The organism is Pseudomonas sp. MF6767 (assembly GCF_016405475.1).
In the GTDB taxonomy this organism is placed as follows: domain Bacteria; phylum Pseudomonadota; class Gammaproteobacteria; order Pseudomonadales; family Pseudomonadaceae; genus Aquipseudomonas; species Aquipseudomonas paracarnis.
On record NZ_JAEKCY010000010.1, the window covers coordinates 113,568 to 169,613 of the forward strand.

At 59.6% G+C, this 56,046-nt stretch carries 56 protein-coding genes, 1 tRNA gene and 2 pseudogenes (2 of these 59 running past the window's edge); 38 read left to right on the forward strand and 21 right to left on the reverse strand.

The genetic code is table 11. The features are described 5' to 3' along the window. The 3 genes from pap to JFT58_RS17245 form a co-directional block, all read left to right on the forward strand. Positions 1 to 186, forward strand: partial view of a polyphosphate:AMP phosphotransferase gene (gene pap, locus JFT58_RS17235; RefSeq protein WP_054920485.1) — the 3' end only. Its footprint begins 1,329 nt before the window's first position; 186 of the gene's 1,515 nt are visible here — the last part of the coding sequence; the start codon falls outside the window, past its left edge; the stop codon is at positions 184 to 186. Between the two features lie 199 nt (positions 187 to 385). Beyond that, positions 386 to 1,570, forward strand: coding sequence for a thiolase family protein (locus JFT58_RS17240; protein WP_089041979.1), 1,185 nt, complete (start codon positions 386 to 388; stop codon positions 1,568 to 1,570). Positions 1,571 to 1,758: 188 nt separating this feature from the next. Continuing rightward, positions 1,759 to 2,715: a DMT family transporter gene (locus tag JFT58_RS17245; protein WP_054896314.1), complete on the forward strand. Its 957-nt coding sequence runs from the start codon at positions 1,759 to 1,761 to the stop codon at positions 2,713 to 2,715. On the opposite strand, the gene JFT58_RS17250 is transcribed toward JFT58_RS17245, so the two are convergent. Further along, positions 2,712 to 4,094 (reverse strand): class II fumarate hydratase, encoded by a 1,383-nt coding sequence (locus JFT58_RS17250; RefSeq protein ID WP_014719259.1) that lies wholly within the window; start codon positions 4,092 to 4,094, stop codon positions 2,712 to 2,714. The two genes, JFT58_RS17245 and JFT58_RS17250, sit on opposite strands and share 4 nt — an antisense overlap. 196 nt (positions 4,095 to 4,290) lie before the next feature. Here JFT58_RS17250 and JFT58_RS17255 point away from each other — a divergent pair, with 196 nt between their 5' ends. The 7 genes from JFT58_RS17255 to JFT58_RS17285 all read left to right on the forward strand — a co-directional run bounded on the left by JFT58_RS17255 (position 4,291) and on the right by JFT58_RS17285 (position 11,972). Next, positions 4,291 to 4,809, forward strand: a complete 519-nt coding sequence (locus JFT58_RS17255) for a DUF2059 domain-containing protein (protein ID WP_014719258.1) — start codon at positions 4,291 to 4,293, stop codon at positions 4,807 to 4,809. Between the two features lie 6 nt (positions 4,810 to 4,815). Further along, the gene (locus tag JFT58_RS17260; RefSeq protein WP_054896313.1) at positions 4,816 to 5,109 is read left to right on the forward strand and encodes a BolA family protein; all 294 of its coding nucleotides are present in this window, start codon (positions 4,816 to 4,818) and stop codon (positions 5,107 to 5,109) included. A gap of 101 nt (positions 5,110 to 5,210) precedes the next feature. Continuing rightward, entirely contained in the window at positions 5,211 to 6,152 is a 942-nt protein-coding gene (trhO, locus tag JFT58_RS17265) for an oxygen-dependent tRNA uridine(34) hydroxylase TrhO (RefSeq protein ID WP_014719256.1), read from the forward strand. Between the two features lie 3 nt (positions 6,153 to 6,155). Beyond that, complete coding sequence (locus JFT58_RS17270; protein WP_054896312.1) at positions 6,156 to 6,791, forward strand: DsbA family protein; 636 nt, start codon at positions 6,156 to 6,158, stop codon at positions 6,789 to 6,791. Further along, a complete protein-coding gene (locus JFT58_RS17275; protein WP_054896311.1) occupies positions 6,784 to 8,586 on the forward strand; it encodes an ABC transporter ATP-binding protein in 1,803 nt (600 codons plus the stop codon). The genes JFT58_RS17270 and JFT58_RS17275 overlap by 8 nt, the downstream gene beginning before the upstream one ends. A gap of 71 nt (positions 8,587 to 8,657) precedes the next feature. After that, positions 8,658 to 11,120 (forward strand): EAL domain-containing protein, encoded by a 2,463-nt coding sequence (locus JFT58_RS17280; RefSeq protein ID WP_054896310.1) that lies wholly within the window; start codon positions 8,658 to 8,660, stop codon positions 11,118 to 11,120. A gap of 78 nt (positions 11,121 to 11,198) precedes the next feature. Further along, a complete protein-coding gene (locus JFT58_RS17285; RefSeq protein WP_153474739.1) occupies positions 11,199 to 11,972 on the forward strand; it encodes a TenA family transcriptional regulator in 774 nt (257 codons plus the stop codon). A 134-nt stretch (positions 11,973 to 12,106) separates the two neighbouring features. Here JFT58_RS17285 and JFT58_RS17290 read toward each other — a convergent pair whose 3' ends face one another. Further along, positions 12,107 to 13,033: a GGDEF domain-containing protein gene (locus tag JFT58_RS17290; protein ID WP_054896309.1), complete on the reverse strand. Its 927-nt coding sequence runs from the start codon at positions 13,031 to 13,033 to the stop codon at positions 12,107 to 12,109. 411 nt (positions 13,034 to 13,444) lie between these two features. Then, positions 13,445 to 14,575 carry an FMN-dependent L-lactate dehydrogenase LldD gene (gene lldD / locus JFT58_RS17295; protein WP_034126164.1) on the reverse strand — a complete coding sequence of 377 codons (1,131 nt, stop codon included), beginning with the start codon at positions 14,573 to 14,575 and terminating at the stop codon, positions 13,445 to 13,447. 99 nt (positions 14,576 to 14,674) lie between these two features. Here lldD and JFT58_RS17300 point away from each other — a divergent pair, with 99 nt between their 5' ends. The 3 genes and pseudogenes from JFT58_RS17300 to JFT58_RS17310 all read left to right on the forward strand — a co-directional run. Further along, positions 14,675 to 15,598, forward strand: coding sequence for a LysR family transcriptional regulator (locus JFT58_RS17300; protein WP_198834421.1), 924 nt, complete (start codon positions 14,675 to 14,677; stop codon positions 15,596 to 15,598). 33 nt (positions 15,599 to 15,631) lie between these two features. Continuing rightward, positions 15,632 to 15,707, forward strand: a tRNA-Asn gene (locus JFT58_RS17305). Positions 15,708 to 15,819: 112 nt separating this feature from the next. Then, positions 15,820 to 16,016, forward strand: a pseudogene (locus tag JFT58_RS17310) (ParA family protein); the annotation flags it as partial. Positions 16,017 to 16,150: 134 nt separating this feature from the next. Here the strand turns inward: JFT58_RS17310 and JFT58_RS17315 are convergent. Next, positions 16,151 to 16,825 carry a MarC family NAAT transporter gene (locus tag JFT58_RS17315; RefSeq protein ID WP_014719246.1) on the reverse strand — a complete coding sequence of 225 codons (675 nt, stop codon included), beginning with the start codon at positions 16,823 to 16,825 and terminating at the stop codon, positions 16,151 to 16,153. Positions 16,826 to 16,918: 93 nt separating this feature from the next. Continuing rightward, positions 16,919 to 17,824, reverse strand: a complete 906-nt coding sequence (locus JFT58_RS17320) for a LysR family transcriptional regulator (protein WP_034126167.1) — start codon at positions 17,822 to 17,824, stop codon at positions 16,919 to 16,921. A gap of 92 nt (positions 17,825 to 17,916) precedes the next feature. Here JFT58_RS17320 and JFT58_RS17325 point away from each other — a divergent pair, with 92 nt between their 5' ends. From JFT58_RS17325 to JFT58_RS17335, 3 genes are read left to right on the forward strand one after another with little or no spacing between them, the layout of a single operon-like run. Continuing rightward, positions 17,917 to 20,253 carry a membrane-bound PQQ-dependent dehydrogenase, glucose/quinate/shikimate family gene (locus JFT58_RS17325; RefSeq protein ID WP_082423363.1) on the forward strand — a complete coding sequence of 779 codons (2,337 nt, stop codon included), beginning with the start codon at positions 17,917 to 17,919 and terminating at the stop codon, positions 20,251 to 20,253. Positions 20,254 to 20,292: 39 nt separating this feature from the next. Beyond that, positions 20,293 to 21,930, forward strand: coding sequence for a hypothetical protein (locus JFT58_RS17330; protein ID WP_054896307.1), 1,638 nt, complete (start codon positions 20,293 to 20,295; stop codon positions 21,928 to 21,930). Beyond that, positions 21,923 to 23,017, forward strand: a complete 1,095-nt coding sequence (locus JFT58_RS17335) for an HlyD family secretion protein (RefSeq protein WP_054896306.1) — start codon at positions 21,923 to 21,925, stop codon at positions 23,015 to 23,017. Before JFT58_RS17330 ends, JFT58_RS17335 begins: the two co-directional genes overlap by 8 nt. A 294-nt stretch (positions 23,018 to 23,311) precedes the next feature. Here the strand turns inward: JFT58_RS17335 and JFT58_RS17340 are convergent, their stop codons facing one another. The 3 genes from JFT58_RS17340 to JFT58_RS17350 all read right to left on the reverse strand — a co-directional run bounded on the left by JFT58_RS17340 (position 23,312) and on the right by JFT58_RS17350 (position 24,543). After that, a complete protein-coding gene (locus tag JFT58_RS17340; protein WP_034126170.1) occupies positions 23,312 to 23,881 on the reverse strand; it encodes a type 1 glutamine amidotransferase family protein in 570 nt (189 codons plus the stop codon). Positions 23,882 to 24,036: 155 nt separating this feature from the next. After that, entirely contained in the window at positions 24,037 to 24,195 is a 159-nt protein-coding gene (locus tag JFT58_RS17345; protein ID WP_155290827.1) for a hypothetical protein, read from the reverse strand. Next, complete coding sequence (locus JFT58_RS17350; protein ID WP_054896305.1) at positions 24,196 to 24,543, reverse strand: hypothetical protein; 348 nt, start codon at positions 24,541 to 24,543, stop codon at positions 24,196 to 24,198. A gap of 289 nt (positions 24,544 to 24,832) precedes the next feature. Here JFT58_RS17350 and JFT58_RS17355 point away from each other — a divergent pair, with 289 nt between their 5' ends. After that, complete coding sequence (locus JFT58_RS17355; RefSeq protein WP_034126172.1) at positions 24,833 to 25,507, forward strand: response regulator transcription factor; 675 nt, start codon at positions 24,833 to 24,835, stop codon at positions 25,505 to 25,507. Next, complete coding sequence (locus JFT58_RS17360) at positions 25,500 to 26,828, forward strand: sensor histidine kinase (protein WP_054896304.1); 1,329 nt, start codon at positions 25,500 to 25,502, stop codon at positions 26,826 to 26,828. Before JFT58_RS17355 ends, JFT58_RS17360 begins: the two co-directional genes overlap by 8 nt. Before the next feature lie 10 nt (positions 26,829 to 26,838). Here the strand turns inward: JFT58_RS17360 and JFT58_RS17365 are convergent, their stop codons facing one another. Next, positions 26,839 to 27,279, reverse strand: a complete 441-nt coding sequence (locus JFT58_RS17365; RefSeq protein WP_003192702.1) for a hotdog fold domain-containing protein — start codon at positions 27,277 to 27,279, stop codon at positions 26,839 to 26,841. A 134-nt stretch (positions 27,280 to 27,413) separates the two neighbouring features. Here JFT58_RS17365 and JFT58_RS17370 point away from each other — a divergent pair, with 134 nt between their 5' ends. From JFT58_RS17370 to JFT58_RS17390, 5 genes are all read left to right on the forward strand, one after another. After that, positions 27,414 to 28,031 (forward strand): TetR/AcrR family transcriptional regulator, encoded by a 618-nt coding sequence (locus JFT58_RS17370; protein WP_054896303.1) that lies wholly within the window; start codon positions 27,414 to 27,416, stop codon positions 28,029 to 28,031. 526 nt (positions 28,032 to 28,557) lie between these two features. Beyond that, positions 28,558 to 29,769: a YeeE/YedE family protein gene (locus JFT58_RS17375; RefSeq protein WP_103299821.1), complete on the forward strand. Its 1,212-nt coding sequence runs from the start codon at positions 28,558 to 28,560 to the stop codon at positions 29,767 to 29,769. After that, the gene (locus tag JFT58_RS17380) at positions 29,759 to 30,292 is read left to right on the forward strand and encodes a GNAT family N-acetyltransferase (protein WP_054896301.1); all 534 of its coding nucleotides are present in this window, start codon (positions 29,759 to 29,761) and stop codon (positions 30,290 to 30,292) included. Before JFT58_RS17375 ends, JFT58_RS17380 begins: the two co-directional genes overlap by 11 nt. Positions 30,293 to 30,383: 91 nt before the next feature. Beyond that, on the forward strand, positions 30,384 to 30,926 hold the full coding sequence (locus JFT58_RS17385; RefSeq protein ID WP_054896300.1) for a cysteine hydrolase family protein: 543 nt from the start codon (positions 30,384 to 30,386) through the stop codon (positions 30,924 to 30,926). 4 nt (positions 30,927 to 30,930) lie between these two features. Further along, entirely contained in the window at positions 30,931 to 31,926 is a 996-nt protein-coding gene (locus JFT58_RS17390) for a GlxA family transcriptional regulator (protein WP_054896299.1), read from the forward strand. On the opposite strand, the gene JFT58_RS17395 is transcribed toward JFT58_RS17390, so the two are convergent. From JFT58_RS17395 to JFT58_RS17405, 3 genes are all read right to left on the reverse strand, one after another. Beyond that, complete coding sequence (locus tag JFT58_RS17395) at positions 31,898 to 32,068, reverse strand: DUF2986 domain-containing protein (protein ID WP_069558568.1); 171 nt, start codon at positions 32,066 to 32,068, stop codon at positions 31,898 to 31,900. The genes JFT58_RS17390 and JFT58_RS17395 overlap by 29 nt on opposite strands. A 197-nt stretch (positions 32,069 to 32,265) precedes the next feature. Beyond that, positions 32,266 to 33,291 (reverse strand): alpha/beta hydrolase family protein, encoded by a 1,026-nt coding sequence (locus JFT58_RS17400; RefSeq protein ID WP_054896298.1) that lies wholly within the window; start codon positions 33,289 to 33,291, stop codon positions 32,266 to 32,268. Between the two features lie 94 nt (positions 33,292 to 33,385). Further along, on the reverse strand, positions 33,386 to 34,216 hold the full coding sequence (locus JFT58_RS17405) for an alpha/beta fold hydrolase (RefSeq protein ID WP_032896079.1): 831 nt from the start codon (positions 34,214 to 34,216) through the stop codon (positions 33,386 to 33,388). Between the two features lie 177 nt (positions 34,217 to 34,393). On the opposite strand from JFT58_RS17405, the gene JFT58_RS17410 reads away from it, so the two are divergent. Further along, positions 34,394 to 34,852 carry a MerR family transcriptional regulator gene (locus tag JFT58_RS17410; protein WP_034126375.1) on the forward strand — a complete coding sequence of 153 codons (459 nt, stop codon included), beginning with the start codon at positions 34,394 to 34,396 and terminating at the stop codon, positions 34,850 to 34,852. Between the two features lie 14 nt (positions 34,853 to 34,866). Here the strand turns inward: JFT58_RS17410 and JFT58_RS17415 are convergent, their stop codons facing one another. The 3 genes from JFT58_RS17415 to JFT58_RS17425 all read right to left on the reverse strand — a co-directional run bounded on the left by JFT58_RS17415 (position 34,867) and on the right by JFT58_RS17425 (position 37,165). Beyond that, positions 34,867 to 35,793: an acetoacetate decarboxylase family protein gene (locus tag JFT58_RS17415; RefSeq protein ID WP_034126376.1), complete on the reverse strand. Its 927-nt coding sequence runs from the start codon at positions 35,791 to 35,793 to the stop codon at positions 34,867 to 34,869. Positions 35,794 to 35,899: 106 nt separating this feature from the next. Then, positions 35,900 to 36,640: a type 1 glutamine amidotransferase domain-containing protein gene (locus JFT58_RS17420; protein WP_034126180.1), complete on the reverse strand. Its 741-nt coding sequence runs from the start codon at positions 36,638 to 36,640 to the stop codon at positions 35,900 to 35,902. Positions 36,641 to 36,829: 189 nt separating this feature from the next. Next, positions 36,830 to 37,165 carry a DUF6124 family protein gene (locus JFT58_RS17425; RefSeq protein ID WP_032902107.1) on the reverse strand — a complete coding sequence of 112 codons (336 nt, stop codon included), beginning with the start codon at positions 37,163 to 37,165 and terminating at the stop codon, positions 36,830 to 36,832. A gap of 631 nt (positions 37,166 to 37,796) precedes the next feature. On the opposite strand from JFT58_RS17425, the gene JFT58_RS17430 reads away from it, so the two are divergent. The 4 genes and pseudogenes from JFT58_RS17430 to JFT58_RS17445 form a co-directional block, all read left to right on the forward strand. Beyond that, positions 37,797 to 38,099, forward strand: a complete 303-nt coding sequence (locus JFT58_RS17430; protein ID WP_054896297.1) for a type II toxin-antitoxin system RelE/ParE family toxin — start codon at positions 37,797 to 37,799, stop codon at positions 38,097 to 38,099. A 1-nt stretch (position 38,100) separates the two neighbouring features. Then, positions 38,101 to 38,475: an addiction module antidote protein gene (locus JFT58_RS17435; protein WP_054896296.1), complete on the forward strand. Its 375-nt coding sequence runs from the start codon at positions 38,101 to 38,103 to the stop codon at positions 38,473 to 38,475. Positions 38,476 to 38,792: 317 nt separating this feature from the next. Beyond that, complete coding sequence (locus JFT58_RS17440) at positions 38,793 to 39,428, forward strand: lytic polysaccharide monooxygenase auxiliary activity family 9 protein (protein ID WP_054896295.1); 636 nt, start codon at positions 38,793 to 38,795, stop codon at positions 39,426 to 39,428. 40 nt (positions 39,429 to 39,468) lie between these two features. Then, positions 39,469 to 40,470, forward strand: a pseudogene (locus JFT58_RS17445) (chitinase); the annotation flags it as partial. A gap of 197 nt (positions 40,471 to 40,667) precedes the next feature. Here the strand turns inward: JFT58_RS17445 and gudD are convergent. Then, positions 40,668 to 41,993, reverse strand: coding sequence for a glucarate dehydratase (gene gudD / locus JFT58_RS17450; protein WP_054896293.1), 1,326 nt, complete (start codon positions 41,991 to 41,993; stop codon positions 40,668 to 40,670). A 19-nt stretch (positions 41,994 to 42,012) separates the two neighbouring features. Then, positions 42,013 to 43,362, reverse strand: coding sequence for an MFS transporter (locus JFT58_RS17455; protein ID WP_054896361.1), 1,350 nt, complete (start codon positions 43,360 to 43,362; stop codon positions 42,013 to 42,015). Between the two features lie 336 nt (positions 43,363 to 43,698). On the opposite strand from JFT58_RS17455, the gene JFT58_RS17460 reads away from it, so the two are divergent. The 7 genes from JFT58_RS17460 to JFT58_RS17490 all read left to right on the forward strand — a co-directional run bounded on the left by JFT58_RS17460 (position 43,699) and on the right by JFT58_RS17490 (position 51,250). Then, the gene (locus tag JFT58_RS17460; protein ID WP_032896089.1) at positions 43,699 to 44,412 is read left to right on the forward strand and encodes a FadR/GntR family transcriptional regulator; all 714 of its coding nucleotides are present in this window, start codon (positions 43,699 to 43,701) and stop codon (positions 44,410 to 44,412) included. 10 nt (positions 44,413 to 44,422) lie between these two features. Further along, a complete protein-coding gene (locus tag JFT58_RS17465) occupies positions 44,423 to 45,118 on the forward strand; it encodes a tRNA (adenine(22)-N(1))-methyltransferase (protein ID WP_054896292.1) in 696 nt (231 codons plus the stop codon). A 67-nt stretch (positions 45,119 to 45,185) separates the two neighbouring features. Further along, entirely contained in the window at positions 45,186 to 45,812 is a 627-nt protein-coding gene (locus JFT58_RS17470) for a glutathione S-transferase family protein (RefSeq protein WP_034126187.1), read from the forward strand. A gap of 204 nt (positions 45,813 to 46,016) precedes the next feature. Continuing rightward, a complete protein-coding gene (locus JFT58_RS17475; RefSeq protein WP_054896291.1) occupies positions 46,017 to 47,747 on the forward strand; it encodes an OPT family oligopeptide transporter in 1,731 nt (576 codons plus the stop codon). A gap of 110 nt (positions 47,748 to 47,857) precedes the next feature. Beyond that, positions 47,858 to 48,598 (forward strand): BPL-N domain-containing protein, encoded by a 741-nt coding sequence (locus tag JFT58_RS17480; protein ID WP_054896290.1) that lies wholly within the window; start codon positions 47,858 to 47,860, stop codon positions 48,596 to 48,598. Between the two features lie 137 nt (positions 48,599 to 48,735). Beyond that, on the forward strand, positions 48,736 to 50,142 hold the full coding sequence (locus JFT58_RS17485; RefSeq protein WP_034126190.1) for an amino acid permease: 1,407 nt from the start codon (positions 48,736 to 48,738) through the stop codon (positions 50,140 to 50,142). Positions 50,143 to 50,164: 22 nt separating this feature from the next. Continuing rightward, positions 50,165 to 51,250: a GlxA family transcriptional regulator gene (locus JFT58_RS17490; protein WP_054896289.1), complete on the forward strand. Its 1,086-nt coding sequence runs from the start codon at positions 50,165 to 50,167 to the stop codon at positions 51,248 to 51,250. Positions 51,251 to 51,394: 144 nt separating this feature from the next. Here JFT58_RS17490 and JFT58_RS17495 read toward each other — a convergent pair whose 3' ends face one another. After that, on the reverse strand, positions 51,395 to 51,775 hold the full coding sequence (locus tag JFT58_RS17495; protein ID WP_034126192.1) for a cupin domain-containing protein: 381 nt from the start codon (positions 51,773 to 51,775) through the stop codon (positions 51,395 to 51,397). 186 nt (positions 51,776 to 51,961) lie between these two features. Here JFT58_RS17495 and JFT58_RS17500 point away from each other — a divergent pair, with 186 nt between their 5' ends. Beyond that, entirely contained in the window at positions 51,962 to 52,678 is a 717-nt protein-coding gene (locus JFT58_RS17500; protein ID WP_054896288.1) for a class I SAM-dependent methyltransferase, read from the forward strand. A 36-nt stretch (positions 52,679 to 52,714) separates the two neighbouring features. On the opposite strand, the gene JFT58_RS17505 is transcribed toward JFT58_RS17500, so the two are convergent. Further along, positions 52,715 to 53,080, reverse strand: coding sequence for a hypothetical protein (locus tag JFT58_RS17505; RefSeq protein WP_054896287.1), 366 nt, complete (start codon positions 53,078 to 53,080; stop codon positions 52,715 to 52,717). Between the two features lie 314 nt (positions 53,081 to 53,394). Beyond that, positions 53,395 to 54,048, reverse strand: a complete 654-nt coding sequence (locus JFT58_RS17510) for a cytochrome b (protein WP_229999432.1) — start codon at positions 54,046 to 54,048, stop codon at positions 53,395 to 53,397. A 329-nt stretch (positions 54,049 to 54,377) separates the two neighbouring features. On the opposite strand from JFT58_RS17510, the gene JFT58_RS17515 reads away from it, so the two are divergent. Next, complete coding sequence (locus JFT58_RS17515; protein WP_054896285.1) at positions 54,378 to 55,106, forward strand: hypothetical protein; 729 nt, start codon at positions 54,378 to 54,380, stop codon at positions 55,104 to 55,106. 85 nt (positions 55,107 to 55,191) lie between these two features. Here JFT58_RS17515 and JFT58_RS17520 read toward each other — a convergent pair whose 3' ends face one another. After that, positions 55,192 to 55,734, reverse strand: a complete 543-nt coding sequence (locus tag JFT58_RS17520; protein WP_054896284.1) for a GNAT family N-acetyltransferase — start codon at positions 55,732 to 55,734, stop codon at positions 55,192 to 55,194. Between the two features lie 160 nt (positions 55,735 to 55,894). On the opposite strand from JFT58_RS17520, the gene JFT58_RS17525 reads away from it, so the two are divergent. After that, positions 55,895 to 56,046, forward strand: the 5' portion of a protein-coding gene (locus JFT58_RS17525; RefSeq protein ID WP_003192651.1) for a hypothetical protein. 82 nt of this gene lie beyond the right edge of the window; only the first 152 of its 234 coding nucleotides appear in the window; it begins with the start codon at positions 55,895 to 55,897; the stop codon falls past the right edge of the window.

The window sequence follows — 56,046 nt, forward strand, 5'->3', positions numbered from 1 at the left end:
TGGGACGACTACCGCGCGGCAGTGGGCGATATGGTTGACCGCACCAGCACCGAGGTGGCGCCCTGGACTCTGGTCGAGGCCAACGACAAGCGCTGGGCGCGGGTCAAGGTGCTGCGCACCATCAACCGTGCGCTGGAAGAAGCGTTTGACAAAAGCGACAAGCACGACAAGAAGAAAAAGAAATAGCCTGTAGGAGCGAGCTTGCTCGCGAAAAACGTCAACGATTACGCGTGTTTCCTGAGTGAACGCGGCGCCTATTAGTTTTTCGCGAGCAAGCTCGCTCCTACAGAGGCTCCATGCTTTTGCATCCACGCAGTGAATGATCATCGCGGTCGGCCAGGCCTGGATCTATCCTCGATCCACAACCACAAGATCGAGGTAGCCCATGCGTGAAGTAGTGATCGTCGACAGCGTGCGAACCGGCCTGGCCAAATCCTTTCGCGGCAAGTTCAACCAGACCCGTCCCGATGACATGGCGGCCCATTGTGTCAATGCGCTGCTGGCCCGCAACGGTATAGACCCGGCGACGGTGGAAGACTGCATCGTCGGTGCCGGCTCCAACGAAGGCGCCCAGGGCTATAACATCGGGCGCAATGTGGCGGTGCTCTCGCAACTGGGCACCGGTACGGCGGGCATGACCCTCAACCGCTTCTGTTCGTCGGGCTTGCAGGCGATTGCCATTGCCGCCAACCAGATCGCTTCGGGCTGCAGCGACATCATTGTTGCCGGTGGCGTGGAGTCCATCAGCCTGACCATGAAGAGCGTCAACACCGATAACCTGATCAACCCGCTGCTTAAGGAACAGGTGCCGGGCATTTACTTCCCCATGGGCCAGACCGCCGAAATCGTTGCGCGCCGCTATCACGTCAGCCGCGAAGACCAGGACCTTTATGCGCTGCAAAGCCAGCAACGCACCGCCCAGGCCCAGGCTGATGGCTTGTTCAACGATGAAATCGTGCCGATGGCGGTCAAGTACAAGGTCGAGGACAAGAACACTGGCGCGGTGCAGATCCTGGATGGCGTGGTAGACCGGGACGACTGCAACCGCCCGGACACCACCCTGGCCAGCCTCAGCGGCTTGAAGCCGGTGTTTGCCGAGGATGGCTCGGTGACGGCAGGTAACTCCTCGCAGCTCTCCGACGGTGCGTCGATGACCCTGGTGATGAGCCTGGGAAAAGCTCTGGAACTGGGGCTCAAGCCCAAGGCGTTCTTCCGTGGCTTTACCGTGGCCGGTTGCGAGCCGGACGAGATGGGCATCGGCCCGGTGTTCTCGGTGCCCAAGTTGCTCAAGGCCAAGGGTTTGCAGGTGGCGGATATCGACTTGTGGGAACTCAATGAGGCCTTTGCTTCCCAGTGCCTTTACGCACGCAATCGCCTGGAGATCGATAACGCCAAATACAATGTCAACGGCGGCTCGATTTCCATCGGGCACCCGTTCGGCATGACCGGCTCGCGGCAGGTGGGGCACCTGGTGCGCGAACTGCAACGGCGCAACCTGCGTTACGGGGTTGTCACCATGTGTGTGGGGGGTGGGATGGGCGCCACCGGACTCTTCGAAGCCGTACGCTGAGTCAGGTTGGAATACCGCCAATGTGGGAGCTGGCTTGCCTGCGATTGCGGTGGGTCAGCGACAGATTGGACACAGATAAATCGCCATCGCAGGCAAGCCAGCCCCCACATTCAAGACTGTGACGTATCCGAACTCAGTGACTTGCCCCTAGAATGCCTGCTCCACTTCCTCTGGCATCTGGGGCACTCATGCACATCTCTTCCGGCCGCTGGGTCTACGGTTTCTTCCTGACCCTGCTGACCGCGTTTCTGTGGGGCATTCTCCCGATCAAGCTCAAGCAAGTGTTGCAGGTGATGGACCCGATCACCGTGACCTGGTTTCGCCTCATGGTAGCGGGCACGTGCCTGTTCGTTTACCTGGCCGCCACCAAACGTCTGCCCAGCCGCAAAGTGCTTGGCCCCAAGGGTGGGTGGCTGGTGGGCATGGCGGTGTGTGGCCTGGTGGGCAACTACGTGTTGTACCTGGTTGGCCTGAAAATGCTCAGCCCAGGCACTGCGCAGTTGGTGGTGCAGATGGGGCCGATCTTTCTGATGGTTGCCAGTGTGTTTGTGTTCAAGGAGCGCTTCAGTCTGGGGCAGGGTGTGGGGCTGGTGGTGCTGATCGCAGGCTTTGGCTTGTTTTTCAACCAACGCCTGGTGGAGTTGCTGACGTCCATGGGCACCTACACCGCCGGTGTGCTGACGATCCTGCTCGCCACCACCATCTGGGTGTTCTATGCACTGGGGCAGAAGCAGTTGCTGACGGTATGGAATTCATTGCAGGTGATGATGGTGATCTACCTGTCGTGCGCGGTGTTGCTCACGCCTTGGGCGCACCCGCTGGAGGCGTTGCAGTTGAGCCCGTTGCAAGGCTGGCTGCTGCTGGCGTGCTGCATGAATACGCTGGTGGCCTACGGCGCATTTGCCGAAGCCCTGGCGCATTGGGAAGCCTCGCGGGTCAGTGCGACCCTGGCGTTGACGCCGTTGGTGACCTTTGTGGCGGTGGCAGTGGCGGCCTGGCTGTGGCCGGACTATGTGCAAGCCGAAGAGATCAATGCCTTGGGGTATGTGGGGGCTTTGGTGGTGGTGACTGGCTCGGCGATGGTCGCGCTGGCGCCTTCGCTGCTCGCCGGGCTCAGGGCCCGGCGGCTGCGGATGTCGGTTTAAGCGCCGAGCATGTTTTCCGGGCGCACCCACTGGTCAAACTCGGCATCGGTGAGGTAGCCCAGCTCCAGTGCAGCCTCACGCAGTGTCAGCCCTTCGGCGTAAGCCTTCTTGGCGATTTCGGCTGACTTGTCGTAGCCGATATGCGGGTTGAGGGCGGTGACCAGCATCAGCCCGCGTTCCAGGTGCTGGGCCATTTGCTCGGCGTCGGGTTCGAGGCCAGCAATGCAATGCTCCTGGAAGTTGTTGCAGCCATCGGCCAGCAGGCGAATCGACTCCAGCAGGTTGTGGATGATCACCGGTTTGTACACGTTCAACTGCAAGTGCCCTTGGCTGGCGGCCATGCCGATGGTCACGTCGTTGCCCAGCACCTGGCAGGCCAGCATCGACAGCGCTTCGCATTGTGTGGGGTTGACCTTGCCGGGCATGATCGAACTGCCCGGTTCGTTGGCCGGCAACTTGACTTCGGCCAGCCCGGCGCGAGGGCCCGAACCCAGCAGGCGCAGGTCGTTGGCGATTTTCATCAGCGCCACGGCCAGGGTTTTCAGCGCGCCGTGCAAGGTCACCAGCGGCTCATGGCCGGAGAGGGCGGCGAATTTGTTCGGCGCGGTCACAAAGGGTAGACCCGACAACGCGGCCAGCTCGGAAGCAATCGCCTCGCCAAAGCCATGGGGGGCATTGAGGCCGGTGCCGACGGCGGTGCCGCCCTGGGCCAGCTCGCACACCGCGGGCAGGGCGCTGCGGATCGCACGCTCGGCGTAATCGAGCTGGGCGATAAACGCCGAAAGTTCCTGGCCGAAGGTGATCGGTGTGGCATCCATCATGTGGGTACGGCCGGTCTTGACCAGCTTCATATGCCGCGCGGCCAATTCTGCCAGCCCACCGGACAAAGTGGCGATTGCCGGCAGCAGTTGCTTGTTCACCGCTTGCACCGCAGCAATGCTCATGGCGGTGGGGAAGCAGTCGTTGGAACTCTGGGAACGGTTGACGTGATCGTTGGGGTGCACCGGGCTCTTGCCGCCGCGGTTGTTGCCGGCCAGTTCGTTGGCGCGGCCAGCGATCACTTCGTTGGCGTTCATGTTGCTCTGGGTGCCACTGCCGGTCTGCCAGACCACCAGCGGGAACTGGTCGTCATGCTGGCCGTCCAGGACTTCGTCGGCAGCCTGCTCGATCAGGCGGGCAATATCGGCGGGCAAGTCGCCGTTGCGGTCGTTGACCCGCGCCGCAGCCTTCTTGATCAGGGCCAGGGCATGCAATACCGCCAGCGGCATGCGCTGCTCGCCAATCGCGAAATTGACCAGCGAACGTTGGGTTTGCGCGCCCCAATAGGCGTCATCAGGGACCTGTACTTCCCCCAGGCTGTCGGTTTCGATACGGCTCATCGGTCACCCTCCTTATGCAGTCGTGATTGGTCAGTTTAGGCCCTGGCGGCCAGCGTGGGTTCCCTAAAAGCGCATTTGTGCCATCGCGCCCCGTGAAACCGGGGCTTGCCAAGGAGTGGGGTTGAGCCGCGAGGTTTTTTAGGCGCAGAATGGTCGCCCTTGGGGTCTTACCTCGCCTGCTAGAAAAGGAAACTCGATGACTCGTCTTCGTGCCATCTGTACCGCGGTTGCTCTGGTTTGCGCCAGCGGCCAGGTTCTTGCCGATACCGCCAGCCACAACGCCAGTGCCGAAGCCTTCCTTACCCTGGCCCATGCTGACAAGCTGGGGACCCCGGTGTACATGCAAGTGCAGCAAATGTTCGCCCAGCGTTTCGAACAGACCAAGGCGCCTGCCGCCAAGCAGTCGGTACTGGACAGCTACCAGGCCAAGGCCAACGCCGCTCTGGACCAGGCCATCGGCTGGCCGAAGCTCAAGCCTGACATGGTCAAGCTCTACACCACCAACTTCAGCGAATCCGAGCTCAAGGACCTGGTAGCGTTCTACCAGTCGCCACTTGGCAAGAAAGTCCTGGAAAAAATGCCCCAGCTGACCCAGCAATCGGCCCAGATGACCCAGGCCAAGCTGGAAAGCGCCGTACCGGTGGTGAACAAGCTGTTGGAAGACATGACCAACGAGCTGGCGCCAAAAGCCGCCGCACCGGCCAAGAAGAAGTAAGCAGGAATGACCATGCAACAGCGTATCGAAACGGCCCTTGCCGCCCTGGCCCCGCAACACTTGAGCGTGCTGGATGAAAGCCACATGCACAGCCGTGGGTTGCAGACCCACTTCAAGGCCGTGCTGGTCAGCCAGCAGTTCGAGGGGCTCAACCGCGTCAAGCGCCATCAGAAGGTCTATGCCACCCTGGGTGATCTGATGAGCGAGTTCCATGCGCTGGCGCTGCATACCTATACGCCCGACGAGTGGGCGACAATCGACGCAGCCCCGGCCTCGCCGACCTGCGCCGGCGGACATTGATGGGGTAACCCTGATAGAATCCGCAACGCGCCGCTTAGCCGGCGCGTTTTTTTTGCATCCGGTTCACCCCTTACGAGGGTAGCCACCTGGAGAGAACACCCATGACTCAACCGATTGTCGTGGCGGCACTGTATAAGTTCGTCACCCTCGAAGATTACGTCGCCCTGCGCGAGCCCCTGTTGCAGGCGATGGTCGATAACGGCATCAAAGGCACCTTGCTGATCGCCGAAGAAGGCATCAACGGCACCGTTTCCGGCAGCCGCGAAGGCATTGACGGGCTGATGGCCTGGCTGAAAAAAGACCCGCGCATGGTCGACATCGACCACAAGGAATCCTACTGCGATGACCAGCCGTTCTATCGCACCAAGGTCAAGCTCAAGAAAGAGATCGTGACCCTGGGCGTTGAAGGCGTCGACCCGAACAAAAAAGTCGGTACCTATGTCGACCCGCAGGATTGGAATGCGTTGATCAGCGACCCGGAAGTGCTGTTGATCGACACCCGTAACGACTACGAAGTGTCCATCGGCACCTTTGAAGGCGCGATCGACCCGAAAACTACCAGTTTTCGCGAATTTCCCGACTACATCAAAGCCAACTTCGACCCGGCCAAGCACAAGAAGGTCGCCATGTTCTGCACTGGCGGCATTCGCTGTGAGAAGGCCTCGAGCTACATGCTCAGCGAAGGCTTCGATGAGGTCTACCACCTCAAGGGCGGTATCCTGAAGTACCTCGAAGAGGTGCCCCAGGAAGAAACCAAATGGCAGGGCGACTGCTTTGTGTTCGACAATCGCGTGACCGTGCGCCACGACTTGAGCGAAGGCGACTACGATCAATGTCATGCCTGCCGCACACCCGTGAGCGTAGAAGACCGCGCCTCCGAGCATTACGTGGCGGGCATCAGTTGCCCCCATTGCTGGGATAAGCTGCCGGAGAAGACCCGTCGCAGTGCAATCGACCGCCAGAAGCAGATCGAACTGGCCAAGGCCCGCAACATGCCGCACCCGATTGGTTACAACTACAAGCAAACCCCTTCCGAGGCCTGAGCCATGTCTGCGCGCCTGCTCTATGTAATGGACCCGATGTGTTCCTGGTGCTGGGGCTTTGCCCCGGTGGCACAAGCGCTGGTGGAGCAGGCCCAGGCGGCCGGCGTGGACGTGCACCTGGTGGTGGGCGGCTTGCGCACCGGCAGCGGCGCGGCGCTGGAGCCGACTACCCGGCGCTACATCCTTGAACACTGGCAGGCCGTCACCGACGCCACCGGCCAGCCGTTCAAGCGTGACGGCGCGCTGCCCGACGGTTTTGTCTACGACACGGAGCCGGCGTGCCGCGCTATCGTCACCGCACGCAGCCTGGCGCCAGATTGCGCCTGGAAGCTGCTGGGGCTGATCCAGCATGCGTTCTATGTCGAAGGACGGGACGTGACCCTCGCCCATGTGTTGGTTGAGCTGGCCGAGCAGGCCGGCATTCCACGTATCGAGTTTGCCGGCGAGTTCGACCGTGCCGATCAGCACGCGGCCACGGCGGCCGATTTCACTTGGGTGCAGGACCTGGGCATTGCCGGGTTCCCGACCCTGCTGGCCGAGCGCAACGGCCAGTTGGCCTTGCTGACCAATGGTTACCAGCCGCTGTCCGAGCTGTCGCCGTTACTGGGTCGATGGCTGGAGCGAGCTGCCTGTGTATGAACAGCCTCCACGCACCGACCGCCTGACCTGGGCGGAAATTCGCCGCCTGGCCCTGCGTCACAAGAAATCCCTGTGGGTCGCCAACGGCGTCGCCGTGCTCGCCACCCTGTGCAGCGTGCCTATCCCGCTGTTGTTGCCGTTGCTGGTGGACGAAGTGCTACTGGGCCATGGCGATGCCGCCCTCAAGGTGATGAACCACGCGCTGCCCCTGGGTTGGCAAAAAGCCGCAGGCTATATCGGCCTGATGCTCTTGGTCACCCTGGCCCTGCGTTGCGGCGCGCTGGTGTTCAACGTGGTGCAGGCGCGGCTGTTTGCGCGCTTGGCCAAGGACATCGTGTACCGCATCCGCGTGCGTCTGATTGAGCGTCTCAAGCGTATCTCCCTGGGTGAGTACGAAAGCCTGGGCAGCGGTACGGTCACCACTCATCTGGTGACCGACCTGGACACGCTGGACAAATTCGTGGGTGAAACCCTCAGTCGCTTCCTGGTGGCGATGCTGACCCTGGTCGGCACCTCGGCGATCCTGGTGTGGATGCATTGGCAACTGGCGTTGTTGATCCTGTTGTTCAACCCGTTGGTGATCTACGCCACGGTGCAATTGGGCAAGCGCGTCAAGCACCTCAAGAAGCTGGAAAACGACAGTACTTCACGCTTTACCCAGGCGCTGACTGAAACCCTCGATGCCATCCAGGAAGTACGTGCCGGCAACCGCCAAGGCTTTTTCCTCGGGCGGCTGGGCCAGCTTGCCCAGGAAGTGCGTGACTACGCCATTCATTCCCAGTGGAAAACCGACGCGTCGAGCCGCGCCAGTGGCTTGCTGTTCCAGTTCGGTATCGACATCTTCCGCGCCGCGGCCATGCTCACCGTGCTGTTTTCAGACCTGTCCATCGGCCAGATGCTCGCGGTGTTCAGTTACCTGTGGTTCATGATTGGCCCGGTGGAACAACTGCTGAACCTGCAATACGCCTATTACGCGGCGGGCGGCGCGCTGTCGCGCATCAACGAGCTGCTGGCGCGTGCCGATGAGCCGCAATACCCAGGCGGCGCAGACCCGTTCAGCGGGCGCGAGACGGTCGGCATCGAAGTGCGTGGCCTCGACTTCGGCTACGGCGAAGACCTGGTACTCAACCAGTTGAACCTGGCCATCGCACCGGGTGAAAAGGTGGCAATTGTCGGCGCCAGCGGCGGCGGTAAAAGTACCCTGGTGCAACTGTTGCTGGGGCTCTACACGCCGCAGGCCGGCAGCATTGGCTTTGGCACTGCCACCCAGCAGGAGATTGGCCTGGAGACCATCCGCGAGAACGTCGCGGTGGTGCTGCAACACCCTGCGCTGTTCAACGATACCGTGCGCGCCAACCTGACCATGGGCCGCACCCGCACCGATCAAGCCTGCTGGCAGGCGCTGGAAATCGCCCAACTGGATGCTACTGTCAAGGCATTGCCCTTGGGCCTGGACAGCGTGGTCGGGCGTTCGGGCGTGCGCTTTTCCGGTGGCCAGCGGCAACGCCTGGCGATTGCCCGCATGGTGCTCGCCGAGCCTAAAGTGGTGATTCTGGACGAGGCCACGTCTGCATTGGATGCGGCGACCGAATACAACCTGCACCAGGCACTGGCGCGGTTTCTCAGCGGGCGTACTACACTGATCATCGCCCACCGGCTGTCTGCGGTGAAGCAGGCTGACCGAGTGTTGGTGTTCGATGGCGGGCACATCGCCGAGGATGGCGACCATCAGCAGTTGATTGCCGATGGTGGGTTGTACGCCAAACTGTACGGACACTTGCAACAAGTACGTTGATTTAGCTTAGGCTGTGCTATCGGGAGCGGATTTTCGCGTGCGTATTAAGCTGTGCATGTGTAAGGGACTTCATGAAGCAAAAGCGGACTCTCGGAACGCCACGCCTGTTGGGTATTGTCTGGCCCTTCATCGCCGTCGTGTTGTTCCAGGCATTGTTAGGCTGCGTCAGTCTCTACGTGCTTTCGGCAGTGCGGGGCTATGTGGCGGGCGAAAGCCTGTGGTCCAAGGGCCAGAAGGATGCCATCTACTACCTGACCCTCTACGCCGATAACCGCAACGACGCCACCTACCTCAAATACCAGCAGGCCATTGCCGTGCCCCAGGGTGGGCATGAATTGCGCATTGCCCTGGACCGTCCCAATCCAGACATGGAGGCCGCGCGCCTGGGTATCCTCAAGGGCGGCAACCATCCGGACGACGTTTCCAGCCTGATCTGGCTGTACCTCAACTTCCGCCATTTCAGCTACCTGGAAAAAGCCATTGAGCTGTGGACGGTGGGCGACGGCTATCTGCTGCAGTTGGATGAGCTGGCCCAGGAGATGCACGGCGCCATTACCTCCGGCTACGTCAGCAGTGACGATGTCCATAGCTGGAAGGCGCGCATCACGGCCATCAATGAAGGGGTGACGCCCGCCGCCAAGGCGTTCAGCGATGCCCTGGGCGAAGGTTCGCGGATGATCCTGCGCCTGTTGTTGATCACCAACCTGGCGACGGCCTTGGGCCTGATCGTGTTGGCGCTGCTGCGCACCCACAAGCTGCTGGCCCAGCGTCATGCCTTTGCCGATGCGCTGCAAGCGGAGAAGGAGCGGGCGCAGATTACATTGGAGTCGATTGGCGACGGGGTGATTACCACCGATGTCGACGGGGCCATTGCCTATATGAACCCTGCCGCTGAAGCCTTGACCCACTGGCGCTCGGAGCAGGCCCAGGGCCTGCCGCTGGCGGCGTTGTTCAAGCTTTTGAATGAAAACGCCGAGCCCGACGGATTCACCCTGATTGAGCACATCGTCAAGGGCCAGTTCAGCGGCGGCAGCGAGCATTCCAAGCTGATCCAGCGCCTGGACGGCAGCACGGTCTCGGTCACCCTGGTGGGCGCGCCGATCCGCAGCGCCGGCAAGATCAGCGGTGCGGTCCTGGTGCTGCACGACATGACCCAGGAACGCCAGTACATCGCCAATCTTTCCTGGCAGGCCACCCATGACGCCTTGACCGGCCTGGCCAACCGTCGCGAGTTCGAGTTCCGCCTTGAACAGGTGCTGCAACAGGTCGCGCGCCAGCAAAGTGGGCGACATGCCTTGATGTTCCTCGACCTCGACCAGTTCAAGCTGGTCAATGACACCTGTGGCCACGCGGCGGGCGATGAATTGTTGCGTCACATCTGCGCGCTATTGCAATCAGACCTGCGCGAAGGCGACACCCTGGCTCGGTTGGGCGGCGACGAGTTTGGCATCCTGCTGGAAAACTGCCCGGCGCAGGTGGCGGAAAAAATTGCCGAGAGCTTGCGCCATACCGTGCAGAGCTTGCACTTCGTGTGGAAGGGGCGGCCCTTCATGACCACTGTCAGCATCGGCCTGGTGCATATCTCGCAAACCCCGACCACCCTGGAAACCTCCCTGCGCGCCGCCGATATGGCGTGCTACATGGCCAAGGAAAAGGGGCGCAACCGGGTGCAGGTCTACCACGTCGACGACTCGGAATTGTCTCTGCGGTTTGGCGAGATGGCCTGGGTACAGCGGCTGCATATCGCCCTGGAGGAAGATCGCTTTTGCCTCTACGCCCAGGAAATCGCGCCGTTGGGCCCTACCGACGCTGGCAATGGGCACATCGAAATTCTCCTGCGCCTGCATGACGAAGCGGGGCGGATCATTTTACCCAACAGTTTTATTCCGGCTGCCGAGCGCTACGGTTTGATGACGTCCCTGGACCGTTGGGTAGTGGAAAACGTATTCAAGATTATCGCCCGCTGCATGCATGAACGTCCGGGCCGACCCATGGCCATGTGTGCGATTAATCTGTCAGGCATCACCATTGGCGATGATGACTTTTTGGGTTTTTTACGTCAGAAATTCGATAGTTACAGCATTCCACCGGAAATGATTTGTTTTGAAATAACTGAAACGAGCGCTATAGCCAATTTGGGCAGTGCGATTCGATTTATTAATGAACTCAAAGCGTTAGGGTGCCATTTTTCCCTGGATGACTTTTGCGCCGGAATGTCCTCATTCGCATATTTGAAACATTTACCTGTAGACTTCCTGAAGATCGATGGAAGTTTCGTAAAGGATATGCTGGACGACCCGATTAACCGCGCCATGGTCGAGGTGATCAACCACATCGGCCACGTCATGGGTAAGCGCACGATTGCCGAGTTTGTTGAAACACCCCAGATCGAACAGGCTTTACTTGAGATAGGTGTGGATTACGCTCAGGGCTACCTGATTGAACGCCCGCAATTGTTTACCTTTGATAGCCTGCAGTGCCGACCTGAGCGGCCGCAGCCTCTGTTATTCAAGGCGCCCGGCACTTTCCGCTGAAACATTTGCTGGTCTGTACAATCACACTTGAAAAGGAGCCCCACAGTGATCGACACATTCAACAGAACCGGCCCGCTTATGGAAGCCTCGAGTTACCCCGCCTGGGCGCAGCAACTGATCCAGGACTGTAGCGAGAGCAAGCGTCGGGTTGTCGAGCACGAACTGTACCAGCGCATGCGCGACAACGCCCTCAGCGCCAAGACCATGCGCCACTACCTGATTGGTGGTTGGCCGGTGGTGGAACAGTTTGCCTTGTACATGGCGCAGAACCTGACCAAGACCAAGTTTGCCCGCCATCCTGGGGAGGATATGGCGCGCCGTTGGCTGATGCGCAACATTCGCGTGGAGCTCAACCATGCCGACTATTGGGTCAATTGGGCGCGGGCTCACGGCGTCAGCCTTGAAGAACTGCAAGCGCAGGAGGTGCCGCCCGAGTTGCACGCCCTGAGTCATTGGTGCTGGCACACCAGCTCGGCGGATGCGTTGATCGTCGCGATTGCCGCCACCAACTACGCGATCGAGGGGGCGACGGGGGAGTGGTCCGCCGTGGTCTGCTCTACCGGTGTGTATGCTGCCGCCTTCCCTGAGGAAGATCGCAAGCGGGCGATGAAGTGGCTGAAGATGCACGCCCAATACGACGATGCCCACCCTTGGGAAGCCCTGGAAATCATCTGCACACTGGCCGGGACCAACCCGAGCAAGGCCTTGCAGGAAGAGTTGCGCCAAGCGGTGTGCAAGAGCTACGACTACATGCACTTGTTCCTGGAAAGCTGCATGCGTCTAGAGAATGCGGAAAAAGACAAGGCGCCAGCCGTTCGCGAGCGCCCTGTGCGCATCGCCAGCGAGGCGTGATGTAACGGTTCGGATGGTATTTGTGGCCAGGGAGCTTGCTCCCGTTGGACTGCGTAGCAGGCCCATTCTTTTTAAATAAAAAATGGGGCCGCTTCGCGCCCCAGCGGGAGCAAGCTCCCTCGCCACAACTGGCTTTATCCCGCCATCGCCAAGCGGTTGCGACCTTCGCGTTTGGCTACATACAACGCATTGTCGGCACGGCGCAGCAGGCTTTCAGCCGACTCGGCCGCCAGCAGCGTAGAACAGCCGAGGCTCACGGTCAGTTCGATTCGCGTGCCCTCCACCCAGTAGTCCTGGGCTTGCGCCGCCTGGCGCAGGCGTTCTCCCACCATTTTCGCGGCATCGCGACCGGTGTTGGAGAGCAGGATCAAAAACTCTTCCCCGCCAAACCGAAACACCATGTCCACGTTGCGCAGCTGGCGTTTGATCGCCCCGGCTACGGCGCGCAGTACGCTGTCGCCCGCAGCATGCCCATGGGTGTCGTTGATTTTCTTGAAGTGGTCGATGTCCAGCATTAACAAAGAGAGCGGGTGCAAATGCCGGCGTGCCATGTCGATTTCTCGCTGCAGCGTCTGGTCCATGGCCACACGGTTGCCGGTTTCGGTCAACGGGTCACGCAGGGCGCTGCGGGTGGCGGCGCGGTAGAGCAGGGCGTTGCGCATCGGATAAAGCAAGGTCACCAGCAGGAGTTCGAGTTGGCTCAGTTCTTCTTCAAGCAACCGCTGGTTGCGACGAAAGACCAGTTCCCCCAGGTGTTCGCCTTCATGGCTCAGGGTGTAGCTGACGGAGTGATGACCCCGGTGGCCAAACTCCAGGCGCAGGTCGCTGGCGGCGTGACGGTATTGCAACGCGTCCAGCGGCACCAGGCGCTGAACCTCACGAAAGAACAGGCCCAGGATGCGCTCCGGCTCCAGGCTGGTCTGCAACTGCTGGTTCAGTTGCTGGCGAAGTTCGGCGAGGGTGGCGGGGCGGCGTGGGCGCAAGGATGGCTGGCCAAATCCCAGGCGTTGCAATTTGGCACTGTCAAAGTCAATTGCGTTGGTCTGGGTGGGGGTTTTCATAAGCGCGTGGCCTCTAAGCACTGGGCTGTCTTACAGGCGGGATGAGGGTGGCGAGTGCCAAGCGTCTTACTGATCCTTCAGTTCCGTAAAACATTGGAAACAGTTTAAACCGCTTTTCATTGGGTTATAACCCCATGGCCCTGCCGCACGTCTTGTCATCGCCGAACCTGCTTGAACAGTACTAGAGCGAGATTCATGCCAAGTGTATTTAGTTGGCAAAAATCCTTATAAATCAATTAACTAATTTTTAAGTAGAAAATTCCGTTAAAGCATGGCGCCAGTTATTTGGCTGGTTTGGGCCAGCGTTACCGCCGGCCCGGTTGACGTAACTGTTTCGGTGGGGCGAGTTGCTTGTCGCAAATAAACAACGCTTCGGTTATTCGTGAACAAAGTACACCGCACCCATCACCACTAGACCAGGGTGGTACGGTCGATTTGCGCGATGGAGGTGACCCCGGTCAGGGTCATGGCCACGCGCATTTCCTTGGCGAAGATGTCCAGCAGATTCTCTACCCCATGCTGGCCCTCGGCGGCCAGCGCGTAGGCGGTGGCGCGCCCCAGCAGGCACGCCTTGGCGCCCAGGGCGAGCATGCGCACCACGTCGAGCCCGGAGCGAATGCCGGAGTCCACCAGCACGGTCAAGTCATCGCCCACCGCTTCGGCAATCGGCGGCAACGCCTTGGCCGTGGACAGCACCCCGTCGAGCTGGCGGCCGCCATGGTTGGAGACCACGATGCCGTCGGCACCGAAACTCACCGCGTCCTTGGCATCCTGAGGGTCGAGGATGCCCTTGATGATCATCGGGCCTTTCCAGAACTCGCGGATCCACTCCAGGTCTTTCCAACTGATGGATGGGTCGAAGTTGTTGGCCAGCCAACCAATGTAGTCCTCCAGGTGAGTGGGTTTGCCCAGGTATTTGGAAATATTGCCCAGGTCGTGGGGGCGGCCCATCAAGCCCACATCGAAGGCCCACTGCGGCTTGGTCACCGCCTGCAACATGCGCCGCTGCGCTGCATAGGGGCCAGACATGCCCGAGTGCGCATCGCGGTAGCGTGCGCCGGGTGTGGGCATATCCACCGTGAATACCAGGGTGGTCACGCCGGCGGCCTGCGCCCGCTCCAGAGCGTTGCGCATGAAGCCGCGATCCTTGAGCACATACAGCTGGAACCAGATCGACTGCGGGCTTTGCGAGGCCACTTCCTCAATCGAACACACCGACACTGTCGACAGGCAAAAAGGGATGTTTTTGTTGGCCGCCGCCTTGGCTGCTTGCACTTCACCGCGTCGCGCATACATGCCGGTCAGGCCGACCGGGCTAAGGATGACCGGCATCGCCAGTTCGGTACCGAACAGCTGGGTGGTGAGGCTCAGGTCGTCGACATTGCGCAGGATGCGTTGGCGCAGGCTGATCTCGGCCAGGTCCGAACTGTTGGCGCGCAGTGTGTGCTCGGCGTAGGCACCGCCGTCGATGTAATCGAACAGAAAGCGCGGCAACTTGCGCTTGGCCGCAGCGCGGTAATCGGAAGCGGACGAGATGATCATCAACAGTGTCTCCCTGGGCAAAGTGCTACACCCTAAGCAAAGTTATGCCATGATGAAAACAACTTTTATCACTGTCATCCAGTCACTAAAGGAATACTGATGAACCTGCGAACCTTGCGTGCGTTTGTCGAAGTGGTGCGCCAGGGCGGGTTCTCCCAGGCGGCCGAAGTGGTTGCCCTGACCCAGTCCACCGTCAGCAAAGCGGTCAAGACCCTTGAGGACGAACTGGGCATGCCGTTGCTCAATCGTTTCGGCCACAGGAATGAACTCACCGCCGCTGGCGAAATTGCCTACCGCCGCGCCTTGGTGATGCTCGCCGAACGCACCGACTTGATGGCCGAAATCAACGACCTGCGCGGCCTCCAGCGCGGCGTGCTGCGCATCGGCCTGCCGCCGGTAGGGTGCGGCGTGTTGTTTGCGGCGATGTTCGCCACTTACCGCAGCCGTTACCCGGGCATCGACATCGAACTGACCGAGTACGGCAGTAAAAGGCTGCGCGAATGCCTGGAAGCTGGGGAGGTGGACCTCGCCGCCTTGCTGCTGCCGGTTGATGAAGGCTTTGACTACCAACCGGTGCGCAACGAGCCGTTGATCGCCGTGTTGCCCATGGGCCACCCATTGGCCCGGCGCGAGCGTATCGACTTCACCGACCTGGCCGACTCGCCGTTCATCCTGTTCGAGGCCGGCTTTGCCCTCAATGCCAAGATCCTCAGCGCCTGTGAACGCAAAGGCGTGACACCCAAAGTCACCGCCCGCAGTGGGCAAATAGACTTTATCGTCGACCTGGTCACCGCCGGGCTGGGCGTCGCCTTCCTGCCTAGGATGCTGGCGCACAAACACCAACATCCCGGCATCGCCTTGATCCCCCTGGACGAGCCTCATACCGATTGGCACATCGCCCTGGCCTGGCGCGCGAGCGCCCACTTGCCGCCGGCGGCAAGGGCCTGGCTGGATTTGGCCAAGGAACCGCCGTATTCAAGCGAGCAGGGGGACGATTTGCGGAAAATTTCTGAGGACGCTTGACTTCTTCTTTTTAATCAGTAACATACGGCGCATTCCGCGATAGCTCAGTTGGTAGAGCAAATGACTGTTAATCATTGGGTCCCTGGTTCGAGTCCAGGTCGTGGAGCCAGATAGAGAAAAGCCTGTAGAAATACAGGCTTTTTTTTGCTTGGGATTTGACCCAGCAATCCAGACGCTTAGCATGACGCCATCTCTAATCCTTCGATTCAGAGGTAAGGCCAATGAAAGTCGCTGCAGTCGTTTCAACCAAAGGCGGGCCGGGGAAAACCGCGGTTGGCGCCAATCTAGGCGCGTTCTGCGCCGACGCGTGTCATTGGACCTTACTGATCGATCTCGATCCCAGCCGTCACTGTCCTTGTTCTATACGCTAATGCGTGAGGCGCCGGGCGGGACCTACCAACTGATCGTTAATAATGAAATGCCTCCGCGGAGCGCTTTCTTCTGTCGGTAATGAGGTGAAGCGCTGAGCCAGGCATTTGATAAAATTGCTAGCGAATGTGGCCGCGGAAGTATCAACGGCCTTTAATAATTCACTATTATGAAAAACTATGATCAGTGCATAGGTGTAGACGCTAATTCAAAACCACCATTGATAACGAACTGAACGCCCATACAAACCAGTAGAAAACCAACGACTCGGGAAATTGCATCGATTCCTGACTCACCAAGCACTTTCATGATTCGCCCCGAACATCGTAAAGCTATCCAGAAAATAAGCGCAGTAATGATGAATACGGTTGCGGCTGCAAGGTGAATGACGAGTGGCAGGGTCTGGTAGGTCGACTGCAGGGTAGAGGCGGAACTGATAAGCAACGCTATCGTGCCTGGGCCTGCTGCACCAGGAAGAGCTAAAGGTACAAATGACAGATCGCGGAAATGTGGGGTTGATTTCTCTTTCTCTGAAAGGAAATCTTTCTGAACCTCCGTTTCGTCAGGTGTCGTTGCTGGAAAAAGCATGGCGAAACCGATGTAGGTAACGATCAGGCCTCCGGCTATTCTCAAGCCGGGAACAGATATTCCGAATACCTGCATTACCAGGCTGCCTCCGTAGAAGCTGACAAACATAATCAGAGCTACATACAAGCTTGCCTTCAGGATTTGCCGGTTACGCTCTACTGTAGGCAGCTTTCCTCCAAGGCCTAGTAAAAGGGAGATGCTAGTTAGAGGATTGGCCATAGGAAGCAGGGCTAATAGTCCAATAAGAACATGATGAAAGTAATTGCCCATAGTGTTTTTACTCGGTTATGCAACGAATAGGAGGCTATAAGATTATTAAGGTCGTACGTCATCTGCCCTAACGAGCCGATATCAAGTCAGGGCTCAATCGGGAAAGTATTTTTTTGCCTCTTCCGTGGTATAGCGCAGAAAGATCTGCACCGCCTGCGGAATCAAGCGTCGTGAGAGTAGAAAAGCATACAGCGACATGTTCTGGAGGGTATAGCCAGGTAAAACACGTACCAGTTTGCCGCTCTCTACGGCGTCATTGGCGCTGGGCAAATTGAACTGCGCGATGCCAAGTCCGCGCAGAGTAAGGTCCATGCGCGCATCGTTCGGTGTGGCAAGCAGGATAGCTTGCACCGGCGTCAGGTGTTTATGTCCTTGGGGGTCGATCAGCTCCCACTCGGGTTCTCCCTGACGCCCAAGGCAGGGCCATTGCAGGAGATCGTCCGGTACACGCGGAGGTTTCCTGCCGGCCAGTAACAGGGGAGAAGCGAATAACCCTTGTGGCATTGAACAGATTGGCCGAGCAACCAGCGACTTGTTAATCACTTCGGCGCGGCGATGACTGAAGTAGACATCCACTGGCTCTTCAATGGGGTTTGGCACGCGTGTGCTGGCCTCCACTTCAAAATGAATTTCGTGCTGTTCTTCCAGCATTCGAGCGATAGCCGGGTTGATAAACCAGTGCACAACCTCGGGCGATCCGACGACCCGGATGCGTCCTCTAATTTTTCCATCATCCGACTTGATCGCGCTTTCGACCTCTTGAAGGCCTTCGAACAAGGGCGCGATTTCGCTATAGAGCCGCTCGCCCGGGTCCGTCAATCGCATAGAGGGCATCCGATTGAACAAGCGCAGACCCAGGTGCTCCTCCAGCCGGGTCACGGCGCGACTGATGCTTGAAGTGTTCTGCCCAAGCCGTTCAGCCGCACGGCTGAAGTTCAATGTTTGCGCGGCAACGAGGAAGGTGTGGTATTCGCTCCACATGGCGTTGCTTTTATGCAATGTATAGTTGCTCCATATGGCATGGCTAAAATTAATAGACTAACACTATCATCACCAAGTCTGAGAGCCATTTAGCGTATAGGAGTTCAACTGTGACCTCGATAAATCGTATTTTTGCCAGCCTAGTTGCCTTGATGGGGCTGGGGCTATTGTTAGGTGGAGCTTACCTCTTAACCCTTGGCGGATCGTTTTATTACGTGCTGGCCGGATGGGCCTATCTGAGCGCTGGCGTCATGCTTTGGCGTAGGCAAGTTTGTGGAGTATGGCTGCTGGTAGCGGTTGCCGTGCTGAGTGTTCCATGGGCGCTCTGGGAGTCAGGCACGTTCTATTGGGCGCTGTTTCCACGCCTGCTCGTACCGGCAGCGTTGGCGAGCATCGGCTTGCTCCTGTTATCCACTTGGTCGCCTGCGGACTCCCGGCGTCGGATACGCGGCCTGGGTGTACTAGCGTTATTAGGGACGGCTGTGTTCTTTGGGTTTGCCTTTACTCCACATGGTGTCGTCTCGCCTGTCTCGGGCACACCTTTTACTGCAGCAGCCACAAACACCACGCCTTCAAATTGGTCCGCATATGGCCGAACCACTGCGGGTACGCGCTACGCGCCCTTTACGCAGATCAACCGTGACAACGTTCAGGACCTGAAAGTGGCCTGGACCTATCGTACCGGCGCGAAGATCCAGTTGGACAAGGGCGCCGTGGATTCGAACACCCCATTGCAAATTGAAGATACGTTGTTCACTTGCACACCCGATGATCGCATTGCTGCCATCGATGCAGATACGGGGGTAGAACGTTGGAAATTCGATACCCATAGTGCATCTCCTATCTGGAACCGTTGCCGCGGCCTGGGTTACTACAAGCTCAAGGAGGCGCCGGCTGATGGCGTCTGTGCGGAACGAATCGTCAATTCCACCATCGATGCGCGCCTGATCGAACTAGATTCCAAGACCGGCAAGCAGTGCCCAGGTTTTGGCAGCGACGGCGTCGTCGACCTGAAGCAGGGAATGGGCGACGTTAAGCCTGGGTTCTACTTTCAGACCTCCGCGCCGCTGGTGGCGCGCGACTACATTATTATCAGTGGCTGGGTAGTTGATAACTACAGTCGCGGTGAGCCGTCAGGCGTGATCCGCGCCTTTGATGCCCGCACCGGCGCACTGGCATGGGCGTGGGACCTGGGCAACCCGGACATAACCGGCTTGCCACCGGCGGGGCAGACCTACACGCCCGGCACGCCCAACATGTGGACCGCCGCTGCCTATGACGACCAGTTGGGTCTTATCTATGCGCCGCTGGGAAATGCCACGCCGGACTTTTTCGGCATGGAGCGTCCACCGCACTCGGATGAATACAACTCTTCTCTCGTCGCCCTCGATATCATGACGGGTCGCCCGAAATGGAAATTCCAGACCGTCCATCACGACATCTGGGACTACGACTTGCCTTCTCAACCCGCGCTGGTCGATTTGCCTGACGGCCAAGGCGGAACCATCCCCGGGGTATTGCAAACCACCAAGCGTGGCCAGCTTTTCCTGCTAAATCGTGCCACCGGGGAGCCGATTGCGGACGTCGTCGAAAAGCCCGTGCCTACGGCCGGTGCGGTACCTGAAGAAAAGCTTTCGCCTACACAGCCTTATTCGGTAGGGATGCCGACTATCGGTGCCGAACACCTCACCGAGAAGAAGATGTGGGGGGCAACCATGTTCGACCAACTCATGTGCCGCATCATGTTCAAGCAACTGCGCTACGAGGGGGACTTCACGCCGATCGGTCTGACCAAGGCGCTGGATCAGCCCGGCAATATCGGAGGATTCAACTGGGGTAGCGTCTCCTACGACCCCGTTAATCATCTGGCTTACATGAACGATATCCGGGTGCCGAACATCTTTTGGCTGATGCCTCGTGATGAATTCAATACTTGGACAAAAAACCACCAGATCGAGGTGAGTGGACATGGGCCGTCACCGCAGTTGAAAACACCTTACGGTCAAGCCATCTATATCTGGATGTCATCCCTAGGGGTTCCGTGCAACCAGCCACCCTATGGGACCGTCACGGCGGTCGATCTGAATACGCACAAGGTGGCCTGGCAAGTGCCGGCTGGCACCACAGAGCAATTGGGGCCACTGGGTATCGCATCACACCTGCCCATGCCCATGGGCATGCCAACTTATGCAGGAACGATGACCACGGCTGGCGGCCTCGTATTCTTTGCCGGTTATCAGGACTACTACATCCGGGCATACGACGGGCAAAGTGGCAAACTCGTCTGGGAACATGAATTACCGGTCGGCGCCAGCGCCACGCCGATCTCCTACGTCTCGCCGACGACGGGCAAACAGTACGTTGTCATTTCCGTAGGCGGGGCAGCGCATTCTCCCGACACCGGTGACTATGTAATGGCCTTCAGCCTGCCGACATCCCAACCGTGAAGCGTCTGCAGCGACAGCAAAAGAAGGCGTTACCTGCACATGGCCAGCGCTGAATACGTGTTCAAAGCTGACGAGAAACCGGCGATGGCGGGCAGTCCTTATAAGCCCAAGCTGTCGCCGGCCAGGCGTGCCATCTATTTTGTCGTAGGCTTATTCCTCGGAACCTGCACGACGCTGTGCAACGGCCTGGTGGCGAGCAATCTAGGCGTAATCTCTGGCTCTATTGGCGAGTACACGGCTCAGGTCTCATGGTTGGTGGCAGTTTTTTTGGCGATCAATGCCAGCGCCAACCTGACCTTGGTCAAGGCCCGGATGCAGTTCGGAATCCCTTTGGTTACGGCAAGCATTGTCGGTACCTACATCGCTGCCTGCGTGCTGCAGTTACTGTGGCCCACTCTGACAACTGCGGTCATTGCCACGGCGATCAACGGCTTGATGTGCGCGACGTTGATCGCCTTGAGTACCTATTATCTGATGCAGGCCCTAGCCCCATCGGCCCAGCCGATGGCCCTGATTATCAGCGTAGGGCTTACCCAGATAGGATCGCCGGTGGCGCGCATGATTCCCGTGGAATTTCTCGCCTCGGAACATTGGCTGGGGCTGCACTTGTTGAATCTGGGCATTGGTATGGCGGTGTTGGGTGTGACGTTGGCGGTGCCTTTGCCACGCAGTGATAGGGCCAGCGTGTTTTCTGCCTCGGACGCAGTGGTGATTGTATTGCTGGTTTCATCCTTCCTGCTGTTTGCCGGTGTGCTTGGCCTCGGCCGGAGCTATTGGTGGACCGACGCGCCCTTTCTCGGCTGGATGCTGGTGGCGGCTATCTCGTTGCTGGTGACGGTGGTGTTCATTGAACGACGTCGGCGTCAGCCGCTGTTGCAATTGGAATGGCTGGGCAGTTTCGACTTGATGCGTTTTGTTGCGATTGCGCTGCTGGTTCGGCTATCGCTGGCCGAGCAGACTTTCGGCTCGGTAGGTTTGCTATCAATGGGCGGGCTCAATAACGATCAGTTGCGTGTCCTGTTTGCGTGCGTACTGGTGTCGATGCTGATGGGGATCGTCGTCGCTTGCCTGACGTTGTCGCCCAAACGTATCCCCTGGCAGGTCATGGTCGCGGCGTTGTTTATCGCAACGGGAGCGTATCTGGACTCGCAATCCACCAGCCTCACGCGTGCGCCGCAACTGTACCTGAGCCAGTGTTTGATTGGGTTCGGTGCGACGCTGTTCATCGGGCCTGCCTTGATCTTTGGCTTTCTCAAACTGTTCGCGAAGGGACCTCAGTACATGATCACGCTCGTGGTCCTGTACGGGGCGAGCCAGAGTATCGGTAGCCTGGCAGGGTCGGCTGTAATGGGCAGCTACGAGTTCATCAGAACCCAGTCCCATATCGCTAGCCTGGCGGACAGTACGCCGATCACCAATCCTCTTGTCGTAGCGCGCCTCGGCATTGGCGAGGCGTTGCTTTCGAGTCATATAGCCGACCCGGAACAGCGTCAGAAACAGGGCAGCAAGCTGCTAGGACAAGCGTTGCAGCAACAGGCTAGCGTACTGGCATTCAATGACGTCTTTCGCATCGTGTCAGTGCTGGCTTTTGGCACCGCGATGTATGTGTTTTATCTGCAGATGTCGGCTTTTTTCCTCTCGCGCATCCGTCGCGAGCCTGAGAACGTAAATGACTGATTCCATGACTGCTCCATCGGATGTTGAACACACTGCTTCTCATTGGTCGCCCCCGCCCCGTGGCCGTTTGCAAGGCATCATCATGGTGGTGGCTGCGATTGGCGTTATTACGATCGTCCTGTACATCTGGAAGTTGCCGCCTTTTGACGCAGGTCTGCAACAGACAGATAACGCCTATGTGAGGGGGAGAACCACGGTGATTGCCCCTCAGGTCAGCGGCTATATCGTCCAGGTGGCCGGGCAAGATTTCGCGCAGGTCAAGCGAGGCGAGGTCCTTGTGCGTATTGACGATGAGGTCTATCAGGCGCAGGTAGATGAGGCGACGGCCAATCTTGGCGTCGCCAATGCCGACCTCTCCAACAACCAGCAGGCGCACGCTGCTCGCATGGCGGGCATCGAGAGTCAAGTTGCAGCTATGGCCGGTGCGCAGGCGCGCTTATTGCGTGCCCGCGCTGACATGCAGCGCGCAAACGCGTTGGTCATGGATGGCGCCATTTCTACGCGCGAGCGCGACCAGGCACGAGCCGATTTCAGTCAAGCCCAGGCCGAGGTACAGCAGGCGGGTGCGCAAGAGTCGATTGCTCGGGAGGAGTTGCGTACCGTGGATGTCGGCCGTGAAGGTCTGGAAGCCCAGGTGCGGGTGGCACAGGCAAAACTGCGTGCGGCTCAGATTGATCTTAATCACACGGTCATCCAGGCGCCGGAGGACGGCGTGCTCGGAGAAGTGGGCGTGCGGTTGGGCCAATTCGTGACCCACGGGACCCAATTGATGTCGGTAGTGCCCGCTGATCGCTGGATAGTCGCGAACTACAAGGAGGCGCAGACTAAGGCTATTGCGCCCGGGCAGACCGCGACGCTCAGGATTGATGCGTTAGGAGGTGCGACGCTAAAGGGGCATGTCGAGCGGCTCTCACCAGCGACGGGCTCGGAATTCGCGGTGCTCAAGCCGGACAATGCAACGGGCAATTTCGTCAAGGTACCGCAGCGTATCGGGGTGCGCATATCTGTTGATCCGGACCAGCCTTTCGAGTCTTCGCTGCGCCCGGGCATGTCGGTTGAGGTCGATGTCGATACGCGTCATCGGTGAGGAGGCGGCTATCAGCATTCAGTTGCTGTTGAGAGTCCCAGGACCCCTCCGTGAATTTCCCTGACTTCTTACGAGCTGAAAGCATCAGCGCTTTTTGAGCATCATTGAGTTCGCGGAACCGGGCGATTTTGTTGACCTCGTCAGGCGGCATGTTCAGACATATCCACCACTCAATCAGGTTCAGCATCGGTTCTGCCGCTTTGGGTATTGGAGGAGCGGTTCAACGGTGAAGCGCGCTACGGCCCGGTAACAGGCCGCAGCGCCGAGGAGAGGGGAGAGAAAAAGCGAAAGGGTTCAGCCGTGAATATGTTCAGCCGCATGCATGGCCAGGTAGGCATCCAGCTTCTTGTCTTTCAAACCCAAGGTGTCGAGAATTTGCGCCATGAAACTGACCGGCGCGCTGCCAGGAGCCGTGACCACTCCCTGGTCGGCAACGGCGTACGGTACGTCTTGGTAATAATCTGCTCCGCGATAATGCACCTGCTTGAGGTTGTCAGCGGAGTTGGAGGTGTGCTGCAAGTGATCCAGCACTCCAGCCTTGGCCAGTACGCGGGTACCGTCACAGATTCCCGCCACGACGATGTTCCTGGCGTGAGCCTCACGGACCAGCGCCTCGATGGCGGGGGCGTTGTCTGTTCTCCAGATCGGGCCTCCCGGCACAATCAGCAAGTCGACATCGTCCAGCCGAATGGCCTCGATGGCCAGGTCGGGAATGATGGTCATGCCACCGGATGATGTCACTTGCTTGCCACCGGGAGCGGCAAAACAAGTCTCGAAGCCATAGTAGGCACGGCCCGTGGAATTGATCAGCGCGGGCTCCCAGTCAGAAAAATTCTCGGTGAGGATAGTAACGGCACGTACCATTTGAGTGTCCTTCTCAAGTTTCCATGATAATCAGCAGCAACCTGCCCAGCAGGGTTGTCCTGGTGGGCATTGCTGTCGAGTGTACTCGCCAGCGGGGCTGATGAATGGTGTGGTGGAGTATTGGCAGTATGTGTTTCAACTGGCAATGACAGTGATCAACGCGGCGGCATGTTCAGGCGTGAAACGTTGAGAGGGTGTTCTGGTGCGCTGCGCAGCTCGCCGTTGGCGACCTGGCCTGGCAGCAAGTCTGCCTCCAGCGCAGCGGCTTTAGAGCGGCCCGGCGCCTGCACTGGGTAAGCATAAAGGCTGTGCATCTAAAACGTGCGCGGTGATTGAGCCGCTGGCGGGATGGAGTCGAACCGTTGCGCAAGGCTCCAGCCTGATAGCCGCTGCAGCTCATCGACATCCATCGACTCATCTTCCTGCGCGGTGTAGCACTCGTCACCACTGCGCCTGTCATCGGGATAGACCATAAAACCACCACGGCCGTCAGGGCAGTCGGGCAGATACACCGAGGTCAGGTTGCGTTGCTCATCGAGGTGCGCATTCAAGCGAGCGATATAGACACCCATCGAAACCGCCACACCAATAACCAGCACCACGCAGGCGACCAACTGGCTGGCATAGCTGGCGCCCAGCTCATCACGACGCACGGGTGACATGACACGACCCTGTCTGCTCAACATTCTGGCCAATCAGAAACCAGCCACTGCCTCCCATGCGTACCAACTGAGTTTGCTGTGGAAGGATGCCCACCATCAGGGCGAGGAAAATCACGGCTAACAGCACCCCTTTGATCATCGAATACAGGTTCATGACGGTGACGAGCTCTGGATAAGAAGAGCCTTAGCCTAAGCAGCGCGGGGTTAACACCAGGTAAACATCGCAGGAAACAGCCTGACTTCCGCTATCCTTCACACCGCTGAGCACCATCTGCCCGAGGGTTTTTCCGTGCATATTCATCTGCTGCTGGTCGAGGACAACCTGGACTTGGCCACTACTGTCATCGAGTACCTGGAGATCAGCGGTATCGTCTGCGATCACGCCAGCAATGGCCAGGCCGGGCTCAACCTGGCGCTCAACCAGCATTATGACGTCATTCTGCTGGACATCATGCTGCCGCGACTGAACGGCCAGCAGTTGTGCGCAGGGTTACGCCAGCAAGGCATCCAGACCCCCATCCTGATGCTGACCTCGCTGGATGCGTTGCCCGACAAGCTCGCCAGTTTTGCTGCGGGAGCCGACGACTATCTGGTCAAGCCGTTCGAGCTTGCCGAGCTGGTGGCGCGGATTCGCGCCTTGAGCCTGCGGCGCAGCGGCCAGACCAGCCGCCTGCAAGTGGACGACTTGGTCATGGAGCTGACCACCCGCAAAGTCAGCCGGGCAGGGCAGGAGCTGCATCTGTCACCCATTTGCTGGGCCTTGCTGGAGCACTTGATGCGCGCCAGCCCCGAGCCTGTTCCCAGGGAGCGGTTGGAAAGCAAAATCTGGGGCGATGAGCCGCCCGACAGTAATACGCTCAAAGTGCATATGCATCGGCTGCGCAAGACGGTAGACAAACCTTTTGGCCGGCCATTGATCCATACCCTGGCGGGTGTCGGCATCCAGGTAAAGGCCCATGCGTAGCGGCCTGAGCCTGAAGTGGGTAATCAGCGGCAGTTTCCTGTGTCTGATTGCGGTGGTGCTGGTGATCTATAGCAGGCTGCTACCTGAATTCACCGTGCGCGGCCTGTTCTACACCGCCAGCGCGATGATGGAGGAGGAAGCCCTGTATTTTCTCCGGCATTACAAACAGGACCCGACCACGCCGACGCCGCACAATTACTACTACACCAGCGTCATCGGCAAGGAGGCGTTGCCGCAGGACGTGCGCGAGTTGCTGAATGCACCGCCGAGCCTGTCCTTTGGTGCGGTGAATATCTTCGGCGATCTCTATTCCGATGACGACGAGGCGCCGTTCCATATCGTTCTCGAACAACCTCTGGGCGACGGCAAAACCCTCTACATGTATGACATCGACCACGATAAGGAAGTAGGGGGAGAGGTGGAGACGCCATTGTCCGACGCCTACTTTGACCAGGTACTGGAAAGCGTCCAGCTCATCAGCCTGGCCGTATTCGTGCCGGCGCTGATTATCATCGCGCTGTTGGTGTGGTGGTTGGTGCGTCCGCTGGGACGTCTGATCCAATGGTCCAGCACCCTGAACAATCCTGACGCCCTGGCCAGCGAGCGGCCGGGTTTCAACTTCAAGGAGTTCAATATGTTGGCCGATGCCCTGGCCAAAAGTGTTGAACAAGTGCAGGCCGCCAGCCAGCGAGAAGGCCGTCTGTTGCGCTACACCAGCCATGAACTGCGCACGCCGCTGGCGGTGCTCAAGGCCAATATCGAATTGTTGGCCCTGCAATCGGGTGGTGTGCTACCACCCTCGTTGCAGCGCGTAGAACGCTCGGTGCTCAATATGCAGCTCATCGCCGAGACATTGCTGTGGATGAGCCGCGAACGTCCAGAGTCGTTGCCCGAGGAAGACGTTAATCTGAGCGAAGTAGTTGGCGAACTGATTGAAAGGCACCGCTACCTGATCGGTCACCGGGATATTGAGCTAAGCATCGACATCCACAACGAACCTTGCCGGCTGCCCCCTACGGCGTGCCGTATCGTGATCGGCAACTTCCTGCGCAATGCGCTGCAATACGCGGAAGAGGGCACGGTAGATATCAGTTTCAAATACCCCCGGCTGGTGATTGCCAATTACATCAGTGAGGTCAAGCCGCGGCAGGAGTCCGATGATTTTGGGTATGGGCTTGGGTTGCAGTTGATGCGGCAGTTGTGCGCAAAGCTGGGCTGGCAGATTGAGGTGATCCGCGAGCAGCAACGGTTTACGGTCATTCTTGATTTAACGAATGTACGGGACACGCCGCCGGCAGACGGCGCACCTGGAGTCTGTTGAACGATTGTGTCTAAGCGAGCTTCACATTCATGGTGATGTGGGCGGTGAAGACCTTGACGCCGCCCGCATCGAAGATCTCCACCGGCACGATCTTGTCTCCGGCGGTTTGCCAATCGATAGCGCTGCCATCGGCAACAGCGCGGATATCGGTTTTCGCCTTGGCCAGATATTCCACAGTCATGCCTTTGGGAATCCAGCGTGCGCCTGCGGGGATCGACGCGTCGGTCATCATGCCGCCGGCCAGTTCGGCGGCGTTGCACAGTGCGATGGCATGCACCGAGGCCAGGTGATTGGTGATTTCCTTGCGAAACGGCACGGTGACCACCGCATGGTTGGGTTTGAGCTCCGCGATCTCGGGAGTGATGGTGCTGAAGTAGGGTGCCATTTGGCACGCCAGGTTGCTGAATGCGGCGGGGCCTACGCTATTGAACATGCTCAGGGCTTGGCTCATCGGAATATCCTCAAGGGTCATTTACAGAATAATATTCTGTAACGGAACAATATTCTGTTGATTCCACGACTGTCAACCTGAGCTTTCTCTGCCGGTCGTTCAGCCTATAAACTGTTTTGATTTGGCGTTCCTCCATGCACTCCATCGATCTCATCGAGCGCACCTTCCCCGGCAGGCGCAGCGACCTCAAGCGCATCATCCTGCGCGAAGCACTGGCGTGTTTTAACGAGGTGGGCATCGAGGCGACCTCTATCGAAACCATTCGCGCGCGCTGCGACACCAGCGTGGGCGCTATCTATCACCACTTCGGCAATAAAGAAGGGTTGGTCGCTGCGCTGTTCTTTGCGGCGCTGGAGGACCAGGCCAGTCTGCGTGACCACTATCTGCAAGCAGCGGACACCGCCCACGCAGGCGTCGTCGGGCTGGTGTACAGCTACGTTGAATGGGTGACCGCACAGCCGGACTGGGCGCGGTTCGTGTTCCAAAGCCGTTTTGCCGTCTCCAGCGGCCCGTTCAAGGACGAGCTGCTTGCACGCAATAAACAGCGCAACCAACAGTTGAAGGAGTGGATGAGCGGGGAAGGGCGCAAGGAGCATTTCAGTCACTTGCCTGCCGAGCTGATCCCTTCGCTGATCATTGGCGCGGCGGAAAGTTATTCGCGTGCGTGGTTGTCGGCGAAGGTCAAAAAGAACCCATTTGAATACCGCGAACTGCTGGCTGAAGCAGCGTGGAAGTCGATCAGCCTGGGTTAGTCAGTCCTCCATCCCCTGTGGGAGCTGTCGAGCTTCAGCGAGGCTGCGAAAGCGGTAGTTCAGGCGCTGAAGATTTTGCCTGTGCCGCCGCCATCGCAGCCTCGCTGGGGCTCGACAGCTCCCACATTTGGGCGGTGTTATTGTCGAGAGTCGTGTTTGGCGCGATGGCCCTGCAAACCGATATTCCACATAGACCGCCGATCTCCTGTGGGAGCTGTCGAGCTTTAGCGAGGCTGCGATAGCGGTGGTTCAGGCGATGAAGAGGTTGCCTGTGCCGCCGCCATCGCAGCCTCGCTGGAGTTCGACAGCTCCCACATTTGGACGGTGTTGCTGTCGAGAATTGTGTTTGGCGCGATGGGCCTGCAAAGCGTGATTCCACATACACAACCGATCCCCTGTGGGAGCTGTCGAGCTTTAGCGAGGCTGCGAAAGCGGTGGTTCAAACGATGATCCTTTCGGTAATGCCCCACCTGATCAAATTCCTTCTGAGGCTATACTTGCCTCCTTCCAACCAATCGAGAACCCCATGAGCACGTCTCTTTCCCTGACGCCCGTGCGCAAGCCCGTCGCGCCACTGATTGCCTTTATCATCCTGGTGGCGGGCGCGCTGTTCCTGCAGAACATGGTTGGCGCACGCCAGGTGTTGCTGCTGGTGGTCGGCGCCGCGCTGGGCCTGACGCTCTATCACGCAGCCTTCGGTTTCACCTCGGCCTGGCGCGTGTTTATCAATGATCGGCGTGGCGCTGGCTTGCGTGCGCAGATGGTGATGCTGGCGGTGGCGGTGCTGCTGTTTTTCCCGGCGCTGGGCGCAGGCACTTTGTTCGGTCAGCCGGTCGTGGGGCTGGTGGCGCCGGCGGGTGTGTCGGTGGTGTTCGGGGCGTTTATCTTCGGGATCGGCATGCAGCTGGGCGGCGGCTGTGCGTCGGGAACCTTGTTCACCGTCGGCGGCGGTAATGCGCGGATGTTGGTGACACTGCTGTTCTTTATCTGTGGCTCGTTGATCGCCACCCATCACGTCGACTGGTGGTTTGCACTGCCATCGTTCCCGGCGGTTTCCATTGTCAAAAGTTTCGGTGTGCTGCCGGCGCTGGTCCTGAGCCTGGCGGTGTTCGCGCTGATTGCTATGGTGACCGTGCGCCTGGAAAAACGTCGCTATGGTCAACTTGAACAAGGCGTGCAAAGCGAGCACCAAGGGCTACGCCGCTTTCTGCGTGGGCCATGGCCGTTAGTGTGGGGCGCGATTGGCCTGGCGCTGCTCAACTACGCCACCCTGGCCTTGGCTGGGCGGCCGTGGGGCATTACCTCGGCGTTCGCGCTGTGGGGCGCCAAGGTGGCGAGCGGGCTGGGCGTGGACGTTGCCAGCTGGGCATTCTGGGAGATGCCGGGCAATGCCAAGGCCCTGGCTGCACCGGTGTGGGAAGACATCACCAGCGTCATGGACATCGGCATTGTCCTCGGCGCGCTGCTGGCCTCTGGCCTGGCCGGGCGTTTCGCGCCCAGCCTGAATATTCCAGCGCGCTCGTTGATCGCGGCTGTGATCGGCGGCCTGATGCTTGGCTACGGTTCGCGCCTAGCCTATGGCTGCAACATCGGCGCGTACTTCAGTGGCATCGCCTCGGGCAGCCTGCATGGCTGGGTGTGGCTGGTGGCGGCCTTTATCGGCAACGGCGTGGGCGTGCGCCTGCGGCCCTTCTTCTTTGCGGGCGAACGGCCCCAGGTGGCCTTGAGTGGCTGCTGAGCAGTCCACCCACATTCGCCTGGCGCGCGCGCAAGATGCCGGTTTGTTGCCCGCCATCGAGCAGAGCGCAGCCCAGGCATTTCGCGCAATCGAAGGGCTGGCTTGGCTGGCGGATGCCGCGCCGATCGGCGTCGAGTGCCATCGGCAGTGGATCGCGTTATCGACCTGTTGGGTGGTGGTTGATGACCACGATCACCCTCAAGGCTTCCTCAGCGCAGAACGCTTTGGCGACGACCTGCATATCCATGAAGTGTCGGTTGCCCAGCCGCTGCAAGGCCAGGGCTGGGGGCGCAGATTGGTGGAAACGGCGATAGAGCATGCCCGCGCCCAACACCTGCGTGCGGTGACGCTGACCACCTTCAAGCATGTACCCTGGAATGCTCCGTTCTACCGGCGCCTGGGCTTTGCAATTCACGTCGATCCGCGTCTGGAAACGATCCTGACGGATGAATACGCCCATGGCTTCGAACCCGGCAGCCGTTGTGCCATGGCGTGCCCGGTGACATGTCCGAATCCGTCCTGAAGTAGTCTGCCTTGCGTCTGTCGCGCACTGTGGGTGGTCCTTACCATGGCGTGCATCGTTTACCCACTGATGCAAGCCACAAGGACTGTCCATGACCCATAAAGCCCTGATCGTGATCGACGCGCAACATTCCTTCCGCCATTCAACCTATTGGTCCGAAAATGACCTGCCCGACTATCTGGAAAAACAGCAGGCCCTCATCGATGGCTGTGTTCAGCGGGGCATCCCGGTGATACAAGTCTTCCATGTTGAAGACCAAGGGCATTTCTCTATGCAATCGGGCAACGTCAGGGCATTGAGCGAACTATCGATCAATCCGCAGTTGGTGATCCACAAGCGTTACCACAGCGCCTTCGCCGGTACGCCCCTGGCCGCTCGCCTCACGGAGATGGACGTCACCACGCTGATCATCAGTGGCATCCGGACCGAGCAATGCTGCGAGACCACCACGCGGCAGGCGTCGGACAGCGGCTTCAAGGTGGACTTTGTCAGTGAAGCGACATTGACGTTCCCCATGACCCACCTGCGTAGCGGCCGGGAGTACACCTCTGCGCAAATCCGCGAACGCACGGAGCTGGTGCTGGAAGAGCGTTTTGCGCGCATCGTCACGGTCGAACAGGCCTTGGAAGGATGAACCTGTGAGCGTACCGGTGCTGTTCGTGCTGTTGCCCAATGTGCTGATGCTCGACCTGGCGGGGCCTGCTGAAGTGTTGCGCCTGGCCGCGCAAGCCGAGGACCCGGCGGCGGTGGATTTCGACCTGCAGTACGTCAGCCCGGTGGAGTCGCTGCACAGCTCCATCGGCTTGCCACTGACCGGGCTGGCGCCCCTGCCGCAGACTCTGGAACCCGGCACGCTGGTGGTGCTGGTGGGCTCCACGATGAACGTATCAAAGGCCCACCAAAAGGCTTTCGAATCGGCCAGCCATCAGCTCACCCTGTGGTTGCAAAACGTCTTCGCGCCCTCGGCCGGACGCCTGGTGTGCGTGTGCGCCGGCGCGTTGAGTGCCGCCAGGGCCGGGCTGCTCGATGGGCGCCAATGCACCACGCACCATTCGCTGTGCGCCACCTTGCAAGCCCTCGCACCCAAGGCCCGGGTCCTGGAAAACCGGCTGTACGTCACCGACGGCCCGGTCAGTTGCAGCGCCGGTATCACGGCGGGTATCGACCTGATGCTGCACCTGGTTGCCGAACTGGCCGGGCCACGCTTGGCCTGCGCCGTGGCGCGGGACATGGTGGTGTACCTGCGCCGCAGCGGCAGCGACCCGCAGCTATCGCCTTGGGTGACCGGGCGCAATCACCTGCACCCGGCGGTCCATCGCGTGCAAGACGCCATCGCCGCCGCCCCCTGCGAGGCCTGGACGCTCACCCGCATGGCAAGCCTGGCCTGCACCAGCAGCCGGCACCTGGCGCGCCTGTTCCAAGAGCATGTCGGCATCCGCCCGTTGGATTACCTGCATCGCCTGCGCCTGGCCGTGGCCCGTGAACTGCTGGCCGAGTCGGCCCTGGACATAGAAGCCATCGCCGAGCGCGCAGGCTTTGGCTCGGCGCGGCATCTGCGGCGTATCTGGGGCAAATATGAAGCGGCCACCCCTTCAGCCATGCGCCTTACTCAGCAGGCGTCTCGACAGCCGTGACCGGCTCTTGGCCGGCCTCGGTCGCCAGCTTCAAACGGTCCGCCTTGCTGATGTATTTGTCTTTGCTTTTTGGCGCCAGCTTGGCACTGGCCTTTTTCGCTTTGGCTTTGAAGAGCTGCTGGAGTTTTTTCTGGCGGTTCATGTCGCGGTGCCTGAGAGGGAAAGGCGCGGATGATACCAGTTTCAACAAATGTAACCGGGCGCTGGGTTAATACCAGTCAGTTAAGGCAGAGCCGGTAACTGTGGCGAGGGAGCTTGCTCCCGCTGGGCTGCGTAGCGGCCCCAAAAAAGCTGGGAGCGCTTCGCACTCCAGCGGGAGCAAGCTCCCTCGCCACGGGCTCAGCGCGCCAGGAACTGGGTGATCAGCGTGGTTATCTGCTGCTGGATCACGGGCCGTGGCCGCGCGCCTTCGCCGTCCTGGCAAATGATGCTGTCGCCGGGCACATCAGCGTCAAGCACCGCTGCCGCCCCCGGTTTGCACTGGGACATAAAACTGAAGTGGTTGGCGTCCTGGATCTCCACATACTGAGTCGACATTTTTGGCAGCCGCTTGGCCATGTCAGCCGATTCCATTTGCGCCGGCAAATCCGCTGACGGCACACCGGCAGCGATTACCAACGCCGGCACCGGCAATGCCGCTAGGCTCGCATCGGTAAAGCCGCGCGACAGGCCCAAGTCCAGAGACACCACAGCGGTCACGCGCTTGTCGCTCAAGTCCGCGGCCACTTGAGCCTTCCCGCTCGGCGTACCTTCAGGGTTCATCTCACGGTAAGCCTTGCACGCCACCAACGTCGGATGGGCGTCGCAGTCCCGGGCAAACAACGCCGGGTCAAAACGCGCCCCCGCGCTCTCCATGACCGTCCAGCCCCCCAGGGAATGGCCTATCACCGCGATCCGGCCACTATCCGCCGCGCCAAATGGCGTGGCCTGCGCCAGCAGCGCATCAATGGCCCGGCTCAAATCCTTGGGCCGTTGCCACAACTGCGCGGCGGCTTGCGCGCTGCGATCCTGGCTGGTGGTGCCAGGGTGATTCACTGCCGCCACGATATACCCCTGCCGGGCCAGCGCACTGGCCAACCACGCCTGCTTGCCCCAATTGCCACCGTAGCCGTGGGAGAGCACCACCACCGGATGTTTACCGGGCGTCGGTGCGGCATCAGGCACCGCAAGCACACCGATGAACACCAGGTTGTCAGCGATCAGCTTGGGTTGGGCGGTGCTGGTGGAGGGGTACCACACGGCCATTTCCAGTGGGCGAATGTTGTGAGTGTCAGGGATGGTGGTGGTTTGGAAACCGATGGGGTCGTTGGCGAGTGCAGGCCCAGTCAGGCTGATCAGGAGCAGGGCGGCGAGGGGGGCTTTCATTGTTTTTATCGTCCTTGAAATGAAGGACGCAGCATGACCTGAAACGAGCGGTTCAGGTAGAGGGGAGGCGGTCACCCGCCCCCCCAATAATCAATCAGCTCCTTATAAACGCCAGCAAATCCGCATTAATCGTATCGGCATGGGTAGTAGGCATGCCATGCGGGAAGCCCGGGTAGATTTTCAGCGTGCTGTTTTTCAACAATTTGGCGGACAGCACCCCGGCATTTTCATGGGGGACGATCTGATCATCGTCGCCATGCATGACCAATACGGGAATCTGGATGCTCTTCAGGTCTTCGGTGAAATCGGTCTGGGAAAATGCCACGATCCCGTCATAGTGCGCCTTGGCACAGCCCATCATGCCTTGCCGCCACCAGTTCAGGATGATGCCCTCGGACGGCTTGGCGCCTGGGCGGTTATAGCCGTAGAAAGGTCCGGCGGGAACGTCCTGATAGAACTGTGCGCGGTTGGCTTTCAGCTGCGCCTGCAAGTCGTCGAACACTGACTTGGGCAGGCCACCAGGATTGCTCGGGGTCTGGACCATCAAAGGAGGGACGGCACTAATGATGGCGGCCTTCGAGACGCGCTCTTCACCGTGGCGGGCGATGTAATGAACCACTTCACCGCCGCCGGTGGAGTGACCGACATGCACCGCAGTTTGTATACCCAGGTGCTCGACCACCGCCGCAACGTCGTCGGCATAGTGGTCCATATCGTGCCCGTCCCAGACCTGGCTGGAACGCCCGTGGCCACGCCGGTCGTGGGCAACGACCCGGTAACCTTCGCCCAGGAAAAACAGCATTTGCGCGTCCCAATCATCTGCGCTCAGTGGCCAGCCATGATGGAAGAAAATGACCTGGGCATCGCGTGGGCCCCAGTCCTTGTAGAAAATTTCAACACCGTCTCGCGTGGTGACGTAGCCCATGTTCGCCTCTCCCAAATGAAATGATGGCCTGATCGAATCGCGATCATGGCGCTGGATTGACCCACTGCGGCCCATGCGTGTCTGGCAAGCGCGCCGCCTACCAATTGCCGCCTTGGCCGCCCAATGACTTTAGGTTTAAAGTCAACTTTAAGGTCAATGGTTTTTTGTGGGTGGTACATGAGAATAGGCGAGTTGGCAAAAATCAGCGGGTTGGCGGCCTCACGCATCCGCTTCTACGAGGCGAGCGGTCTGATCCAATCGGTTGAGCGTAAATCCAACGGCTATCGGGACTATACGCCCGGCACCGAGGCGGTGTTGGAGATCATCAAGGGTGCCCAGGCAGCCGGTTTCTCTCTGGAAGAAATCCGGCAGTTAATGCCCCGCAGTGCCGGTGGTTGGCAGCATGACGAGCTGCTCAGCGGGCTCAAGCACAAGGTCGAGGAAATCGAGGTTCTGCAACAACGGCTGGCCCAGAACAAGGCGCAGTTGCTGAACGTCATCAAGGGCATCGAAGGCAAGCCCGAGGGCATGGCCTGTGCCGAGAATGCGCAGATGCTGATAAACCGTCTGCGCGAGGAAGGGGGCGCTCCAGCCTCATCCACAAAAAAAAGCGCCCGCCGGGCCCCGAGGGCCTGACCGGCGCACGAGGTTCAGCGTTCGCCAATCAGGTTGACGAGCGGCTCTGGCGCATAGAGTGCGCTCTGGAACTCGGGTACGTATTCGTACTTCACCATTTTCCCCAGCTTGAGGTCGCGCAGGTAATCGGACAGGCTGCCATCGCCTAGCGTGAGGGTGGCTGAGTCTGCGTCACGGCTGGAGCCATGGCTGAGCTGGCGGGAAACCGCATACCCATAGGCCAGTTGGCCGTGGTGATCGAGATTGGTGAAACTGCTGGTGACCAGGTCCATATCACGGGACAGCTTCTCAAGCTTTTTAGCCTTGAACGACACGTCCAGTTTGCCGGTCTTGCTATCGGTAATGTCATACACCACCGAGTGCCCATCCTCTTTGCGATCAATGCCGGTCAGCCATTTCGGCAGGTTGTAACCGACCACCCCGCGCACCCGCGCCAGCTCGGTATTCACCGGCAGCTTGAGCACATAGCCCCAAAAGTCCTGCGACATCGACTGGCCCACCAGCGTAAAGGGGCCCAGGTTGGCTTTGCCAGGTTTGTTCGTGATGATCGACACGGCGACTTCGTTATAGGCGTCGTTATCGCAATGCTCATAGGTGTACGCAGTAAACGCGATCAGCCCGCGACCCGGCCAGACTTGCAAGGGCTGCACGGCGGCCAGTACCTGCGGTGGCATCAACGCCCGAAGCTTATCGATGTCGGCTGTATAGACTGCTGTTACCCGACTGTTCTGGTAGTAAAAATTGGGCGAGTAGGATTCAAAACCGATGTCGACCTTGTGCTTTTGCAACCCTTTGAACCAGCTTAAATCAACCCCGGGTAATTCTGCTGCAACCACCGACAACGGCGGGTTGGAGCGAAAGCGGTCGTACAAGCCACCCTTGACGACGGGCACCTGCTGGCCGGCGATATCGATGTGGGTTGTGTCGTTGGGGCTGGGCATCTCGGGCGTTCCGGCCAACGCAAGGTTGGCAAAAGGGGTGAGCAGCAATCCGGTTAAAATGGCGCTTGGAATGTTCAATCGGTTTTCTCCAGAGAGGGGCTAGGCGCTATCGTTCGTGGGACAGCTCGGTTATTACGGCGAGTGCGACGGCCTTGGGCGATTGCGGGTTCTGGCCCGTGATCAGGCGGCCATCGGTGATGACAAATGAGGTGAACGGCACCCAGCCCTTGCGGTAACGCGCCCCTTGGCTCAGCAGCCGGTCTTCAAGCAAGAACGGCACCTCACGCTTCATGCCCGATAGCAGTTCTTCGCGATTGGAGAAGCCGGTGATGTTTTTGCCCTTGATGATCGCGTTGCCCTGTTCATCCTTCAGATCCAGCAGGCCCGCCACACCGTGGCACACGGCCGAGACGATGCCGCCCTGGTTGTAAATGGTTTGGGCGACACGTTGCAGGTCGAGGTTGCCAGGGAAGTCCCACATGACACCGTGGCCGCCGGTGAAGTAGATCGCGCGAAATTGCGACGGATCGACATTGGCGATGGGCAGCGTGTTTTGCAGCCGGGCGCGAAAGGCCGGGGACTGCAACTGTTCACGCGCCGCCTTATCCATGTACAGCCAACCGAGGCTGCGCTCGTCCAGAGGCACAGCACCTCCTTTGGGGCTGGCAAATACCGTCGTGTAGCCAGCCGCTTCCACGACCTCGGTGAAATGCGTCAGCTCTGTCAGCCACAGGCCCGTGGTATCGGGCCTTGAGGGGTAGCTGGCGTGGTTGGTCATGATCACCAGGATCTGGCGATTGTTTGCAGCGGCCGTGGAAGGGCCGGGTTCAGCCTGTGCAAATGTCATAAGCGCGCCACCTATCGCTACCAACGCAAAAGAAATAAGGGTTTTGAGCATGATCCAGGGGCCAGTAATCCTGTCGGTTGGTGCATGCTCACCTTAAACCTCGCTTTAAGGTCAACCCCTGCTTTGGCAAAAAAAAACCGAGTCGTCTTGGGGCGCGACGGCTCGGCTTTTTTTGGGCGTGTTGAACGTTTAGCCAGCTGCTACAGCCGCCTCGCGCTCCATCAACTTATCGACCAACAACATTCCCAGCTCACTTAACTGATGAATCGCCAACGCGACGTCGCGCTGTTTACCGGTCAGTTCATCCGACAGGTCGAGCAGCAGGGCGGTTACTGAGGAAAAGGTTTCATAGCTATTGGCGACGAGCATTTCATTGCTGGCATCGTCGGCAACGCTGAACAGCGGTGTCGAGGGTGGAGGAGAGGGTTCGGCGTTGGGGTTGAGGGCGTGATCGATCGCACGACGGGCTGCCTGATCAAGCTTCAGGTTTGGATCGTTTGGAGGGTTTGGGGTGACTTTGTACATATGCGTAATTCCTGAATGGGGCCGACACCGTTTCGCTACTAAACGAAAGGGTGGCAGCTGTACGCAGGTTAGTGGACCGGGGAATTACACAAAGCCGGCGCGCCCGAAGGCGCCCTACGCACAGCCACCATCAGGCACAGACAGGAACGTCTGATAGATGAAGCTCATGCACTAAATGTAATTGACCCTCGGGCTACTAAACCCGATCACTGAGTTGTCAGCGACCGAGCCACCTTAGAGACGCCCATCCAAGCGCACAAGCCGGCGGATTCTGACGCAACTGTAGGCAATGGAGCAAGGTGGTGCAGCTTGCTGTAGGACGGGTCTACATCAACGCCGGCCCACTCACTCACTCACTCCCTGTAGGAGCGAGCTTGCTCGCGAAAAACCATAGGCGCCGCGTTCATTCTGGATGAACACATTATCTTTACGTTCTTCGCGAGCAAGCTCGCTCCTACAGAGAGGATGCCTCAGTCGCGACGCAACGTTTCGGTCTTGAGGACACAAGCGCTAATAGTATTGCTCGGCTGCCTGCGCGGCGGCTGGACTAGGATTTTTTCTGGCGGTGCACACCGACATTAAAAATTCACTGGCATCTACAAGGAGTAGCCAGTAGGCTACATTTGAATCTGTGACCAATACGATCGGCAGGACGCCCGAGTTCGATACATGGCTCGACGGTATGAAGGATGTGTGGGGTAAGACGGCTGTACTGATCCGCCTGGATCGAGCCGAAGAAAACAATTTTGGCGATTGCCAGCCTGTAGGCGATGGCATGAGTGAAATGCGTGTGTTTGTCGGGCCCGGCTACAGGATTTACTTTGTGCGCACGGGCATCACCGCTTACCTGATGCTGTGGGGAGGCGATAAAACCGACCAGAAACGAGGAATCAAGCGGGCAAAAGAGATTCTCGATGCCCTGAGAGGTCAATGACATGAGTAAGTCGACATTCAAACCAGAGGACATGCCGATCCTCGAGCTGGATACATCCGGCACCAGCGCCTATGAGGCTTCACGTTTCCTTGATAGCCCGCAAACCATCAGTGCCTATCTTGCGCAAAGCATGGCGTGCCATGACCCGCAAGTCCTTATGAAGGCGCTGGCCGAGGTTGCCAAGGCCCAGGGAGTGAACAAGGTTGCCGAAGCGGCGGGGGTGAATCGGGAGAGTCTGTATAAAACCCTGAAAGGCGGCTCAAAGACGCGTTATGAGACGGTCCAGAAGCTGATGCTTGCATTGGGGGTGGAACTGACGGTGCGACCGATTACCGCGACTACCGCTAAAAAAACGGCTGTCATCGGCAAAACCTGATGGACCAAACAGAGGACGGTTTTGATGAAAATAGATACGTCCCTTTTTTTCGACAGAGCGCCCATCCCTTACGAAGGGGATAAAGCCATTTACGAGAGAAGCGTGTTGATATGCGCCTGGTCTTGTAGGAAATCGACCTCTAGTAGCGTAAGGCTTCCTCTATAATACTGGTTGTATATCCAGTATTTGCGGGTCTGCGCGCTCACGAAACGAAAATGAGTGAAAAATGGGCCTGTGGCAAAAAAAAGCCACTCCGTTAGGTTGAGGTCCTCTCCTTCAAGAGGGAGAGTTCTTAATCAAGTGAATGGAGTCACAACATGAACAAACCACAAACCCAGACACCTCTTCGCCATGGTCGTGTCACATCCCCTTCCAGCCGTGGCGCAGTCGCCGTGGATCTTGGCCTGCTGGAAACCTGGCAGGTCAATGAAATGGAAGGCGGCAAGAACTTCCCGGCACTGACGGCCGGTCCGTTCCCGGCGCCTTATCAAACCGACAGTGACAGCGTCACCCCACCCGCCGACGGCGTCATCCTCAGCGGTGGCAAGACCGATGCCCGTGACTGCATCAACTTCACCCACGAGGAAATGGCCAAGAAACTTGGCCGCGCCTTCACCTGGCCGTTGCTCAATGTCGAGCCGGGTCAGACCTTCAAGGTCACCTGGGCATACACCGCGCCGCACACCACCCGTGGTTATCGCTGGCTGATCACCAAGGATGGCTGGGATCCGAAACAGCGCATCACCCGCGCACAACTGGAAACCCAGCCGTTCGCTGAAGACTTCTATGCCCAGGTGCCGTACTACAGCCATGCAGGCGAACTGAAGGCCAAGGTCAATCATGAAGTGAAACTGCCGGCCAACAAGAAGGGCCAGCATGTGATTGTGTTGATGTGGATCGTCGCCAACACCGGCAACGCCTTCTATCAAGCCTTCGACGTGGACTTCAAATAAGCCCGCGCCGTTAAACCCACACGTTCTGAAGGATTAGAACATGTCAAAGATTGACTTTACCTCACTGCAATTGCCGCTCAACGATGCCGCTTCGCCGATGCCGAGCATTGCCGGCAAAAAGATCCTCATGGGCTTCTGGCACAACTGGCCTGCCGGCCCGAGCGATGGCTACCAGCGTGGCCAGTTCGCCAATATGAGCCTGGTGGATGTGCCAAAGGATTACAACGTGGTGGCCGTGGCCTTCATGAAGGGCAACGGTATCCCAACCTTCACCCCGTACAAGCTGTCCGACGCCGAGTTCCGTCGCCAGGTGGGTGTGCTGAACAGCCAGGGCAGGGCGGTGCTGATTTCCCTTGGCGGCGCCGATGCACACATCGAACTGCATAAAGGCAACGAACAGCCACTGGCCAGCGAGATTATCCGCCTGGTGGAAACCTATGGCTTTGATGGCCTGGATATCGATCTTGAACAGAGCGCGATTGATTTCGCCGACAACAAGACTGTCCTGCCCGCCGCCTTGAAACTGGTCAAGGACCACTACGCAGGTCAAGGCAAACACTTCATCATCAGCATGGCACCGGAGTTTCCGTACCTCACCACCGCCGGCAAATACGTCGGTTACATCCAGGCGCTGGAAGGCTATTACGACTTCATCGCCCCGCAGTATTACAACCAGGGGGGCGACGGCATCTGGGTGCAGGAGGTCAACAATGGCAACGGCGCCTGGATTGCCCAGAACAACGACGCGATGAAGGAGGATTTCCTGTTTTACCTCACCGAAAGTCTGGTGAGCGGAACGCGCGGGTTTACCAAGATCCCGGCAGACAAGTTCGTCATTGGCCTGCCCGCCAACGTCGATGCGGCTGCCACCGGTTATGTGATCAACCCGACAGCCGTGACCAATACATTCAAGCGTTTGCACGACAAAGGATTGTCGATCAAGGGCCTGATGACCTGGTCGGTGAATTGGGACAACGGGATCAACAAAGACCATGTGCCCTACAACTGGGAGTTCAGCCGCCGTTATGGGCCGATGATCAATGGCACTGATCTCGCTGGCCTGGAGCAGGAAGAGGCGGATCTGGAGATCGCCAATCGGCAGTAGCGCAAAAGGGGCCTCTGGCAGACGTGCCAGAGGTCAAACAGCTAAGCTTCTGATCTGACTAAAATCCGATGCCTGTTTGGGCATCGGATTTTTTGCGTCACGCTCAAATTGCGCTGAGCATTCCTAAAGCCGATTTACCGCACCAGACAAGGCCGCTTGTTATCAAAGCCCCAACCTGGGATCAGAAACTGCATCGCCACACTGTCATCCCGGGCTCCAAGGCCCATGCCTTTGTACAGTTCATGAGCCTTGGCCACCGCGTCCATATCGATATCCACACCCAGGCCAGGCTTGGCCGGCACCTTCACATAGCCCCCTTCAATCTTCAACGGCTCCCGCGTCAGGCGCTGGCCGTCCTGCCAGATCCAGTGGGTGTCGATGGCGGTGATCTCGCCCGGTGCGGCCGCCGCCACCTGGGTGAACATTGCCAGGGAAATATCAAAGTGGTTGTTGGAATGCGAGCCCCAGGTCAGGCCCCACTCGTTGCACATTTGCGCGACGCGCACCGAGCCCTGCATGGTCCAGAAGTGCGGGTCGGCGAGGGGAATGTCCACTGATTGCAGCTGGATGGCGTGGCCCATTTCACGCCAGTCCGTGGCGACCATGTTGGTGGCGGTTTTCAGGCCCGTGGCGCGGCGGAATTCGGCCATGACTTCGCGGCCCGAGTAGCCGTTTTCTGCGCCGCAGGGGTCTTCGGCGTAGGCCAGCACATGATGCTGGTCGCGGCACAGGCGGATGGCTTCTTTCAACGACCATGCGCCGTTGGGGTCAAGGGTGATGCGCGCATCGGGAAAACGCTCGGCCAGCGCAGTGACGGCTTCGATTTCTGCGTCGCCACTCAATACGCCGCCCTTGAGCTTGAAATCGTTGAAGCCATATTTGGCCTTGGCCGCTTCGGCCAGGCGCACTACCGCGTCGGCAGTCAGGGCTGTTTCATGACGCAGGCGGAACCACTCATCGTCGGCGTCGGCCTCGTTGCGGTAGGCCAGGTCGGTGGCGTTGCGATCCCCCACATAGAACAGGTAGCCGAGCATCTTCACCGCATCGCGTTGCTGGCCTTCGCCAAGCAAGGCGGCCACCGGCACTTCGAGAAACTGGCCCAGCAGGTCGAGCAGCGCGGCCTCCATGGCGGTGACGGCGTGGATGGTGATGCGCAGGTCGAAGGTTTGCAGGCCGCGACCCGCGCTGTCTCGGGACGCAAAGGTGCTGCGCATCTGGTTGAGGACGCGCTGGTACTGGCCAATCGGCTGGCCGATCACTAGGCCGCGGGCATCCTCCAGGGTTTGGCGAATGCGCTCGCCGCCGGGTACTTCGCCCACGCCAGTGTTGCCGCTGCTGTCCTTGAGGATGACGATATTGCGCGTGAAGTAGGGGCCGTGGGCGCCGCTGAGGTTCAGCAACATGCTGTCGTGGCCGGCGACGGGGACGACTTGGAAGTGAGTGACTACAGGGGTATTCATGGCAAGTTCCTGGCTGAGTTCAAAGAGGTTTGCTGATGGCGGCACCGCTGGGCACGGCCAACACGGCAGAGGGTGAGGTCTTGGCAAAGAACACCAGGATGGCCGCGAGCACCGAGGTGCAGGCCAGGCCATACAGCCCGCCCTGGATCGATCCGGTGGTCTGCTCCAGAAAGCCAAAGGTAGTCGGCGCCACAAAGCCGCCCAGGTTGCCGATGGAGTTGATCAGCGCGATCACGGCGGCGGCGATGCGCGCATCCAGGTAGCCCTGGGGGATCGGCCAGAACAGCGACGACGCAGACTTGAACCCGATGGCCGCAAAACAGATCGCCACGAAAGCGAAGATCGGCCCGCCGGTGGTGGACATGAACATGCCGGCCGCCGCGATCAGCAGGGCCGCCGCGACCCAGGCCTGCTGGAACTTGAACTTGCCCGACAGCGACGCGAAGGCGTACATGGCAATGATCGAGATCAGCCAGGGGATCGAGTTGAAGAAACCGACCTGCACATCACTCAAGTCACCCATCTTCTTGATGATGCTCGGCAGCCAGAAGGTGGCGGCGTAGATCGTCAATTGAATGCAAAAGTACAGGGCGCAAAACAGCAGGATCTGGCGGTCCTTGAGCAGCTTGCCGAGGGTGGGTTTCACCGTGGTCAGGGCTTCGCGATCACGTTGCTCCTGATCGATGGCGCCCACCAGCGCATCCTGCTCTTCGCGGCTCAACCACTTGGCGTCGTGGGGCTTGGAGTCGAGCCAGAACCACACGAAGAAGCCCAGCGCCACCGAGGCCAGGCCCTCGATGCCGAACATCCATTGCCAGCCATGCAAACCAAAGCCTTCGATCTGCAACAACGCGCCCGACAACGGCCCGGAGATCAATGACGCCACCGCCGAACCACTGAGGAAGATCGCGATGGCCTTGCCACGCTCCACGCCGGGCAACCAGCGCGTGAAGTAATAGATCACGCCGGGGAAGAAACCGGCTTCCGCCACACCCAGCAGGAAACGCAGGATGTAGAAGTGGGTTTCGTTCTGGATAAACGCCATAAGCGTGGCGACGATGCCCCAGGTGAACATGATGCGTGTCAGCCAGATACGCGCGCCGACTTTCTGCAGGAGCATATTGGACGGCACTTCGAACAGCGCATAGCCAATGAAGAATAGCCCGGCGCCGAAGCCGTAGGCCGCTGCGCCGATTCCCAGGTCATGCTCCATGTGTGTGCGCACGAAGCCGATATTGACCCGGTCGATGTAGTTGAGGATGAACATGACCACGAACAGTGGAAGCACATGGCCCTTCACTTTGCTCACGGCGCGGGCGAGCGCTGAATCACTTTCGGGTACGGCAGATGCTGGGCTTGAATGCTTCACGAATGAAAACTCCCCCTGATTATTTTTATGCGGGTTTGGTGTTTTGTTGACAGACATCATACAAGTTGTTTTTTAAAGGCCGCAATCCTGTCAGGGCTGTTTTTGTTCTTATAAGCCGGTATTGAGGTTGGCTATTTTGGTTATTTGCCAGATTTTATTGGGTTTTGCCCCGCTAGTGACGGCTCGGGGTGTGCGCTTCTCTCGAAGCGAAGACAGGGTCGGGTGAGGTGGGATGATTGTGTTGTCATACAAGTTGGGTGTTTTTCGCCGCCACCCGTCGCCCCGTGCGTTCAGGGTGATAAGCTCCCCCCAGCCCAACCCCGTGGACCCGTCTCGATGCCGATTAAAAGCACACCGCCTGTGCGTAAACGTTCCGCCAACCTGGCCCAGGGCGTGGTCGAGGCACTGACCCAGCGCATCCAGTTGGGACAACTCAAGCCGGGTGAAAAACTGCCGTCCGAATCCACCATCGTGCTTGAGCATGGGGTGAGCCGTACCGTGGTGCGTGAGGCCTTGTCCAAGCTGCAGGCGTCGGGGCTGGTGGAGACGCGTCACGGCATCGGCACCTTTGTGCTGGAGCAGCACACGCAGCCGGGCCTGCGCTTGCATGTGGACACGGTCGCCAGCGTGCGCAACATGCTCGAATTGCGCCTGGGTCTGGAAGTGCAAGCGGTGGCGTTGGCCGCGCTGCGCAGGAGCGAGGCACAACTGGCCCACATGCGCCAGGCACTGGACGACTACCAAGCCTCCCTGGCCAACAACGACAGCTGTGTGGAGGAGGACAAGCGCTTTCACCAACTGATCGCCGAAGCCACCGGCAATACGTTTTTCACCGACATCATGCAGCACCTGGGCACGGCGATGATTCCGCGCACCCAGGTGAATGCCGTCGAGCGCGGCGGCGCGGACTTTGCCCAACTGGGGCAGTTGGCGAACCTGGAACACGAGGCCATCTACAACGCTATCAAGCGCCAGGACCCGGACGCCGCACGGGCGGCCATGGTGCTGCACTTGACCAACAGCCGGGATCGATTTTCCGGGCACTCTTAAGGAATCACCGTTGAACGAACACACTTTGTCGCAGCGCCTGGAGCGCGTGGCCGCGCACATACCCGCGGGTGCCCGCCTGGCCGATATCGGCTCAGACCACGCCTACCTGCCGGTGGCGTTGATGCGCCGTGGCGCTATTGCGGCGGCCGTGGCGGGGGAAGTGGCCGCTACGCCGTTTCAGGCGGCCAACCGTACCGTGGCCGACAATGGCCTGACGCAGCACATCACCGTGCGCCTGGCCGATGGTTTGGCGGCGATTGAAGCGGGCGATGACATTACCGCTGTCAGCCTGTGCGGCATGGGTGGCGAGACGATCCGCGACATTCTCGACAGCGGCAGGGCGCGGTTGAACGGGCGGGAACGCCTGATCCTGCAACCCAATGGCGGTGAGCAGCCGCTGCGTCAATGGTTGATGGAGAACGGCTACCAGATCCTCCATGAAGAGTTGCTGCGGGAAAACCGCTTCTACTACGAAATCATTGTCGCCGAACGCGCCGAGGCGATGACCTATACCGCCGAGCAGCTGTACTTCGGTCCGTTGCAAATGCAGGCGCGTAGCCCGGAATTCCTGGCGAAGTGGCAACGTATATTGCGCGAGAAACGCAAGACATTGGCCAGCCTCGAACAGGCGCGGCAGGCGGTGCCCAAGCAGAAAGTGCAGGAGATCGTGCAGCAGGTGAAGTGGATCGATCAGTTGCTCGCCTGAACCACATTCACGGCACTTCACCGCTACGCTGTAGTCTTCTCTTAAATCCCCCCAAGGTGTTGCCTCGATGATCACTGTTCACCACCTCAACAACTCCCGCTCGCAACGTATCCTGTGGGCGCTTGAAGAACTGGGCCTGCCCTACGACATCAAGCGCTACCAGCGCGACGCCAAGACCAACCTGGCTCCGCCTGAACTCAAGGCCATTCACCCGCTGGGCAAATCCCCGGTGATCGAAGACGGTTCCCGCGTGCTGATCGAATCTGCTGCGATCATCGACTACCTCATCCGCCGCCACGGCAACGGCCAACTGCAACCCGACCCGGCCACCGACGCCTACGACAGCTATGTGCAATGGCTGCATTTTGCCGAAGGCTCGGCGATGTTGCCGTTGATGCTCAACCTTTATGTGGGACGGCTGGGTGAAGCAGGCGCACCGCTGCATCCGCGGATTGAATCGGAGCTGGCCAACTACCTGGGCTACCTGAATGACGTGCTGGGCCACACGCCGTACCTGGTGGGCGACGCACTCAGCGGCGCGGATATTCAGATGAGCTTTATCGGCGAAGTCGCCCAGGCCCAGGGCAAATTGCAGGCCTACCCGAACTTGGCCGCGTGGCTGCAAAAGCTCCAGGCGCGCCCGGCATACCGCAAGGCGGTGGAGCGGGGCGGGGAATACGCGTTCGCCAAATAGCGGGCCCACCGACACCGCCTCCTGTAGGAGCGAGCTTGCTCGCGAAAAACGTCAACGATAACGCGTGTTTCCTGGATGAACGCGGCGCCTTTGGGTTTTTCGCGAGCAAGCTCGCTCCTACAGAACCCGTTTCGGCAGGTGAACCTTCGAGTCTTCCAGTGCTCACTTAAAAGGTGGCACTGGCTTTTCTCGAAAGGAATCTGCATGCACTCCACCTCGTCAATCGCGCCCGTAGAGCGCGAGCTGAGCCTGCGGGCAGTCATCACCGGGATCGTACTGGGCATCCTGCTGACCCCTTCCAATGTCTATGCAGGCTTGAAGATCGGCTGGTCGTTCAATATGTCGATCATCGCCTTGCTGATCGGTTATGGCCTCTGGCAAGGCCTGGCCCGGCGTTCCGCTGAACACCTGCCGTGGACCCTGCACGAGAGTAATATCAACCAGACCGTGGCCTCTGCCGCGGCGTCGATCATTTCCGGCGGGCTGGTCGCGCCCATCCCGGCTTATACCTTGCTCACCGGCAACCAACTGGCAGCGCTGCCGATGATCGCCTGGGTGTTCTCGGTAAGTTTCCTGGGGATCTGGATCGCGTGGTACCTGCGGCCTTCATTGCTCAATGACAAGGCACTGAAGTTTCCCGAAGGCATGGCCACCCTGGAGACCCTGCTGCACATCTACAACCATGGTCGCGAAGCCGCCACGCGCTTGAAAGTGCTGCTCGGCGCAGCGTTGTTGTCCGGGCTGGTCAAGTGGGTGGATACCTTTATGTGGGCCTTCCCACGCTGGTCGCCGAACGCCCAGTTGGAGCGCCTGACCTTCACCGCCGACCCCTCTCTGCTGTTGCTGGGGTTCGGCGGCATCATCGGCATTCGCGTGGGCCTGACCCTGCTGCTCGGCGCCTTGCTGGCATGGGGCGGGCTGGGGCCGTGGCTGTTGGCCAACGGCCTGGTGAGCCTGCCCGCCGACAGCAGCGGCCCGCAATTTGCCGCGCTGGTGGAGTGGCTGCTGTGGCCCGGCGTGAGCCTGATGGTGTGTTCCACCCTGGCGTCCCTGGCGATTCGCCTGTGGGCGTTGCATCGCTCAACCCGAGCGGCTGGCGGCACGCCTTGGGAGGTTCCCAAGCCTGGGCCTGCCGTGGGGTTCGCGCTGGCGATCGTGTTGGTGGTGAGCCTGCAAGCGCTGTTGTTCGGTATCAACCTTGGGATGGCGCTGCTAACCATTCCCCTGGCGATCTGCCTGGCCGCCGTGGCGGCGCGGGTGGTGGGGGCGACCGGTATTCCGCCGATTGGCGCCATCGGGCAACTGTCTCAGCTGAGTTTTGGCATCGTTGCGCCGGGCCAGGTGCCGATCAACCTGATGAGCGCCAACACCGCCGGCGGTTCGGCGGGGCAGTGCACAGACCTGATGAATGACTTCAAGGTGGGCAAAGCGATTGGCGCGACGCCGCACAAACAGGTTATCGCCCAGATTCTCGGGGTTTTTGTCGGCAGCGTCGTCGGCGTATTCGCGTACCTGGCGTTGATCCCCGACCCTCAAACCATGCTGCTCACCGAACAGTGGCCAGCCCCGGCCGTCGCCACCTGGAAAGCCGTGGCTCAAACCCTGACCCACGGTTTGGATTCACTGTCCCCCAGCATCCGCTGGGCCATTGCTATTGCAAGCCTGTGCGGCGTACTGCTGGGCATACTCGACAGCACATTACCCACCCATCGCGCCCGCTACTTGCCCAGTGCGGCAGCCTTGGGACTGGCGTTTGTCTTGCCTGCGTCGGTGTCGCTGATGATGGCCCTTGGCGCGATCATGACCTGGGCCGTGAGCTGTCGCTGGCCAAGTGTGACGCAGCGCTTTGCGATCACGGCAGCGGCGGGGCTGATCGCCGGTGAGAGCATTACTGGCGTGGGCGCGTCGTTATGGCAGATGCTGGGAAGTGGATAAATGGCCCTCGTGGATTTACAACTCTTCACGAATTCAAAAGGCTCACCGTTATAGGCTTGGCGCTGCGACCACTGGATCAAACCCATTCAACTGACCGTTGAGCCTAGCCCATGAAACTGCCTGCCATCGCTGCCACGTTTCTCGCCGTTGCTACGCTGCATCCTTTACCCGTACACGGCGCAGGCCCCGTCACCCATGTCGCCATCTACCGAGGCCCGGCAGGCTGCCCCGACTGCTCGGAAAACGTGAAAACCGCCCTGCAGCGCCTGGACCCCAATTACCAGATCGACTTCGTCGGCGCCGACGAACCCATCGACATCACTCCACAAAACCTGGCGCGCTATGACCTCTACGTGCAGCCCGGTGGCGGCCAGGACATCCCGGCCGCCCTCGACAGCCTGGGCGATGCGCGTGCCGAAGCCATCCGCGATTACGTCGCCAAAGGCGGCCGCTACCTGGGCCTGTGCATGGGCGCCTACCTGGCCGACGACAACAACCTCGGCCTGATCCCCCAGGCGCTTGATACCGAAGCTGGCCGTCCCGGTTTTGAAGTGTCCGGTATTGAGGACGCCGCCGTGCGGGTGACGTGGGACGGGCAACCCGACTCTGTGTTCTATCAGGACGGTCCGTATTTTCCCAAAGCCAATGCCACTGCGCCCTACAAGGTCATCGCCACCTACCACAATGGTGACGTGGCGGCGGCGCGCTATACCTACGAACGTGGCGTGGTGGTGCTGAGCGGGCCGCACCCGGAAGCCGGGCGGGAATGGTTTGAAAATGCCGATATCGAGCTGAGCAAGATGCCGCGTGGCGAGCTGTTCGGGTCGTTGATACGCAGCGCGCAAGAGTAGAGCACACCGCGCGTTGCCTCACGGTACCACTATCCCCATGTCGATATCAGGCACGATGGTGGCGTAACCAGGCTACTTGTGCCTGGCCTCGGGCACTTAAGGTGAAGGTCATTGGCCGCCCGAGAACAACAAAAACAATGACTAGCCTCAACTGCAACGATTCCAACGGTCAGCTTGCGCAGGGCTTCAAGCCGCGCCATGTGACCATGTTGTCCATCGCCGGCATCATCGGCGCGGGGTTGTTTGTCGGCTCCGGACACGCGATCGCCGCCGCCGGGCCAGCGGTGTTGCTGGCTTATCTGTTTTCCGGCCTGTTGGTGGTGCTGGTCATGCGCATGCTGGGGGAAATGGCGGTGGCACGCCCGGACACTGGCTCGTTTTCAACCTACGCCGACCAGGCCATCGGCCCTTGGGCGGGGTTCACCATCGGCTGGTTGTATTGGTGGTTCTGGGTGCTGGTCATTCCCATCGAAGCCTTGGCCGCCGGGCACGTGCTCAACCAGTGGTTCCCTCAGGTTGATGCGTGGCTGTTTGCGTTGATCTCAATCGTTTTGCTGGTGATCACCAATCTGTTCAGCGTGGCCAAATACGGCGAATTCGAATTCTGGTTCGCCATGGCCAAGGTGATTGCCATCGTCGGCTTTATCGGCCTGGGCTTCAGCGTCCTCATGGGCTGGATCCCGGATCGCGAAGCCAGCGGCTTGAGCCGCTTGATGGAGGAACACGGCGGGTTTGCTCCCAACGGCCTGTCGGCGGTGGTGGGCGCGTTCATTACCATCATGTTCAGCTTCATCGGCACTGAGGCGGTGACCATCGCCGCAGCCGAGTCGAGCAACCCGGCGCAGAACATCGCCAAGGCCACCCGTTCGGTGATCTGGCGCATTGGCGTGTTCTACCTGTTGTCGATCTCCGTCGTGATTTCCGTGGTGCCCTGGAACGATCCGCTGTTGGCCTCCGTGGGTTCCTATCAGCGCGCACTGGAAATTATGAACATCCCCAACGCCAAATTCATGGTCGATGTGGTGGTGTTGATCGCGGTAGCCAGTTGCATGAACTCCTCGATCTACATTTCTTCGCGCATGCTGTTTTCCCTGGGCAAACGCGGCGATGCGCCGCCGGCGCTTAAAATCACCTCGAAGGCGGGCGTGCCCAGGGCGGCGGTGATCGCCAGCACCATCATCGGTGCGGGCGTTACGTTGCTGAGCTACTTCATGCCGGCCGGTCTGTTCCAGTTCCTGCTCGCCAGCTCCGGGGCCATCGCGTTGTTGGTGTACCTGGTCATCGCTATCTCGCAACTGCGTATGCGTCGCTTGCTGCTTCGGCAGAACGTCGAACTGACCTTTCGCATGTGGCTGTTTCCGTGGCTGACTTACCTGGTGATCGTATTCATCTGCCTGGCCCTGGGGGTGATGATGGTGACGCCGGAACACCGCACCGAAGTGTCCTCGACCATTGGCCTGGCGTTGGTAATTTCCTTCATCGGCCTGGTCACGTCGCGCCAGCACAACCGGGCACCCAAGCCGGTGGCGCTGGAACATTCCTGATCACGCCTGTGGGGTAGCGGTGATGGAAACCGAGGCACCTGTTTGCCAGACCATCGGCTTTTTGCTGCTGGACCAATTCACCCTGATCTCGCTGTCGTGTGCGGTCGAGCCGCTGCGCATGGCCAACCAATTGGCGGGCGAAGAACTCTACCGTTGGCAAACCCTAAGTCTGGACGGCCAGCCGGTGTGGGCCAGCGATGGCGTGTCGGTGACCCCGGACGCGTGCGCGCAGGACCAGCGCGGCTTCGATGCGGTGATCGTGTGCGGCGGCGTGGGCATTCAACAGGCTATCAGCCCTGCGCTCATCGCCTGGTTGCGCAGCCAGGCGCGCCTGTACTGTAAACGTCTCGGCGCGGTGTGCACCGGCAGTTGGGCACTGGCCCAGGCGGGGTTGCTCGATGGCTTCCAGTGCAGCGTGCATTGGGAGCTGATGGCGTCGATGCAGGAGGCGTTTACCCGCGTCAAAGTCAGCTCCAGCGTATTCACGCTCGATGGCAACCGCTTTACCAGCTCTGGCGGCACTGCGCCGCTGGACATGATGCTGCACCTGATCGGCCGCGATCACGGGCACACGCTGTCGGCGGCGATTTCCCAGATGTTCGTGTACGAGCGCATTCGCAACGAGCGCGACCACCAACGCGTGCCGCTCAAACACCTGCTCGGCACGCAACAGCCCAAGCTGCAAGAAGTGGTCGCCCTGATGGAGTCCAACCTGGAAGAACCCATCGACCTCGACGAACTGGCCGCCTACGTGCACGTGTCCCGCCGCCAGTTGGAGCGCATGTTCCAGAAGCACCTGTACTGCACGCCATCGCGCTATTACCTCAAGCTGCGCCTGACCCGTGCGCGCCAGTTGCTGATGCAGACGCCCATTTCGATTGTCGAGCTGGCGGTGATTTGCGGCTTTGTGTCCACGCCGCATTTTTCCAAGTGCTACCGGGATTTCTTCGGCGTTGCGCCCAGCGATGAGCGCTCGGACATGCGCCTGCATCCGCCGCCTGCGTTACGGCCAGAGGGGCAATCCCGGGCCCCGCAACAGCCCAGGAATACACTGGAGCAGGCGCGCGACGAGCCGACGTTTGCTACGGTGCAGATTCAAAGGCGATAGGGCTTGGGGTTTTCCCGAATGCCAGTAGGAGCGAGCTCGCTCGCGAAAAACTCACAGGCGCCGCGCTCATTCAGGAAGCACGCGTTATCGTTGGCGTTTTTCGCGAGCAAGCTCGCTCCTACAGAAGGCAATAAGCCTCGGCGCTCAAATCCACTGGTCATTCAACGCGGTGCGCTCACCGCCTTCATGCCCGGTATTCAGAATGCCCCTAGGCTCGATCATCATCAGCCTGGCTTCACCTTCGGCCGCCGTCCTGTGCTCAATGCCACGCGGCACCACATACAACTCACCCGGCTTCACATACACCGGGCCCTCCGGCAGGTCGATACGCAGCGTGCCTTCAAGCACCAGGAACGCTTCATCGGTTTCGGGGTGCGAATGCCAAATGAATTCACCCTCGATACGCACCACCTTGAACTGGTAGTCGTTCATTTCGGCAACCACTCTTGGGCTCCATTGCTGATCGATGAGCGAAGCTTTGTGCGCGAGGTTTATCGGTTGGGCGGGTTGCTGTAGGTGAGTCATGCTGAGCCTTCCTGTCGGTGAGAAGGCCAGATTATCCGGGCCGACAGGTCATAGGCTTGTACGATCCTGCAACCCCCTCCACTCCTACGCCCCCGCATTCCCCACGGGAATGCAGCGCATAAAATTAATGCATTTTTCTTACTGCCACGGTTAACGTAATTTCCTTCAAGGCCACGGAGAACCGCCTTGAACTCATCCTCATCCAACCCTGCTGACAAATTCGATACCTCAAGAGCCAACGAGTACGCGCGACAAAGCCGTATCGCGTTGGCGGGCTATGACGCGTGCCAGGATCTGGCAGCCTGCATGCTCGCGGCGAGCCTTGGCGATGCCCCTTCGGCCAAGATACTGGTGGTCGGCGCCGGCGGTACGGCGCAGGAGATCATCGCCATGGCCAACCTTGAACCAGGCTGGTGCTTCATGGCGGTTGATCCCTCGCAGCCGATGCTGGACGCGGCAAGGCAGCAGTTGGAAGCCAACCACCTGCTTGATAGAACAACCCTGCATCTCGGGACGCTTGAAGACCTGGCAGCAGACGCGTCATACGACGCCGCCACCTTGATCGGTGTGCTCCACCATCTGGGGGGGGATGACGCCAAGGACCGGATGCTGCGATCGATTCGGGCGCACCTGAAACCGGGGGCACCGCTGATCGTCGCGGGCAATCATTACGCGTATGCCAGCCAGCCGTTGCTGCTGGCGGCATGGGGCCAACGCTGGCGTCAGCATGGCGCCACCCCGGACGAAGTGAAGGCCAAGCTCGGCAAAATCCTTCAAGGCGCTGACCCGCCCCATTCCGAGGCCGCGGTTCAGAAGCTGTTGCATGACGCTGGCTTCGGCGACGCGACGCGTTTCTTCAGCAGCCTTTTCTGGGGGGCTTGGTTGACGTGCAAGGTGGGGTAGCGAGGTCTCCCGTTGCTCAGTGAGCCGTGGCGCGATTCAGATCCCCCGGAGAGTAGCCAGCCGCCGACGCCAATCGCCGCCATGCCGAAGGTGGCATTCCTCTTCGGAGTCGAAACTGACGCAGCGGGCGATGTTCGGGACGTGCACGTCGGCGTCATCCAGCGCGGCGGTAGTCAGCTCGCGCATACGGGCGTCCCCGCCGGTCGCAAGGGCGCGAGCCTTGCTCGCAACGCTGTCGAACACCCAGATCACCCGCAGGCTTTGGGGAAACGCGTGGTAGTCGACGGTGTGGGTCAACCAGTCGAAGCCCGGAATTTCGACCTTTGCGATCTCGCAGGCGTCGGTCAGCGCCGCGATGAGACGGCGTTCGATACGGGCGTGGTCGCGTGAGGCAGGCGGCATAAAGGAAATCCGTGAATCCTGGGAGTGGGTTGGGGCATCAGGCGATAGGCTGATCAGAGCGGGCGTTATTGAAGCGCGGGGCGCAAGCGTTGCCACTCATTCAAGCAATCCTCGGCAACGATATCCGGGTATCCCCGTTTGTGTTCCATCGCCAACGCGGTGGAGAAGGGTACCGCAATGCAAGTGGCTTGGTCATTGCAGCGAAGTGTCATCGACCATCGGCCTGGTCACGGCGCGCCAGCATGGGCGGGCGATCAAGCCGGTGGTGTGGGAGCAATCCTGACAGCGCGGCCCTACCTTTGGGCCCCGTCACTTCAGTGCTGGCGCACCCCTCTTGTCATACGCCGCAGTACCTGCTTATCGCCCTGCCTATAGTGCATGACCACCGCCCCGACATGCCCGAGGATAAGCACCAGCATTGTCCAACCCAGCAAGCTATGAAAGTTGCTGCCCAGATCAACCATCCACTGGATTTTTTCCCCCTCGAACCCCTCCATGACCGGCACGCCAAACGCAGAAAAAGCCCGGCCGGAGCCGTACTGGCGGATCATCCCGATCAGCGGGATCAGGAACATCAGTGCATACAGCATGCCGTGCCCGGCGGCGGCGAAACGGCTGATGCTGAGTGGGCGCCGGTGTTGGTTCAGCAGACTCCAGCCGGCACGTAGGATCAGCAACACCAGTAATAACAACCCTACGGGTTTGTGAAAGGGCCACAGCCATTTATCCAGCGTTGAGTCTGATGCCAAGTAATGGGTTATGGCTGAGCAATAGATCCACGCAAACAACAGGAACATCAGCCAATGCACTGCTCGGCTTACCGAGTCGTAGTGTTCACGTGACCCAGCAGAGGGTGCGCAAGTCGTCATTGTCGTATCCTTCTGGCGAGTCGCCTTGCGTTCTTTTTCAAGCGCATTGAGGCGACAGATGATAAACGGCCAGAATGAATCTGGCGGTGACCAGATCATATACAAGGAGACACAGGCAGCGGTCGTGTCGAAACATCAAGAAAACATGCATCCCTCAGGGTGTGATCTGGATGCCCAACGGCATGGGCGTAGCCTGTTCAAATCCACCGAGCATTTTCAGCCGTACGCTCCCTACCTTCATGCCCGGTATTCAAAATGCCCCGTGGCGAGCCTTCGAGCACCAGGAATGCTTCGGGCGCGTGTTCGTTCTTGCGCAGGGCGTGGAACGATCAAAAGCTGTGGCGAGGGAGCTCGCTCCCGTGACGGTCTAAAGCTGACGCGTTTATGGTCGATAACCCGTATGAACCCGCTAATCAAGGACCGATTAAATGGCACTTTCCGTTAGCCCTGCCTATATGCCACCGGCCAATCTCAACCTCACGCCTTCTGAGCAGAAGCTCGTACCCCAGGCGTCGACGGACCCCGCCAAGCAAGCCCTGGCAAACGCCGGCCCCGCGGCCATTTACCATCCCAGTGAAGCCGCGACAACCACGGCACAACCCCCGGAGGCCGTTGATACCTGGGTCGGTCGCTCCGAATCGCCGCACTTTCCTCGCTTCGTCGACATGTTCAATGGCGCGCAAAGTGCGCTGAAAGCTTCCTTCCAGACATTCGAAGCGAACCTGGCAGCCACTGCGCCCGACCTGGCCAGCACCGGGTACGGTTTTACCGTTGAGGCTGACGGACGGCTGAAAGTGCTCGATACGGCTGGCCAGCTCAGCCGTGAGGCGACCGAGAGGCTGACGGTTCTGCTCAATCAATCCGTTGAGCTGAAAGCCACAGCCGTGGCCTACCGCAACGCCGCCATCGACATGGTAGACGCAGGTTCACCCTGGTCGGGAAGCACCCTGGGCTACTACAGCCTGACCAATGAAAACTTCGCCAGCACTATTGATCTGGCGCCCTTGCTCAGAACGCATGACCCGTCGGATATTAAAGCGGGCAGAAACCAGTTTTTCATAAACCAATTGTCTTCCAACGGGGAGCGCGCGACGCAAGAGACTGAGCGGGCGATGTTGGAGCGGCGTGCCGCCCAGGGGTTCAGCACCCAGGCTTGATCGGCGCAGCCTGCGGCTGTCGTCGAGGACCGATCGGCGGCAGTCAGCTCGCGCATGCGTGCGTCTGCCTCAGTGGCAGGGGCGCTTATTGTTCAGGGTTGATCAACGATCTCAACGTATGGTCCTCCCAGATGCCACCGATTTTCAGATAGGCTCGCGCATGTCCTTCCTTCTCAAACCCCAGCGACTCCAGAAGGCGTTCACTTCGCACATTGCGAGGCAAATGATTGGCCATGATCCGATGAAGACCCAACTGCTCAAAGCAGTGTTGATTAGTGACCTGAAGCGTTCTTTTCATCAGGCCACGGCCTTGGGCTGATTCCGCCAGCGAGAAGCCGAGATGACAGGCCTGAAAAACGCCCCTCACAATATTCGTGTAGTTACACCGCGCTAGGACCTCTCCGCTCTCCGGTTCAAGCAAGAGGAAGCACAGAGCGTTGCCAGCGTGCATATTGTTGACCTGTTGCTCGACCCTGGCCTTTGCGTTGCCCGTGGTGAAATACTCCTCGTCCCTGAGCGGCTCCCAGGGTTGCAGATGCCTGCGATTGACGCGTTCGTAACGGCTGATCCTCTCGAAATCGTCGCCCCACAATGGCCGAAGGCAGTAGCCCTCAACGCAATACTCCATAAACCCCTCCAGATTTACCAATGCCCCAATCTGACTGCGTAGCCGCAAAGAATAGCGCCGCTGCGCGTAAAGCGACCCCTTTCATGGCAAACAGGTCTACCATGCCAGCCCCGGCAGTGGTTCCACTCGCTCCCGAACTCCATTTTTCAAGGTAGCGATAATGTCCATCGACCAGATCTCCCTCCCCAAAGGCGTCGGCCCTCACGCCGCCAAGCTGCTTGACGCTATTACTGGCGCCTCCACCCATGAAGAACTCAACCGTGCTGGCGGTAAAGCCGAGGGTTTTGTGCTGGGGCTGGAGGCCACCAAGGC

Bases quoted from the DNA above. Each gene is read 5' to 3' on its own strand.
- JFT58_RS17240 (WP_089041979.1), top strand. From the start codon at position 386: ATGCGTGAAGTAGTGATCGTCGACAGCGTGCGAACCGGCCTGGCCAAA.
- JFT58_RS17245 (WP_054896314.1), top strand. From the start codon at position 1,759: ATGCACATCTCTTCCGGCCGCTGGGTCTACGGTTTCTTCCTGACCCTG.
- JFT58_RS17250 (WP_014719259.1), bottom strand. From the start codon at position 4,094: ATGAGCCGTATCGAAACCGACAGCCTGGGGGAAGTACAGGTCCCTGAT.
- JFT58_RS17255 (WP_014719258.1), top strand. From the start codon at position 4,291: ATGACTCGTCTTCGTGCCATCTGTACCGCGGTTGCTCTGGTTTGCGCC.
- JFT58_RS17260 (WP_054896313.1), top strand. From the start codon at position 4,816: ATGACCATGCAACAGCGTATCGAAACGGCCCTTGCCGCCCTGGCCCCG.
- trhO (WP_014719256.1), top strand. From the start codon at position 5,211: ATGACTCAACCGATTGTCGTGGCGGCACTGTATAAGTTCGTCACCCTC.
- JFT58_RS17270 (WP_054896312.1), top strand. From the start codon at position 6,156: ATGTCTGCGCGCCTGCTCTATGTAATGGACCCGATGTGTTCCTGGTGC.
- JFT58_RS17280 (WP_054896310.1), top strand. From the start codon at position 8,658: ATGAAGCAAAAGCGGACTCTCGGAACGCCACGCCTGTTGGGTATTGTC.
- JFT58_RS17285 (WP_153474739.1), top strand. From the start codon at position 11,199: ATGGAAGCCTCGAGTTACCCCGCCTGGGCGCAGCAACTGATCCAGGAC.
- JFT58_RS17290 (WP_054896309.1), bottom strand. From the start codon at position 13,033: ATGAAAACCCCCACCCAGACCAACGCAATTGACTTTGACAGTGCCAAA.
- lldD (WP_034126164.1), bottom strand. From the start codon at position 14,575: ATGATCATCTCGTCCGCTTCCGATTACCGCGCTGCGGCCAAGCGCAAG.
- JFT58_RS17300 (WP_198834421.1), top strand. From the start codon at position 14,675: ATGAACCTGCGAACCTTGCGTGCGTTTGTCGAAGTGGTGCGCCAGGGC.
- JFT58_RS17315 (WP_014719246.1), bottom strand. From the start codon at position 16,825: ATGGGCAATTACTTTCATCATGTTCTTATTGGACTATTAGCCCTGCTT.
- JFT58_RS17330 (WP_054896307.1), top strand. From the start codon at position 20,293: ATGGCCAGCGCTGAATACGTGTTCAAAGCTGACGAGAAACCGGCGATG.
- JFT58_RS17335 (WP_054896306.1), top strand. From the start codon at position 21,923: ATGACTGATTCCATGACTGCTCCATCGGATGTTGAACACACTGCTTCT.
- JFT58_RS17340 (WP_034126170.1), bottom strand. From the start codon at position 23,881: ATGGTACGTGCCGTTACTATCCTCACCGAGAATTTTTCTGACTGGGAG.
- JFT58_RS17345 (WP_155290827.1), bottom strand. From the start codon at position 24,195: ATGCACAGCCTTTATGCTTACCCAGTGCAGGCGCCGGGCCGCTCTAAA.
- JFT58_RS17350 (WP_054896305.1), bottom strand. From the start codon at position 24,543: ATGTCACCCGTGCGTCGTGATGAGCTGGGCGCCAGCTATGCCAGCCAG.
- JFT58_RS17360 (WP_054896304.1), top strand. From the start codon at position 25,500: ATGCGTAGCGGCCTGAGCCTGAAGTGGGTAATCAGCGGCAGTTTCCTG.
- JFT58_RS17365 (WP_003192702.1), bottom strand. From the start codon at position 27,279: ATGAGCCAAGCCCTGAGCATGTTCAATAGCGTAGGCCCCGCCGCATTC.
- JFT58_RS17370 (WP_054896303.1), top strand. From the start codon at position 27,414: ATGCACTCCATCGATCTCATCGAGCGCACCTTCCCCGGCAGGCGCAGC.
- JFT58_RS17375 (WP_103299821.1), top strand. From the start codon at position 28,558: ATGAGCACGTCTCTTTCCCTGACGCCCGTGCGCAAGCCCGTCGCGCCA.
- JFT58_RS17385 (WP_054896300.1), top strand. From the start codon at position 30,384: ATGACCCATAAAGCCCTGATCGTGATCGACGCGCAACATTCCTTCCGC.
- JFT58_RS17395 (WP_069558568.1), bottom strand. From the start codon at position 32,068: ATGAACCGCCAGAAAAAACTCCAGCAGCTCTTCAAAGCCAAAGCGAAA.
- JFT58_RS17400 (WP_054896298.1), bottom strand. From the start codon at position 33,291: ATGAAAGCCCCCCTCGCCGCCCTGCTCCTGATCAGCCTGACTGGGCCT.
- JFT58_RS17405 (WP_032896079.1), bottom strand. From the start codon at position 34,216: ATGGGCTACGTCACCACGCGAGACGGTGTTGAAATTTTCTACAAGGAC.
- JFT58_RS17410 (WP_034126375.1), top strand. From the start codon at position 34,394: ATGAGAATAGGCGAGTTGGCAAAAATCAGCGGGTTGGCGGCCTCACGC.
- JFT58_RS17415 (WP_034126376.1), bottom strand. From the start codon at position 35,793: ATGCCCAGCCCCAACGACACAACCCACATCGATATCGCCGGCCAGCAG.
- JFT58_RS17420 (WP_034126180.1), bottom strand. From the start codon at position 36,640: ATGACATTTGCACAGGCTGAACCCGGCCCTTCCACGGCCGCTGCAAAC.
- JFT58_RS17425 (WP_032902107.1), bottom strand. From the start codon at position 37,165: ATGTACAAAGTCACCCCAAACCCTCCAAACGATCCAAACCTGAAGCTT.
- JFT58_RS17435 (WP_054896296.1), top strand. From the start codon at position 38,101: ATGAGTAAGTCGACATTCAAACCAGAGGACATGCCGATCCTCGAGCTG.
- JFT58_RS17440 (WP_054896295.1), top strand. From the start codon at position 38,793: ATGAACAAACCACAAACCCAGACACCTCTTCGCCATGGTCGTGTCACA.
- gudD (WP_054896293.1), bottom strand. From the start codon at position 41,993: ATGAATACCCCTGTAGTCACTCACTTCCAAGTCGTCCCCGTCGCCGGC.
- JFT58_RS17460 (WP_032896089.1), top strand. From the start codon at position 43,699: ATGCCGATTAAAAGCACACCGCCTGTGCGTAAACGTTCCGCCAACCTG.
- JFT58_RS17470 (WP_034126187.1), top strand. From the start codon at position 45,186: ATGATCACTGTTCACCACCTCAACAACTCCCGCTCGCAACGTATCCTG.
- JFT58_RS17475 (WP_054896291.1), top strand. From the start codon at position 46,017: ATGCACTCCACCTCGTCAATCGCGCCCGTAGAGCGCGAGCTGAGCCTG.
- JFT58_RS17480 (WP_054896290.1), top strand. From the start codon at position 47,858: ATGAAACTGCCTGCCATCGCTGCCACGTTTCTCGCCGTTGCTACGCTG.
- JFT58_RS17485 (WP_034126190.1), top strand. From the start codon at position 48,736: ATGACTAGCCTCAACTGCAACGATTCCAACGGTCAGCTTGCGCAGGGC.
- JFT58_RS17490 (WP_054896289.1), top strand. From the start codon at position 50,165: ATGGAAACCGAGGCACCTGTTTGCCAGACCATCGGCTTTTTGCTGCTG.
- JFT58_RS17495 (WP_034126192.1), bottom strand. From the start codon at position 51,775: ATGACTCACCTACAGCAACCCGCCCAACCGATAAACCTCGCGCACAAA.
- JFT58_RS17505 (WP_054896287.1), bottom strand. From the start codon at position 53,080: ATGCCGCCTGCCTCACGCGACCACGCCCGTATCGAACGCCGTCTCATC.
- JFT58_RS17510 (WP_229999432.1), bottom strand. From the start codon at position 54,048: ATGATCTGGTCACCGCCAGATTCATTCTGGCCGTTTATCATCTGTCGC.
- JFT58_RS17515 (WP_054896285.1), top strand. From the start codon at position 54,378: ATGGCACTTTCCGTTAGCCCTGCCTATATGCCACCGGCCAATCTCAAC.
- JFT58_RS17520 (WP_054896284.1), bottom strand. From the start codon at position 55,734: ATGGAGTATTGCGTTGAGGGCTACTGCCTTCGGCCATTGTGGGGCGAC.